Consider the following 57,324-nt stretch of genomic DNA (forward strand, 5'->3'; position numbering starts at 1 on the left):
ACGATCTCGCGAACGTCGGGCGGGGCGGGGCGGCGTGTGCCCCCCCGCGCCCCCCCCCCCACGTCACGCCGACCGGCTGGTTCAGTCGTTGCCAGCGCCGATCCCGCAGTCCGGCGCGGACCAGTTCGTCGTGTTCGAACTGCCGTCGCTGTTGTTCTCGCGCCGTGAGTCGACGTGCACGTGGTCGTCGTGGTCGGGGTAGCCGGGCCCGTAGATCCCGCTGAAGCCGTGGTTACGGGCGTCCCGCGCGACCGTGCACAGGGACGACGTCCGTGAGGTGACGTCGGCCGCGTGGCCGTACAGGTGCTGGCTGTCCGACGCGCCGCCGACCTGGTTGTTGCAGGCACGGCTGCGGAAACCGCTCGTCACGTTCAGCGGCTTGTCGCCGAGGCTCTTGCGCAATGCCTCCAACTTCCACATGGTGCGCAGCGCGTTCTGCTTGGTCTGGGCCGCCGACAGCGGACCGCCGCTCCACCCGCTGCCGCCGCACCCGTTGTCCAACTCGTTGTAGCTGAAGTGCGCGGGCGTGCAGTCGTTGTCCTGGAGCTGGTACAGCTTGGCGTACGTCTGCGGGCCGGCGATGCCGTCGGCGCGCAACCCGTACGCCTGCTGGAACCGCTTCACCGCGGCGGCGGTCTTCGGTCCGTAGCGGCCGTCGTTCTCGACGATGTCCCGGTTGCCGGCCCAGCCAGCGACCCGGATCTGCAGCTGACGGACGTCGTCGCCCGAGCGCCCCTGGTAGAGGTTGCGGTTCCAGGTGTAACAGCCGTCCGCGTACGCTGCCGGCGCGGCGACCACCGAGGCGATCGCTGCCCCGGGCAACGCCAGGGCGAAAGCGACAGCAACTCGCTTCAAGGTGTTTACGCGCACAGAAGTCCTCCCGTTAGGAGAGCGAATGGGGTGGCTCTGGGACATCGACCGGGACGTCCCGCGATTTCCACCTTCGCACTGATCAGTGCGGTTGGCGGCAATAACGAGAATTGTCCTCACGATTCGCCCGTTCCTGGGCAGCGCCTGTGAATTCGGCTGATTTGCGAAACAGCCATTTCCCCCGATCGGCCCGGGAACGCGGGAACGGCACCGAACGTCGCATTCAGTCGCACCCAGGGTGATGTTCCACTCCACTGGGCGGGCGGTAACGTCAGGCCCGGGTGGCGAACTGGCGGAGGTGCGCGTGGCACGCGGTGGCGTCTTCTGTGTCGAGGGTCAGTGGCACCGTGACCTCAACGAACGCGGTTCCGTGCTGCCCACCCTCGAACTGCTGGAGCGACTAGGCAAGATCCGCTTCATCCACAAGGACGCCGCCACCCGCGACGAGTTGTTCTACTTCCTGGACCGCTGGCTGCTCAAGCAGTACGCCGATCACCGGGTCGGCTTCTTCGCCATGCACGGTGAGCCGAGCCGGCTCTGCCTCACCGACTGGCAGTCGGTGGAGCTGAACGAGGTGGCCGAGTTGATGGCCGGCCGCTGTGAGGGGCGGCGGCTCTACTTCGGCAGTTGCTCGGTGCTGCGCGCGTCGGACGCGGTGCTGCGCGAGTTCCTGGAGGTCACCGGCGCCGCCCTGATCTGCGGTTTCACCCGGGACGTCGACTGGGTTGAATCGGCCGCCTTCGAAACCGTCCTGCTCGACGTGCTGGCCAACGGGCAGCGGCACAACGCCGCCGAACTGCGGATGGGCTCCGCGCACTGGGCGCCACTCGCCTCGTACCTCGGCTTTCGGGTGATCTATGCCAACGGCCGGGCGTGGCGCCCGGCCGGTCGGCCTCGCGTGCCCACCCAGGCGGTGCACCGGACCGCCGCCGACCCGCGCTGACCTCCACCGCCCGCTGACCCCCACCGCCCGCGGACCCGCCGCCGGCCTGGTAGGAACGAGTGATGGCACGCAGCATCGCGAAGAACACCCGGGTCGACCGGGACACCCTGCTCGACTTCCTCCGGCCGCGACACCGCGTCGTGCTGATGACCACCCGAGCCGACGGCCGGCCGCAGTCCTCCCCGGTCTCGGCCGGCATCGACGGCGAGGGTCGCCTGGTGGTGTCCACGTACCCCGAGCGGGCGAAGGTGACCAACATCCGCCGCGACCCCCGGGTTTCGGCGTGCGTCCTCTCCGACGACTGGAACGGCCCGTGGGTGCAGATCGACGGCACGGCCGAGGTGCTGGACCTGCCCGAGGCGCTGGAGCCGTTGGTCGAGTACTTCCGCAGCATCTCCGGCGAGCACCCGGACTGGGACGACTACCGGGCGGCAATGGTGCGCCAGGGCAAGTCGCTGATCCGAGTGACCATTGATACCTGGGGTCCGATCGCCACCGGCGGTTTCCCGGCCCGCCTCGCCGACTGAGCGCGCGCTTCGAACGCGTCCGTACCCGCCAGCTGTTCGTCCGCTGTCGAGCTGCCCCGGATGTGGGGCGGCGGTGGTGGTGGGGCGGTCGCGGTGGTGTGGGTTGGCCGTCCAGGGGTGGGGCGCTGTCGAGTTGCCCCGGATGTGGGGCGGGCGGTCGTCGTGGTGGGTTGGCCGTGCAGGGGTGGGGCGCTGTCGAGCTGCCCCGGATGTGGGGCGGCGGGCGACGACGGTGCCGTTCGATCCGCCGGGTGCGGGTGCGGGTGCGGGTGCGGGGGTGCGGGGGTGCGGGGGTGCGGGGGTGCGGCGCTGTCTACCGCAAGCTGTTCTTCCGCATCTCGCTGCGTCTGCCCCATATCTGGAGCAGCTCGACAGGGGCTGAGGGGGAGGTCGGCCCGACCGCCGACCGCCGAGCGCCGAGCGCCGAGCGCCGACCGCCGACCGCCGTGCCGGTCAGTACGCGGCGGTGAAGCGCGCGTTCATGTGTTGGGGCTGCTCGATCTCGTCGACGATCGCTACCGCGAGGTCCTCGTAGGTGAGCACCGACCGGCCCTGGTCATCGGTGACCGGCTCGTCGGTGCCCGTGCGGTAGTGCCCGGTGCGGTCGCCGGGGTGGAACTCCAGCGGCGGCGGCGAGACGTAGGTCCAGCGCACCCCGTCGGCGGAGCTGCGGTAGTAGTCCAGAGCGTCGGCCTGGCCCATCGCCGAGTCCCGGTACTGCTCGGGGAAGTCGGGCTCGTCGAGGAAGCGGGTGCCGCGCGGGGTGAGCAGGGTGGACCCGCCACCCAGATGGATGATCCGGGGCGCGGCCGGCATGGGCCGCAGGGCGGTCACCAGGGTCTCGGCGGCCGTGCGCCAGAGCCCGCGCTCGCCGCCGCCGATCGCCACCACCAGCGCGTCCGCGTCCGGCGCCAACTCCCGGACACTGCGCTCGCTGGTGGCGTCGCCGGTGACCGTCCGTACCCCGTCCGGCAGGTACGAGGTCGCCTCCGGGCGACGGACCGCGGCGATCACCCGGTGTCCCCGGTCGACGGCCTCGGCGGCGATCCGCGACCCGGCGGTGCCGCCCGCGCCAAACACGACGATGGTGCTCACCAGCCCAGGCTAGGGCCGGCTCGCCCCGGAGATGCCGTTATGACGAACCCGGCCGGGCGTTCAGGGGAGCGACCGACTGGCATGGGCCCACTACGGTGAGCCAAACAAGATCCATTGACTGAACGGGGAATCCATGAAGCACCTCTCCGCCCGTCGCCGGCTGCTCGCCTGGACGGTGCCTGCCACCCTGGCGCTCGCCGTCGTCCCGGCCCTGCCGGCCCAGGCCGCACCGGTCCACACGCCGACCACCGCCGTCACCGGCCCGGTCGACAAGGACCTCAACGGTGACGGCGTACCGGACCTGGTGACCGCCGGCGGCACCACGACGCGCCTCGACTCCGGTGTCTGGACGGCGCGGGGCCGGATCAACGCGACCACCGGCGTCGGCACCGGCCGGGTGAAGGTCCCAGCGGTGAACATCGGTATCTACGGCAACGGCGTCACCGGCAATGAATCGCCGGCCGACTTCGACGGCGCCCAGATGATCACCGGCACCTTCTGGGGCACCGCGAACCAGGACTTCCTGGCCTACTACCCGGGCGGCGACAACGCCGGTGGCGGCGTCATCATCAAGGGTGTCGGCGACGGAACGATGGCAAAGCCCTACAGCGCCTCGGTCAGCCTCGCGCGCGAATTCCTGGCCGACGACTACGGCAACTCCCCGATCCAGCTCGTCAGCGGGTACGTGGCGGACGGCGTCGGCGACTACATCCCTGACCTGGTCGGGATCGTCGGCGACACGACGAACGGTTACCGACTGGCCTACTACCCGAACGCCTGGGCGGTGGGCCTCTACCTCCGGGTGGCGTTGAACACCGCCACCCCGACCGGCGGCAGCGACTGGCAGAACTGGACCCTGGCCAGCACCGAGTTGGCTTCGGGCGTGGCCCTGGTCCTGCGCAACGCCACTACCGGCGACCTGTACCTGTGGCAGGGCGTGACGATGACCGACAACGGCGACGGGACCGGCGCGCTCGCCTACACCCAGTACCGGCTCGCCTCGGGCTGGAACACCGGCGTGGCAGTCAGCAGCCTCCTCGCCGCCGACCTGAACGCCGACGGCGTGGCCGACCTGTGGGCGGTGTTCCCCGACGGCAGCGTGCGGGCGTACCTGATCTCGAACCTCTCCGTCAGCAAGCCGGCGAAGATCCGCGCGATCCAGGCCCAGCAGCTCGGCTGAGCTGCGGTGTGGGGTCCGTCAGCCGTGGGCGACGGACCCCACCCCTCAGTCGATGAGCGCGGAGTAGACGAGTTGGCGCAGCTGGGAGCGGAGGGGATAGGTGCTCGACGGCAGGAGCTGGGTGAAGAGCAGCGCGGTGATCTCCTCGGTCGGGTCCACCCAGAACGCGGTGCTGGCGACCCCGCCCCAGTAGTACTCGCCGACGCTGCTCGGCACCCGGCTCGGGACCGGGTCCTCGACGACCGCGAAGCCGAGGCCGAAGCCGACCCCGTCCAGGGTGCTCTCGGCGAAGCCGCCGGTGGACAGGGTGCCCAGGTCCTGCCCGCCGGGCAGGTGGTTGCGGGCCATGAAACGCACCGTGCGTGGCCCGAGCAGACGTACGCCGTCCAACTCGCCGCCGCGCAGCAGCATCTGGGTGAAGCGGTGGTAGTCGGCGGCGCTGGAGATCAGGCCGCCGCCACCGGAGAGCAGGCCGGGCTTGTGGTGCGCCAGGGCGCCGAGCCGGTCGTAGCGGAACGCCTGCCCGCTGCGCGGATCCGGCGCGTAGAGCGCGGCCAGTCGTTCGGCCTCGTCGCCCTCGACCCACCAGCGGCTGTCCGTCATGCCCAGCGGGGCGAAGATCCGGTCGGCGAAGAAGGCGTCGAGGCTCTGCCCGGAGACCACCTCGACCAGTCGACCGAGCACGTCGGTGGCGACCGAGTAACCCCAGGCCGTGCCGGGCTCGAAGAGCAGGGGGAACTCGGCGAAGGCCGCGCAGGCCGTGGCCAGGTCGACGCCGGGCGGCGGGTACATGTCGTAGCCGGCGGCCCGGTAGAGCCCGTCGACCACCGACGTCTGCATGAAGCCGTACGTCAGGCCGGCCGTGTGGGTGAGCAGGTGCCAGACCCGGATCGGCTCGGTCGCCGGCACCGTGTACGGCTTGAGCGTCGAGCCCTTCGAGTAGACCCGCAGGTCGGCGAACTCGGGCAACCAGCGGCTGATCTCGTCGGTCAGCTCGAAGCGACCCTCCTCCCACAGCATCATCGCCGCGACCGAGGTGATCGGCTTGGTCATCGAGTAGATGCGCCAGAGCGTGTCCGCCCCGACCGGCGCACCCGACTCGCGGTCCCGCAGGCCGTACGTCGAGGAGTGCGCCACCTCGCCGCGGCGGGTGACCACCACCTGCCAGCCGGCGAGCCGGCCGTCGTCGACGTACCTGCCGAAGTGTTCGTCGATCCGGGCCAGCCGTTCCGGGTCGAAGCCGATCTCATCCGGGTCCTTGCTCCGCGCCACACTCACGCCGCCGAAACTACTCGCCGGTACGCCGCTACCGGAAGGGGCGGCTCCCCGGTGGTGTCGGTCGGCGGCACTAGCCTGGCCGGATGCCGGAGTTGACCGAGGACGTGACCTTCCGCCACGAGGACTGGTACGGCGAGGAGTTGACCGACCGGCAGTTCGTCGCCTGCGAGTTCTTCGACGTGGATTTGACCGAGGCGGTCACCCGGGGCGCGGTCTTCACCGGATGCACGTTCGGCAACGTACGGTTCAACGCGTCCCGGCACCTCGACTCGGCGTTCACCCGCTGTGTCTTCAAGCGCTGCAACTTCTTCGAGGCCGAGTTCACCGGCTGCAAGCTGGTGGGCAGCACCTTCGTCCAGTGCGAGCTGCGCCCGTTACGCGTCGACGGCGGTGACTGGTCGTTCGTCGCGCTGCCCGGCGCGGACCTGCGCGCTGTCCGACTGAGCGACGTGCGGATGCGCGAGGCCGACCTGACCGGCGCGAACCTCACCGGGGCCACCGTGACCGGCGTCGACCTCTCCGGAGCGCAACTTCAGCGCTGCCGCCTCGGCGGCGCCGACCTGCGGCGCAGTGATCTCACCGCGCTCGACCCGACGTCGGTCGAGCGGGCCGGCGCGCTCGTGGACGTCGAGCAGGCTCTCGTCATCGCGCAGGCGCTCGGCTTCCGCATCGGCTGAGCCGGGGTGACCACCGGAGGGTGAGCCGGCCGTCCCATACCGTCCCGATCCGGACTGGACACGTCATGCTGTCCCGATTTAGCGTGTCGACCACGCCGGTGCAATCGTGAACGACCCACAGTGGACGGTCGATCCGTCACGTGCGGTGGCGGTCGGGCGGCAACGTGGAGGAGTCGGTGGCGGACGAGGACCGTACGCGGGATGGTTCGCGGGTCGGGGACGAGTCGGCCGCTCGACCCGCGTCGCACCGGCCGCGATCTGCCGCGGCCGGACTGGGCCACCGAGCGCTGCGCCGGCTCGCCCGCGCCCGGCAGCGGCGGCGCTGGGCACTGGAAGGGGTCGGCGCGGTCGTCTGTCTCGTGGTGCTCGTGGCGTACCTCGGCACGCGGTCCGGTCCCGATTCGGGCGACGCGACGGTCGGCGGCCCGGGCGGCGTGCCCGCCGGCGCCGCCCGTCCGACGGGCCTGCCGGGCGCGGACGGACGTACCAGCGAGGCCGGCCCGGCGCTGCCGGGTCTGCGGCCCCGGCAGCGGCCACCCTCACCCGAACCGACCCCGTCGACCAGCCCACCGGCCCCCGAGTCGGCGAAGCCGGCCGCGCCGCTGCTGTCGCTGACCCGCGCCGAGGTGCCCGCCGAGGTCGACCTGACGGCCGTGGGCACCCGGGACTGGATGCACTGGGGGCAGCGCGGCGGCAACTCGACGGTCCGCAAGCAGTCCGGCTCCGGGGAGATCGTCGACGGGGGCGGGAAGGGTCGCCGGATCGGCTGGGACGGCAACCAGGAGGTGGTCCGCTGGTCCGACGGCGCGCCCGACCGGTGGGACCGGGGCACCTCCGACGGTGTCTACACCTGCGGTGTGGGCAACGGGTTCAGCCTGACCGTCGTCGGCAGCGATGCGCCGCGCACGGTCCAGGTGTACGCCGGAATCTGGATGGCGCGCGGTCGGCTCGACGTGCGGTTGTCGACGGGCGGGCCGGTCAGCACCCTGCGCCTGGAGGACCCGTACACCAGTCAGAGCGCCCAGTTCGTCATCCGGTTCGCGGCGCCGAAGGACGCCCGGCTGGTGGTGAGCTGGACGGTCGAGAAGGTCTACACCGAGCACTGCGGGAACGTCGGCCTGCAAGCCGTCGCGCTGCGCTGAGCGGGACAGTTTGTCCGTCGCCCTCCGTCGGTGAGGACGTAACTTTCTGCTGTCCCCGTCCACCTTCCATTGTGGAGGCAGCGCAGATGAGCAGCAGTACCGCCCACCGCGTCCGTCCTGCCGTTTCTCCCGGCCTCGACGAGCCGGAGGTGCTCCGCGACATCCCCCTGCCGCCGTACGTGACGGGCGAGGATGCCCAGTTCGCGGTACGCGCGGTGGTGGTACACGCGCCCCGGCGCTGGTCCGGTGGGGTGGTCTGTCGCAACGACGCCAGCCCTCACCCGTGCCGGCTGCACCGGTGGGGCACCCAGGTGTTGACGCTCCGCGGGCTGCATGCCGCCGAGATCGCCGCGCTCATCGAGCGCGGTGATCCCGCGGCGGTACCCCCCACACCGAACCGCCCCGCCTGACCCGCGTCCTGCTCTCAGCAGGTGACGAGGCTTATTGCCCTTCGCGATGTCCCGGTCGGCCGAGCCCTCGTTCGTGGCCGCCCCAGTAGTGCCGTTGCCCGCCCATCACCAGCGGGGCCACCAACGCGGCGAGCGCTCCGCCGAGCAGCGGAAAGACGATGAACACCCAGAGTTGGCGGAGCGCCACCCCGCCCTCGAAGACGGCCGGACCGAAGGCGCGGGCCGGGTTGACCGCCGCGCCGGTCAGCGTCACGCCGACGAGTTGGGTCGTGGCCAGGGCCAGACCGATGGCAACCCCCGCGATGCCGGGGTTCTCGCTGCGACTGGTCACGACGAGCACGACCAGGACGAAGAGGAAGGTCAGCACGATCTCCAGTACGGCCGCGCCACCTCGGTTGATGTGGGCGCCGTACCCGTTCGAGCCCAGCGCCCCGGTCTGGTCCGCGACGTCACCCCACCGGGTCAGTGCCCAGAGCAGGAAGCCGGCCACGGTCGCCCCGGCGAACTGCGCGATCCAGTAGGCGACTGCGCCGATCACCGAAATCTTGCCGGAGAGCAGGACGCCGAGCGTCACCGCCGGATTGACGTGACTGCCGGAGAGCGGGCCGATCGTGTAGACGAGGGCCAGCATGACGAACCCGAAGGCCAGCGCGACGACCACGACGCCCCCCTGGACCCGCGCGGCGACGGCGGCGCCTACGCCGAAGAAGACCAGCAGCAGCGTGCCGAGGAATTCGGCAGCCGCACGGCGGGCGTCATCCATCATTTACTCAGCGTAAGGATAGTTCCGCTCGCTGGTGGGCAAATCAGGGCCGTGACCAGCGCGGAAGCGAGAGCGGGACTGATCCGGCTCTATTTGACGTATCGCTCGGTAACGGGCACCGTGGGCTGGGAAGGGGCCCGTCAGCCGCCCCGATTCGACGCGACGGCGATGACCGTCCGTACCTCCCGTCGCCTCCCACGCGTGCTCGTACGCGGGTCGTTTGTCCGCCTCTGCGTGACATCAGGCCGCGAGCCGAGAAACCACGAGGAGTTCCACCAATGCTCACCATGACCGACAACGCCGTGCTCGTCATCCGTGACCTCGCCAACCAGCAGGACGTGGCCCAGGACGGTGGCGTGCGGATCGCCGCCGACGCCGACGCCGGATCGCTCACCGTTGAGCTGGTGCCCGAGCCGGAGCAGGGTGACCAGGTCGTCGACAACCAGGGCGCACGGATCTTCCTCGACCCGGACGCCGCCGACCTGCTCGGCGACGCCTCGGTGGACGCCACGGTCGACGACGAGGGCATCATCCAGTTCGGCTTCACCGAGCAGCAGTAGGGGCTCTCACCGGGGCGATCGCCCCCGCTGCGGTGGCCCCGGCCGGGAGTCCCAACCCGACCGGCCGGGGTCGTCGGGTCGCAGCAGTGCGGCGAGCACGTGCGCCACATGGTGCGACGTGCTCCACGCCGTCCAGTTGGCGGCGGACCCGGCCCCGGCACCTCGCCGTGCCCGGCGTAGCAGCTCGTGGTCGCCCCAGGAGAACGCCGCGCCGACGCTCGACCAGTGTGGTGCCGTCACCAGCGTCCGGCAGAGGTCGGCGAAGCGGTCGTCGCCCCGGCCGCCCCGGCGCGACCAGCGGTAGACCCACCAGCCGTCGTCGGCGGTGTACCGCACGGTGGGTAGCCGGTCGCCGGGGTCGCCCGCGTCGGGTAGCGCCGGACCGACGCCGTAGTCGCCGTAGTCGACTCCGAGGTCGACCAGCCGCTGCCAGAGCTGCCAGTCCCAGCGTTCCAGCCGTACCGGCTCGTCGGCGGGCAGCCGGGACAGCGTCGGCGGCATGCCGCCCGCCGCCACCGTCGCCGAGCGCCAGGCGTGGCGACGGGCCCAGTCCAGCAGCCGCCGTACCCGGGGCTCCGCCACCCGTACGTCCGCCGGGCAGCAGACGTCACCCGCGTCCACCAGCAGGTCGCACTCCTCCGGCGCGAGGCCGGTGTACCGCCAGATCCGCTCGACGGCGGTCGTGTCCGCGTCCGGGCCCGCCCGGTCGTGCGCGGCCCGCACCCGCACCAGCGCCCGCCGGGTGTACGCCCGAGCCGCCGCGCCGTGCGCGACGAGCCGCCGCTCACTCTCCGCGAGGCCGATGACAGGCATCAGCGGTACGCCCCACCGGGCCAGCTCCGTATCGACCGAGTCGGGTTGGGCGGTCACGTCGACGGCCGGCAGCAGGCCGGCCGGCAGTCGGCGCAGACCGTCCCTCGTGGAACGGTCGACGGCGTTGACCACCAGGATCGGCGCGACGAGCGGGGCGGCCGCGAGATCGAGGTGGGTCAGGGCTTCCAGCTCACCGCGTCGGCGGCTGGTGAGGATGGGGCGGTAGACCGGCGCCACTGCCCGGCCCCCGTGGGCGGGCACCATACTTCAATCTAGTCAGGCATTCGCATGCCTCCACACTTTCTGGTACCGAAAATCCGCTGTCCGGCTGTCGGTTCGGCGACTACGCTCGCCCGATGTCCGCGTCGCCGTACCGTTACCGCTCCACCGACGAGGACAGCGCCCGCTGGCTCGGCTTCCCGTTCCGCGATGGCGACATCGTGATCAGCACCCGCTCCAAGAGCGGCACCACCTGGATGCAGATGATCTGCGCGCTGCTGGTGCTGGGCACTCCGGAGCTGCCGGCGCCGCTGTCCGAGTTGTCGCCCTGGCTGGACTGGTTGGGCGAGCCGCGGGACGTGGTGTACGAGCGGTTGGCCGCGCAGTCGCACCGCCGGTTCATCAAGACGCACTCCCCGCTGGACGGGGTACCGCTCGACCCCCGGGCGCACTATGTGGTGGTGGCGCGGCATCCACTGGACATGGCCGTCTCCCTCTACCACCAAGCGGGAAACCTGGACCGGACCCGAGTCGCGGAGCTGACCGGCCAACCCGCGCCGGCGGGACCGCCGCGTGTCCGTCCACCGCTCGGGCAGTGGCTGGCGAGCTGGGTCGACCACGAGGTCGACCCGCGCGTCGAGCTGGACTCGCTGCCCGGGGTGTTCGGGCACCTGCGGGACGCCTGGGCCCGTCGGCACGAGCCGAACATCGCGCTGGTGCACTACGACGACCTCCGCGCCGACCTGGGCGCACAGATGCGACTGCTGGCCGACCGCTGGGGTGTCGAGGTGCCCGCCGGACGGTGGCCCGCGTTGGTCGAGGCGGCCACGTTCGACCGGATGCGCGAGCGCGCCGACCAACTCGCCCCGGACACGCTCGGCGTGTTGCGGGACCGCCAGGCGTTCTTCCGTCGCGGCGGCTCGGGGCAGGGGCGTGATCTGCTCGACGCGGCCGCGCTGGCCCGCTACGAGCGGCGGGCGCGGGGGTTGGCCCCGCCCGACCTGCTCGCCTGGCTGCACCGCGACACCTGAGTCGTACGCGCAAACGAGCGCGCGGCGCCGCTGCGATCGTGGTCGCAACGTCGCCGCGCTCTGGCCGTCTCCCACCACCGCAGCCGTTCGGCGGTACGCCAGCGGGGACCTGGCTCGACCGGCCGTTCGCGCCGGTCAGCGTTGTCGATCCCCGCTCGGCGCGGATCCAAACCTGCCGACCGTGGGGAATTCCACCATCCGCCAGTCCCGGCGTGACGCGGGACCGAACGGGGTATGAGCGGGCCATGGAGCATTTCACGATCGCGACCGTCGCCGAGAAGAGCCCGGACTTCCGGCGGGTGCTGTGGACCGGCGAGCACACCCAGTTGGTGATCATGACGATTCCGCCGGGCGGGGAGATCGGCGAGGAGGTGCACGAGGGCATCGACCAGATCCTGACGTTCGTCAGCGGGACGGGCGAGGCCCGGGTCGCCGGCGAGAAGCGGGAGGTCGTCGCGGGTGACCTGGTCGTCGTGCCGTCCGGCACGAAGCACAACTTCGTCAACACCGGTCCGAATCCGCTGGTGCTCTACACCGTCTACGGCCCTCCGGAGCACGCCGACCAGGCGGTGCACCACACCAAGGAGGAGGCCGACCGGGCCGAGGAGGCCGGCGAGGACGAACCGCCGACCGCGTGACGGCGTCGGCCTGAATCGGGCCGATCCGGGTACGCGCGGCTGGTGACACAGCCGCCGATCTCCGACTACGGGTTCCTCTCGGACTCCCGTTCCGGCGCGCTGGTCGGCGTCGACGGCTCGATCGACTGGTGGTGTCCGCACCGGTTCGACGGCGCCTCCGTCTTCGGCAGGTTGCTCGACCCGGACGGTGGGCACTTCCGGTTGGCGCCGGTCGGTGCCGGTGGCCCCGGTTACCGGGTCGAGCGCGCCTACCGGCCGGACACGCTCATCCTGCGGACGGTGCACCACACGCCGCACGGCAGCGTCTCGGTGACGGACGCGCTGGCCGCCGAGCCCGGTGCCCGCGCGCACGAGTTGGGCGTGAACTCGCCCGCCGTACTCGTGCGCGTGGTCGAGGGCCTCACCGGGCGGGTCAGGATGGCGCTGGACTTCGCCCCCCGCCCGGAGTACGGCCTGCTCACGCCGTACCTGCACGAGCGGCCCGGCGGCGCGGTGGTGGCCGGCGCCGGCCCGGTGGTGCTGGTGTTGCGGGCCGGGGGCATGCCGCTGCGGGCTGGCCGGGACCGGGTGACCCACGAGTTCGAGGTCTCCTCCGGCCAGGTGGTGGGGATCGACGTGGCGTTCGGGCAGACGTACGGCAAACCACCGGTCCAGATGGACCCGCTGGCCGCCCTCGCCGACACGACCCGGGCCTGGGAGGCGTTCCGGGAGACGCACACGTACTCGGGCCGGCACCCGGAGCTGGTGCGGCACAGCGCGACCGTGTTGGCCGGTCTCACGTACGCCCGCAGTGGCGCGGTGGCGGCGGCGCTGACCAGTTCGTTGCCGGAGCGGATCGGCGGCGACCGTAACTACGACTACCGGTACTCCTGGTTGCGGGACTTCTCGTTGACGATGCGGGCACTCTGGGTGGCCGCCTGTCCGGACGAGGCGTCGCGACTGTTCGCCTGGGTGTCCCGGTCGATCGGCCAGTTCGGCGACGAGCCGGTGCCGGTGCTCTTCGGGTTGGAGGGCGAGCGTGACCTCTCCGAGCACCACTGCAATCACCTGCGCGGATACCGCGACAGTCGCCCGGTGCGCATCGGCAACGACGCCTGGAAGCAGCGGCAGCTCGACGTGCCGGGTGAGGTGCTGTCGGCGGTGTGGCGACTGCGCGATTACCTCGGCACGACGTTCGAGTCGGAGCTGCGGGAGATGGTGCTCGGGCTGACCGAGCAGGTGGCGGCGACCTGGCACCTGCCGGACCGGGGCATCTGGGAGACCCGGGACGAGGAACGGCACTACCTCTCCTCGAAGGTCTCCTGCTGGTTGGCCATGGATCGGGCGGTGGGGCTCGCCGACCGGTTGGGTGAGCGGGCCGACCCGCGTCGCTGGGCCGGCGTCCGTGACGAGATCCGCGAGACGGTGCTGCGCGAAGGCTGGAACGACCGGATCGGCGCGTTCACCGGCTCGTTCGGCTCGGCGGAGCTGGACGCCTCGGTGCTCGCCCTGCCGGTGGCGCACTTCCTGCCGGCCACCGACCCCCGGATGCGCTCGACCATCGCGATGGTGGAGCGTGAGCTGGGCACGGAGGACGGGCTGGTCCGGCGCTGGACGAGCGACCCGGCCGGCTTCCTGCTGTGCTCGTTCTGGCTGGTGGAGTGCCTGGTGATGGCGGGTGAGCCGCAGCGGGCCGAGGAGCTGTTCGAGCGCGTGGTGGGTCGCGCCAACGACGTGGGCCTGTTCAGCGAGCAGATCGACCTGACCACCGGGGCGCAGCTCGGCAACATGCCGCAGGCGCTCTCCCACATCGGGCTGATCAACGCGGCCTGGCGGCTGACCGAGCCGAACAGCTTCTGAATCCCGCGCCGAAATCCTGCAACAGACCTGCAAGCGTCAGGCATTGACGCTGATATGTGCGTAGTCCTAGCCTCGGAGAGACGGGAAAGCCCTTTCCCACGGCTTTCGTCCCGCTTCACCCCGCTGTCGGATCCGGGCGTCCGACGGGGCACACCGATCCCGCTCTCGCGTCAGCGCGCCGTGCCGGCACGTCCCCGCGCGTCCGTGTCCCGGGATCACCACCACCCGCGTCAAGGAGGACAACCGTGCACAGGAGACGACGACCACTGGTGCTGGCGGTGTGCGCCGGCGTGACCGTGGCGGCCCTCGCCGCCAGCATGACCTCGGCCTTCGCGGCCACCATCTTCACCGACACCTTCAGCGACGGCGACGCCTCCGGCTGGTCCAAGTCCGGTGGCACCTGGACGGTCGACGGCGCGGGCGTGTTCCAGCAGTCCAACACGGGCAGTGAACTGGCCCGGCAGTTCGCCGGCGACACCGGGTGGACCGACTACGCCGTGCAGGCCCGCGTCCGGCCGGTGAGCTTCGGCTCGTCCAGCGCTCTGGTCGGGCTCGCCGCCCGCTCCACCAGCAGCACCAGGATGTATCGCCTCGCCCTGCTCGGCTCCGGCCGGGCCGAACTCCAGGCCGTCAACGGCAGCAGCGTCACGGCGATCGGCTCCGCCCCGCTCGGCGTCACCACCGGCACCTGGTACACCCTGCGTGTCGAGGTCATCGGCAGCACCATCCGCGGCTTCGTCAACGGCGCGCAGATCGCCTCCGGCAGCAACAGCCTGGCCGGCGCCGGGCGGATCGGGCTGGTCACCGCGTACGCCAGCGGCGGCTTCGACGACGTGGTCGTCGACTCCTCCGGCGGCGGCGCCCCGACCACACCGCCGGCCACCAGCACGCCGCCCACCACGTCGAGCCCGACCGCCCCACCACCCTCCGGGTGGCCGACGCCGACCGGCAGCCAGAAGGTGGACGCCACGATCCCGGTGTCCGGCACCTTCGACGGCGGGCTGAGGCGCTACTACGGCATCGGCGACGGTGGGCAGAGCGAGAGTCAGGACCCGATGTTCGAGCTGGCCGCCGGCGCCACCCTGCGCAACGTGATCATCGGCGCGCCGGCCGGTGACGGCGTGCACTGCGAGGGCGACTGCACCCTGGTCAACGTCTGGTGGGAGGACGTGGGCGAGGACGCCGCCACCTTCCGGGGCGGGACCACGTACACGGTCGACGGCGGCGGGGCGCGGTCGGCCAGCGACAAGGTCTTCCAGCACAACGGCGCGGGCACTGTCTACATCGGGAACTTCCGGGTGGAGAACTCCGGGAAGCTCTACCGGGCCTGCGGCAACTGCTCCACGTCGTACCAGCGGCACGTGGTGATCGACAACGTGGTCGTCCGCGACACCGACACGATCGCCGGCATCAACACCAACTGGGGCGACACCGCCCGCTTCAGCCGCGTCACCATCGTCGGCGACCCGGACCGGGAGACCTCGATCTGCGTCAAGTACAAGGGCGTACCCAAGGGCAGCGAACCGACCAAGATCGGTGAGGGCGCCGACGGCGTCAACTGCCTCTACTCGCCGTCCGACATCACCTACCGGTAGGCGCGGCACGCCGGCATCCCGCGCCGCGCGGGATGCCGGCTCAGGCCAGCACGGGTACGCCGGAGACGTCGACCGTCTCCGGATACTTCAACCCCGCGCCGGTGTTGAGCACCACCACCCGTTCCCCGGCCCGAATCCAGCCACCGGCGCGTAGCTGGCGCGCGGCGGTCAGGCAGGCCGCGCCCTCCGGGCAGAGCAGCAGCCCTTCCCGGGCCGCGAAGTCCCGCAGGTCGGTCAGGATCTCGGCGTCGTCGACGGCGACGGCGGTGCCGGCTGATGCCCGCAGCGCCGCCAGGATCAGCTCGTCACCCAGCGGCGACGGCACGGTGATGCCGAACGCCACCGTGTGCGCGTCCGCCCACGGGCGGGCCCGGGACTCACCGGCGGCGAAGGCCCGCACGATCGGCGCGCAGCCGGTCGACTGCACCGCCACCAGCCGGGGCAGCTTGTCGCCGACCCAGCCCAGCTCGCGCATCTCGTGCAGCGCCTTGTGGATGCCGATCAGGCCGACCCCGCCACCCGTCGGATAGATGATCACGTCGGGCGCCTGCCAGCCGAGCTGCTCGACGATCTCGTACCCCATCGTCTTCTTGCCCTCGAGCCGGTAGGGCTCGCGCAGCGTACCGGCGTCGAAGATCGCGCCGTCCGACTCGGCGACCAGCTCGGCCACCCGCCGGCCGGCGTCGCTGATCAGCCCGTCCACCAGGCGCAGGTCGGCACCGGCGGCCACGCACTCGCGCCGGCAGATGGTCGGCGCCGCCAGCGGCATGACGATCGTGGCGCCCATTCCGGCGCGCGCCGCGTAGGTTGCCCAGGCCGACCCGGCGTTGCCGTTGGTGGGCATCGCGATCCGCTTGATGCCCAGCTCGCGGGCCCGGCTCACGCCGACCGCCGCGCCCCGCGCCTTGAACGAGCCGGTCGGGATCAGCCCTTCGTCCTTGACCATCAAATCCGCGATGCCGATCTCGGCACCGTACGAGGGAGCGCGCAGCAGCGGCGTCCAACCCTCGCCGAGCGTGGTGACGTGCCGGGGGTCGGCGACCGGCAGCAGCTCCCGGTACCGCCACAGGTCGGCTGGGCGCAGGCCGAAGCGCTCCGGGGTGACCGCCTTCGCGACCGCCGGCAGGTCGTACCGGGCCAGCAGCGGCGAACCGCAGTCGCAGAGGTTCTGTACCTCGTCGGCGGCGTACTCCAAGCCGCAGCGCGGGCAGTCCAGGTGGGTCAGGTACACGTCGCTCCTCGCCGTCAGGCCGCGTCGACACTCAACCAGCGCCGACTGCGTACGCCCGGCTCGTAGACCGAGTCGAGCCGCTTGGCGACCACACCGGGCAGCCCCTGCTCCCGCCCGGTGCGCAGGGCCTCGTCGCCGGCACCGGAGAACCACGGCGGAGTCTGCCAGTGCGTACCGGCCAACGCCAGCCCATCGAGCAGTTCCCGGCGTTGCGCGTACGGGACGTCGACGCTGCTCACACCCTCCAACCACAGCAGGTCGACGAGCAGGAACTGCGCGCCGGTCGGCACCCGGCCCCCGCTGGTCGGGCGTGCCGGACGCACCCGGCCCGAGCCGTCGATGCGCACCAGCACGCCGTCGAGCACCGCCTCGGTCGGCGCCAGGGCCTCGGCCATCGCGCGCAGCCACGGGTACCCGCCGGTGATCTCCTCGTCGGTCTCGGAGAGCAGCCGTAGCCGCCCGCCGGAGACGTACGCCACCGCGCGGACCCCGTCCCAACGCAGCTCGTACCCCCATTTGCCGGCGTCGCGCGGCAGCCCGGCGGCGGGGGTGGCGCGCATCGGGCGGACCAGTTCGGGCATCGGTGTCCAGCCCGGCGGCGCGGGATCGGTGCGGCGGATCATCCAGTCCCGGCCACCGGTGGCGAACAGCGCGTAGCGGCCCACGGTGCGCGCGCCGGAGAGCGTCACGATGACCTCGTCGTCGCGCCACTTCTCGCAGCGGTACGTGCCCCGGTCGTGGATGATCATCCGGCCGCCCCCGTACTCGCCGGCCGGGATCTCGCCGGCGAAGTCGAGGTACTCCATCGGGTGGTCCTCGGTATGGACGGCGAGGTGGTTGCGGCCCGGGTCGCGGGGCAGGCCGCGCGGCACCGCCCAGGACGCGAGCACGCCCTCGTGCTCCAACCGCAGGTCCCAGTGCAGGCTGCGGGCGTGGTGCTGCTGGATGACGAAGCGGGCGCGGTCGCCGTCGTCACCGGCCGGCCGGGGCGTCGCCCGCGGCACGGGTTCCGGGGTGCGGGCCGCGTCGCGCCGGCGTCGGTACTCGTCCAGCCGGTCCGTCACACCCGCATTCTCCGGCAAAACGGGCCCTTGTGCGGGCCGCCGGAGTGTCCGATTCGCTCGGCGGCCGGGCATGAGGCGGGGTAAAACGGACTTCATGGACCTCCGTGACCAGCCCACCGCCCTCCTTCCGGGTGACGTGCGAATGCCCCTGCTCGGCTTCGGCACCTGGCAGGCCACCGGCCAGGCGGGCTACGACGCCGTGCTGGCCGCGCTCGACACCGGCTACCGGCACCTCGACACCGCCACCGTGTACGGCAACGAGCGGGAGGTGGGTCGGGCAGTCCGGGAGAGCGGGCTGCGTCGGGAGGACATCTTCCTCACCACGAAGCTGCCGCCGGACCGGATCGGCCGGGAGCGCGAGACCCTGGAGGCCAGCCTCGAGGCGCTCGGCGTCGACCAGGTGGACCTCTGGTTGATCCACTGGCCACCGTCGTCGGCGGCCGACAGCATCCCGCTGTGGCGGGAGTTGCTGGCCGCCCGGGACGAGAACCTGACCCGGGCCGTCGGGGTCAGCAACTACAGCACGAGCGAGATCGATGAGCTGATCCAGTCGACCGAGGAGAACCCGGCGGTCAACCAGATCCGGTGGAGTCCCGCGCTGTACGACCGGCAGCGGCACGCCGAGCACCGGGACCGGGGCGTCGTGCTGGAGGGGTACAGCCCGTTCAAGACCAGCGATCTCAGCGATCCGGTGCTGACCAGGATCGCCGCGGCGCACGGCGTCTCACCGGCGCAGGTGGTGCTGCGGTGGCACATCGACCACGAGATCGTGGTGATCCCCAAGTCGGTGACGCCGGAGCGGATCACCGCCAACTTCGACGTCTTCCACTTCTCGCTGACGGCGGAGGAGATGCGCGACATCGACGCGCTCGGCGACGCCTGAAACGGCGGAATCCTTCAGGCTTCGGGTGGCAGGTGAAGGGTATCGACATTGACGCGTGTGACGGTATAGCGTGCCGTCATCACGTCCGTCGATCCGTTCCCCACCCGCCTCAGCTGGAGGATCGCCATGGCCCGACCACCGTCCATTCGTCTGCGCCGTCGTGGGGTGCTCGGCATCCCCGCCCTGGTGGCCGCCGCGCTGACCACCCTCGCCGTCCGACCCGCACCGGCGAGCGCCGCGCCGAAGGCCGAGTGCCTGGCCGACCTGCTGCAGGACTCCTGATGGCGACCATCCCGTGGCTCGTGGACGTGCTGCGCGCCGCCGGGGTCCAGGTCGTCGTCGAAGGCGACTGGCTCAACCGGATGCGGCCCGGCTCCTTCGACCCGATCGGGGTGCTCTGGCACCACACCGCCTCGACCTCCAGCGCCAGCAACCCGCACCCGGCGCTGGGCATCTGCATCAACGGTCGCTCCGACCTGGCCGGCCCGCTCTGTCAGGCCCTCGTCGACTACAACGGCGTCTTCCACGTGATCTCCGCCGGCCGCTGTAACCACGCCGGCGTCAGCGGCGGCAGCGGACCCATCCCCGCGGGTGACGGCAACACCCTGATGATCGGGTGGGAGATCGACTACAACGGCGTCGACCAGCAGATGATGACCGCGCAGCACAACGCCTCGATCGCCGCCACGGCCGCCGTGCTCACCCGGCTGGGTCGGGACAGCAGCTATGCCCGCGGTCACCGGGAGACCAGCACCACCGGCAAGATCGACCCGTCCTTCATCGACCTGAACGTGATGCGGGCCGACGTCGCCGCGAAGATGGCCGGCGGGAGCACGGCCTGGTCGTCGATCGTGGACAACACGACCTCGGGTCGCTTCACGGCCAGCGCCAGCTGGGGTGTGTCGACGTTCTCCACCCAGCGGTACGGCGCCGACTACCGCTACGCCGATCCCGTCGCGGCCAGCGACCCGGCCTGGTACCGGTTCAACGTTCCGGCGACCGGCAACTACCGGGTGGACGCGTGGTGGCCGACGAACAGCGGCTACAACAGCGCCACCCCGTACATCGTCGCCACCACCACCGGCAACCGCACGGTCTACGTCGACCAGCGGGCGACCGGCGGGCAGTGGCGCGTTCTCGGTACGTTCACCCTGCCCGCCGGAGACGCCAACCGGGTGGCGGTGAGTCGCTGGAGCAACGCGACGGGCCTGGTCATCGCCGACGCCGTACGCCTCACCCGGGTCTGACCCGCGTGACGCGCCCCGCCCCGGCTTGATCGACTCGACTTCCCGGATGTCGGGGTGTCCCTCGTCCGAGGATGCCCCGACGTCAAGGATCCCGAGTGGACCATCACCCCGACGGGTGCGGGGTCGGCCCCTGCGCCTCCGCAGACCGACGACCCCGAGTCACGCAGAGAGCGGTGCGTTTGCCGGTGCCGAGCCCGTCGGTGCCCGCCCGATGGAGCCACGAGCCGTGCACCTCGCTGACCTGCGCGCTGCCACCGGACCGTGTGTAGGACACCTGCCAGTCGCGGATGGTCTGGTAGGCGCCGTGGTCGAGATAGTCGAGGTGCAGCTCGACGTCGACGTGCTGCCCCGGGGGCAGGGCGGTGAGTCGGCGGGTGAGCCGTCCGCAGGCGACGAAGGCGAGCGTTCCGGTGATCGACACGTGCCAGGCGCCGGGGTTCGGCTCGGTGACGTGGATGTCGCAGCGGGCCAACCGCCACAACATGAACAGCGCCGCCGTCGCCATGCCCAGCCCGACCCCGATCAGCAGGTCCGTCGCGGCCACGCCGACCGCGGTGACCACGTAGATGGGCAGCTCCCGGTGCCGGGCGTACGTACGGATCTGGGCGAGGCTCACCAACCGCAGGCCGACCACCACGAGAACGGCGGCGAGGGCGGCCATCGGGATCATCTCCAGCAGCGCGGAGCCGGCCAGCACGAACCCGGCGATCCAGACGCCGTGCAGGATGGCCGACGCCCGGGTGCGTGCCCCGGCGGCGACGTTGGCCGAGCTGCGCACGATGACGCCGGTCACCGGGAGGCCGCCGAGCGTTCCGGACACGGCGTTCGCGGCGCCCTGGGCGATGAGCTCCCGATCGAGGTTCGCGCGTGGGCCGTGGTGCATGCGGTCGACGGCCACCGCCGAGAGAAGAGACTCCACGCTCGCCACCAGGGCGATGGTGACGACTGCCGGGAGGACCTCCCACGGCGGCGAGTCGGGCCAGCGGGGGAGGGCGAGCGCGTTCAAGGGGTTGGCGGGCAGATTCACCCGCTCCACGTCGGCGCCGAGGACCGTCGCCACCACGGTGGTGACCACCACCGCCACCAGGGTCGCCGGCAGCATGGTGGTCTTGACCAGCCGGGACCAGACCAGCAACAGCCCGATGGTCAGCGCGCCGAGCAGCACGGACACGCCGTGGTGGTCGGCGACCTGGCCGGGCAGGTCACGTAGGTTCGCCCACGCGGAGCTCTGGGGCGCGCCGCCGAGCGCGACGTGCACCTGGCTCAACGCGATGACCAGGCCGATGCCGGCCAACATTCCGTGTACGACGGTTGGCGACAGCGCGAGCGCGGCCCGCCCGAGGCGGGTGATGCCCAGCAGGATCTGCAGCAGTCCGGCGACGGTCACGATCGCGGCGGTGCCAGCGAAACCGAACTCGGCGATGGTGCCCGCGACGATCACGGTGAGCCCGGCCGCTGGTCCGCTGACTTGAAGCGGCGCTCCGCTGAGCGCGCCGGCGACCACCCCGCCCACGACGGCGGCGATCAGTCCGGCCAGCAGCGGTGCTCCGGAGGCGGCGGCGATGCCCAGGGACAACGGGATGGCGATCAGGAAGACCACGATCGACGAGGGGATATCGTGCCGAAATGACGCTAAAGTCGACATCTTGCGAAAGCTACCGAGATAATATTAATGCATAGTTAAGCGTGATTCTTTCACCCGGGACACGAACGGGGCGCGACCGCTCGGTCGCGCCCCGCCGTTGTGCCGTCGACTCAGTTACGCGTACAGCTCCTGCCGTTCAGCGAGAAGCTGCTCGGGGACGAGTACGACCCGTTCAGCGTCCCCTGGTAGCCGAAGCTGGCCGTGCCGCCGGGGGCGAGCGACCCGTTGTGGCTCACGTTTCGGGCGGTCACCGCGGATCCGCTCTGGCTGACCGTCGCGTTCCAGGCGTTGGTGACCGTCTGCCCGCCGGGCAGGTTGTAGTTCAGCGTCCAGCCGTTGATCGCGCTGGACCCGGTGTTGGTGATCTGCACGTCGGCGGTGAAGCCGTTGTTCCACGAGTTGGCCGTGTACTTGACCGCGCAGCCCGAGGTGCCGCCCGGCGGCGGGGTGGTCGGCGGCGGGTTGGTGGGGTTGCCGCCGCCGTTGACGTTGGCCGAGAACGAGGTCACCGCGAGCCCGACGCCGCCCTGCCACGGCTCGAAGCCGGCCTGGATGCTCGTCAGGTACCAGGAGTTCGTGATCGCGCCCCGGTTGCGGGTGTCGTTGACGAAGTCCATGACGCTGAAGTTCAGGCTGGAGGTCGTGGACTGCGCGACGTACGAGATGACGTTGTTGGAGCCGTTGCTGCCGCGCCAGACCTCCCAGGTCCGGCCGGCCAGGTTCGTCGTGCCGACCACCGAGCCGATGGGCTGGATCGGGCCCTGGCGGTTGAGCCAGATCATGATCTCCATCTGGTTCACGCCGTCCCGCTTGGGTGACGGGTCCAGCCAGATGTCGTACGAGGCGTTGTAGGTCGCGCCGCTCACGTACCGGTAGCTGATGCTGCTGGTGGCGCTGCTGATCTGCGACACCTGGATCGGCAGGTTCGTGCCGGGGGAGCAGTTGGTGTAGTGACAGCCGAAGAAGATCGAGGGGTACGCCGTGGGCGCGCCATTGGTGGGGCTGCTGCCGTTCAGCGTGGTGATCTCGAAGCCGTTGCTGGTGGCGTTGATGCACTGCTGGGCGGTCGTGCCCCACCGGTTGTTCTGCACCACGTAGCGGCCCTGGATCACGGTGGAGCCGTACTGCTCGCAGATCAGGGTGTCGGCGGAGGCGCTGCCGCCGAAGGCCACGGCCACGAGGGAACTGGTGAGCAGCAGCCCGGCGGCGGCCAGGGCTCGAAGGTGACGCTTCATGACGCTCCTTGACTCGGCGCAAGCTGGGCGCCGGCTGTGGTGGGGTGGTGCGGGAGCGCTCCCACGCTCAACGACACATTTACATGTCTGAAACTGTGGCGCAACCGCATGCGTCAAACTGGCGAATTGTGAGGATTGCCATGCCCCTCCGGTCGGCTGTCAGCCCACCTCCCGGTCAGCGGCAGCGGCCGACGGCGAGCGGTTCGCGCCGGGCCGATCGGCTCTGGTGTGCGTCGATCGCTCCGAGTAGCGTGTTGCCTCCAACGCGTGCCGTTCCCCTCCGGAGGCGTACACCACCATGCGTAGCTCCCCCCTGCGCATCCTCATCGTCGGCGCGGGCATCGCCGGCCTGGCCGTGGCCCGGGCCCTGCGCCTGGCGGGCTTCCGGCCGGATGTGACCGACAAGCTGCCGGCGGGAGAGTCGACCGATGTCGGCCTCTACCTGCCCGGCAACGCCGCCCGCGCGCTGCACCGGCTGGACCTGCACGATCCCGTCCGCCCGCTCGGGCAGGTGATCCACCGGCAGCGCTTCTTCGACGCCTCCGGGGCCCCGCTCTGCCAGGTCGACCTGGACGCGCTCTGGGCCGGCGTCGGGGAGTGCCGGGCGCTGCCCCGGAGCGACCTGCACCGGGTCCTGCTCAGCGGCGCCGGCGGCGCCGTCCGCCACGGCGCCGAGGTCCGCACCCTGGAGCTGCTGCCGGGCGCCGTCGGCGTCACCTTCACGGACGGCACCCGCACCGAGTACGACCTGGTCATCGGCGCCGACGGACCGCGATCGTCGGTCCGGACCCTGGCCGCGCTCGGCGGGCCACCCCGCCCGGCCGGGCACGTCGTCTACCGGGCCGTCCTGCGCGACGGTCCGGCCGTCACCGACTGGACCGCGCTGCTGGGGCAGCGCTGCGGCCTGCTGCTCGTGCCGATCGGGGAGGGCCGGCTGCACTGCTACGCCGACGAGGTGGGCACCGAGCCGCCCGCGGACCCGCTGGCCCGGCTGCGGGAACTCTTCGCCGACTACCGGGGCCCGGTGCCCGAGGTGCTCGACACACTCGACCGGGTGGACGTCGGGATCACCGACGAGGTCGAGCTGGGTCGCTGGCACCGGGGGAGGGTGCTGCTGGTCGGCGACGCCGCCCACGCCACCGCGCCCACCCTGTCGCAGGGAGCGGCGATGGCCCTCGAGGACGCCGTGGTGCTGGCCGAATCACTGCGCGCGGCCGGCAGCGTCGAGGCGGCGCTGATGGCGTACGAGAGTCGTCGTCGCCCGCGTACCCGATGGGTGGCCGACCGGACCCGGGACCGCAACCGGACCCGGGACGTCCCGCCGGCGCTGCGCGACCCGCTGCTGCGCGGACGCGGCGGCCGGATCTTCGGGGAGCACTACCGGCTACTGGTCGGCCCGCTGTAGGCCCGTTGTAGATCGTGTCACGCCACCCCACGCGGCGCTGCGACCTGCCGGGGACTATCCTCCTTGCGGATGACGGCCCGCCGATAAACAGCGTGAGCCGAGCGGGACAACCGAGAACCGGAGGCCACTCGTGACCACCGTCGCACCCAAGCCGGTCGTGACCCGGCCCTGGCCGGTCCGGGAGCCGGTCAAGGGGTCGGCCATCGCGCGGCTGCTGCGAACCACGGACGCGAAGCAGATCGGGATCATGTACATGATCACCGCATTCGTGTTCTTCCTGATCGGTGGCGTGATGGCCCTGATCATGCGGGCTGAGCTGGCCCGACCCGGGCTGCAGTTCCTGTCGCCCGAGCAGTACAACCAGCTCTTCACGATGCACGGCACGATCATGCTGCTGTTCTTCGCGACGCCGATCGTGTTCGCCTTCGCGAACTACATCGTGCCGATCCAGATCGGCGCGCCCGACGTCTCTTTCCCCCGCCTGAACAGCTTCGCCTACTGGCTGTACCTGTTCGGCGGCACGATCGCGACCGCCGGCTTCATCACCCCGGGCGGCGCCGCCGACTTCGGCTGGTTCGCGTACTCGCCGCTGAGCAGCGTCGAGAACTCGCCCGGCGTCGGCGCCAACATGTGGATCATGGGTCTGGCTATCTCCGGCCTGGGCACGATCCTCGGCGCGGTGAACATGATCACCACGGTGCTCACCCTGCGCGCGCCCGGCATGACCATGTTCCGGATGCCGATCTTCACCTGGAACATCCTGGTCACCAGCCTCCTGGTGATCCTGGTCTTCCCGCTGCTGGCCGCCGCGCTGTTCGCGCTCGCCGCAGACCGCATGATCGGCGCCCACGTGTACGACCCCGCCACCGGCGGGCCGATGCTCTGGCAGCACCTGTTCTGGTTCTTCGGGCACCCCGAGGTGTACATCGTCGCGCTGCCGTTCTTCGGCATCATCAGCGAGATCATCCCGGTCTTCTCCCGCAAGCCGATCTTCGGCTACAAGGGCCTGGTCGCCGCGACCATCTCCATCGCCGCGCTGTCGATGAGCGTCTGGGCGCACCACATGTTCGCCACCGGCCAGGTGCTGCTGCCGTTCTTCAGCTTCCTGAGCTACCTGATCGCGGTGCCCACCGGTATGAAGTTCTTCAACTGGATCGGCACCATGTGGCGGGGCCAGATCAGCTTCGAGACGCCCATGCTCTGGGCGGTCGGCTTCCTGGTCACCTTCCTCTTCGGTGGTCTCACCGGCGTGCTGCTGGCCAGCCCGCCGCTCGACTTCCACGTGTCGGACTCGTACTTCGTGGTGGCGCACTTCCACTACGTGCTCTTCGGCACCATCGTGTTCGCGGTCTTCGCCGGCATCTACTTCTGGTTCCCGAAGATGTTCGGCCGGATGCTCGACGAGCGCCTGGGCAAGGTGCACTTCTGGCTCACCATGATCGGCTTCCACACCACCTTCCTGGTGCAGCACTGGCTCGGCGCCGAGGGCATGCCCCGTCGGTACGCCGACTACCTGCCCGGCGACGGGTTCACCACGCTGAACACGATCTCCACGATCGGCGCGTTCATCACCGGTATCTCCACGCTGCCGTTCATCTACAACTGCTGGAAGTCGTACAAGACCGGTCCCGTGGTCGAGGTGAACGACCCCTGGGGTCACGGCAACTCGCTGGAGTGGGCGACCAGCAGCCCGCCGCCGCTGCGCAACTTCGACCGGATGCCGCGCATCCGCTCCGAGCGGCCGGCGTTCGACGCGAAGTTCCCGGAGCTGGCCGCCGGCCAGAGTGTGGCCGGCCCGCCGGAGGGTGGCGCCAAGCCGCTCACCAGCGAGTCGGACGGCGGCGCCACCTACACCGAGGACACCGCCAGCAACCTCGACCGGCACTGACGCTCGACCGAACCAGCACGACGGGCGCCGCCCCCCGGGACCACCGGGAGCGGCGCCCGTCGCGTTACCCCCCAGCCCCGCGCACTCCGCGCGTCGCTCGGCCCAGCCCCGCGCACTCCGCGCGTCGCTCGGCCCAGCGCACCCGCGCCGCACCCCGCTCCGCGCCGATCTTGCACTTTCTGTCGCGGCCAAAGGGGCGAAGTGGGCAAAACGGCGACAGTTTGTGCAAGATCGGCGCGGGGAGGGGCAGGGCTTCCTGTTCGCGAGCGCACTCAAGGGCAAGATCCGCGCAACATCAGGGATGTTGCTGCTTCCCGCGCTCTCGAAGCAGCAACATCAGGTAAGTTGCGCGGATCTTGGTGCCGGGGTGCCGGGGTGCCGGGGTGCCGGGGTGCCGGGGTGCCGGGGTGCCGGGGTGCCGGGCGTGCGGGGTGCCGGGCGTGCGGGGTGCCGGGCGTGCGGGGTGCCGGGCGTGCGGGGTGCCGGGGTGCGGGGCGTGCGGGGGTGCCGGGGTGCGGGGGGTGCCGGGTGCTAGCGGGTTGTGGCGGCTAGTTCCTGCTCGGTTGGTGTCGTCGGGGGGTGGGTGGTGGCGTTGCGACGGCGGCGCAGCTCGATGGGGAGCACGATCAGGGTGACCAGCGCGCCGAGCGCCCCCGTCACCACGAAGCCCCACAGTGGCGCGCTGGCGTCGATGACCGCGCCGGCGAGTGGCGCGCCGACCGCGATGCCGACGGTGACGGCCGAGCCGTGCAGGCCCATCGCCTCACCGCGTACCTCGGCCGGGGCGAGCCGGCTGACGGCGTCGGCGGAGGCCGCGATGGTCGGCGCGCAGAGCGCGCCGGCCGGGATCAGCGCGAGAGAGAGCAGCCACCAGTGGGCGCCGCCCAGCCCGACCGGGATGGTGCAGAGCGCGAGCGCCGCGGTGAGCGCCAGCGGCGACAGCGAGCGGTGCACGGCCCCGTAGGCGAAGCCGCCGACCAGGGAGGCGATCGCCCAGCCGGCCAGGACGACGCCGGTCCAGCCGGCCTCGCCGCTGGCCCGCAGGACGGCGACCACCGCGACGTCGGTACCCCCGAGGACCAGGGTGGCGGCGGTGCTGAGCGCCAGTACGGCGAGCAGCCGGGGCGTCAGCCACTCCCGGCGGGACACCTGGCGTGGTGGGCCGACCGGCTCGGCCGCGCCCCGAATCGGCGGGTTCAGCAGCCACAGCGCGGCCCCGGCGGCGACGATGCCGCCACCGACGAGGTACATGGTGGTCTGCGCCGAGATCGCGGTGACCAGGGCCACCGCCAGCGCCGGACCGATCATGAAGGACAGCTCGACGGACATGGAGTCCAGCGCGTACGCCGGCCGCCGTTGATCTTCCGGGACCAGCGCGGCGATCGACTGGGGGACCACTGAGAAGATCGGCAGGGCCAGTGAGCCGGCCACGAAGGCGGCCGGCAGCAGCAGCGGGTACGCCAGCGAGGGCGCGGTGACCCAGAACACCGCCTCGGCGATCCCGGTGAGGACCAGCACCGGACGCAGGCCGCGCCGGTCGACCAGGCGGCCGAGCAGCGGGCCGCCGATCGCCGCGCCGATCGTGATGGCGGCGCCCACCAGGCCCGCCGCGCCGTAACCCCGGTCGAGGTCGAGCACCACGTGGAAGGTCAGGGTGACCCCGGTGGCCGTGAGCGGGATGCGGGCGAGACGGCGACCAGCAGCAGCGACCGCAGGCCGGGCAGGGCGAGCGCGGTCCGGTAAGGCTTGATGTTCACGTTGGTCCGTACCTCCGGCGACATCCTCGACGGGTCGCGGACCGTTGGCCAACCAATTAGCGCCTCATGCGGCCCTGATCACAGGCTCACCGTGCAGGACCACGCCGGCGCCGTCCATCGCGCGCAGCGCCACGTCGGTGGTCTCCGGGGCGACCGCGGCGGTCAGTTCCAGCAGGACCGTGGTGGCGAAGCCCTCCCGGGCGGCGTCGAGCGCGGTGGCGCGGACGCAGTGGTCGGTGGCGATGCCGACCACATCGACGGTGTCCACGTCGTGCCGGCGCAGCCAGTCGGCCAGGCACTCGCCGTCGTCGGCGTGGCCCTCGAAGCCGGAGTACGCGGCGGCGTGCTCGCCCTTGTGGAAGATCGCCTCGACCCGTCCGGTCTCCAGCTCCGGGTGGAACTCCGAGCCGCTGGTGCCGACCACGCAGTGCCGCGGCCAGGACTCCACGAAGTCCGGCGGATCGCCGAAGTGCGCCCCCGGATCGACGTGGTAATCCTTCGTGGCGACCACGTGCCGCCACCGGCCCGGCTCGCTGGCGAGCAGCCGGGAGATCCCGGCGGCCACCCCGGCCCCACCCGGGACGGCCAGCGAGCCGCCCTCACAGAAGTCGTTCTGCACATCCACGATGATCAGCGCGTTGGCCATCGGGGGTCCCTTCGAGGTCGGATCGGCGGGCTCAGCCGGCGGGTACGACGGTGACCGGCACGGCGGGGTCGCCGGCGGAGAGCTTCAACCCCTCCCACGGGATGGAGATGAGGCACTCGCGCAGGTGTTCCCGGGACTCGTCGAGGGTCGGCAGGGCCACGGGCTCGCCGTCGACCACGTACGAGCGCTGGAGCACCCGGTCGTTGGCCTGCCGGTCGGGCACGCCCTGCGGGACGATGATCTCTTCCGTGGCGGTGCCGGTGGGCTTGTGTCGGCGAACCGCCACCTTGCGCCCCCCGATGGTGGCCTTGTGCTCGGACCGCTTCACCACCGGCCGGCCGTCGACCTCGACGAGCTTGTAGACCAGCCCTGCCGTGGGCGCTCCGGAGCCGGTGACGACGGCCGTACCCGCGCCGTACATGTCGACGGGCTCGGCGGCCAGCGCCGCGATCGAGTACTCGTCCAGGTCGCCCGAAACGATAATCTTGGTCTCGGTCGCGCCCAGGGAGTCGAGCAGTTCCCGGGACTGCTGCGCGATCACCGCCAGGTCACCCGAGTCGATCCGGACCGCCCGCAGCTCCGGTCCGGCCACCGCGATGGCGTTGCGGATGCCCTGCGAGATGTCGTACGTGTCGACCAGCAGCGTGGTGTCCTTGCCCAGCGTGGCGACCTGCGAGGCGAAGGCCGCCCGCTCGTCGTCGTGCAGCAGCGTGAACGCGTGCGCCGCCGTACCCGCGGTGGGGATGCCGTAGCGCTCGCCCGCGGCGAGGTTGGAGGTGAACCGGAAACCGGCCAGGTACGCGGCGCGCGCCGCCGCCACGGCCGCCTCCTCGTGGGCCCGACGTGACCCCATCTCGATCAGGGCGCGGCCCCGGGCGGCGGTGACCATCCGCGCCGCGGCGGCCGCCACCGCGCAGTCGTGGTTGAGCACGGAGAGCGCCACCGTCTCCAGCACTACACACTCGGCGAAGCCGCCGGAGACGGTCAGGATCGGCGAACCGGGGAAGAACAGCTCACCCTCGGCGTACCCGTCGATGTCGCCCGTGAAGCGGTAGTCGGTGAGCCAGGCCGCCGCCGCGTCGTCGACCACCCCGGTGCGACGCAGGAAGTCGACCTCGGCCGGGTCGAACCGGAAGTCGCGGATCAGCTCGATCAGTCGCGCGGTGCCGGCGACCACGCCGTAGCGTCGGCCGCTGGGCAGCCGGCGGCTGAACACCTCGAAGACGCAGCGGCGGTCGGCGGTGCCGTCCTTGAGTGCCGCGCTGACCATGGTCAGCTCGTAGTGGTCGGTCAGCAGCGCGGGGCGGAGGGTGCTCACCGTCCCAGCCTAAGGTTCAGGCCGAGTCGTCGCCCTCGTGGCCCGGGATCGACCGCAGCGCGGCCCACAACTCGGCCCGGCCGGTCACGCCGAGTTTGGTGTAGATCCGCTGGAGGTGGTTCTCCACCGTGCGGGCGGAGAGGTACAGCCGTTCGGCGATGGCCCTGCTGGTCGCGCCGTGCACGGCGAGGCGCGCCACCTGCCACTCGCGTTCGGTCAGCACCGGCGCTCCGGCCCGCAGCGCCGGCGTCCGGATCAGGTTGCACCGCCCGAGCAGCCCCGCGAGCCGTTCGCGTGCCTCGCCGGCCACCACCGAGTGCTGCTGACGCAGCCGGTGCAGGGCCTGGGCGGTGGCCTCGGCGGCGTACACGGTCAGCTCCAGCGCGGCGTAGTCGTCGGCGACCGACAGCAGGTCCGCCGCCGAGTCGGTCACCGCAGCACGGGCGTGCCGGGCCAGCAGCGGCGGCAACACCCCGTCCACCCGCTCGGACAGTTCGGCGAGGCGCTGCGCCACGGTCCGCCGCCCGCCGTCGGAGCAGGTGGGGCCGATCGGCGCACCGGCCTGGTCCAGCCGGACCAGATCGTGCAGGACGTGCACCTCGTGCCCGGCGAAGCCGTCGGCGCGAAGCCGGTCGGCCAGGTCGCCGAGGTGCTTCACCGCGCCCGGCAGGTCACCCGACACGGCCAGCACCGCGCCCCGGGCCTGTTCCAACCACGGGTAGAGCACCGCCATCCCCGGCGCGTGGGTGCGGTCGGCCTCGGCCATCGCCTCGGTGGCCTGCGCCGCGTCGCCGCGCAGCGCCGCCGCCTGGGCCCGTTCGGCCTGGGCCAGGCCCGCGTAGACCCGGCTGGTGGCCAGCACCGCGCAGGCACCCAACGAGGTACGCATGGCCGCGTCACTCTGACCCCGCAGCCGCGCGGCGTACGCCGCCAGGATCGCCAGGTAGCCGGTGCCGAGCCGGAAGTCACCGGCCCCCGCGAGGTCGGCGAACTCGTCGGCCACGATCGCGTCGATCCCGACGAGATCGCCGGTGAGCATGAGCCGGGTGCCGCGCGCCAACTCCAGGGCCAGTTGCAGGTACGGCATGTCGGTGCGCCAACTCGCCGCGGCCGAGTGCACCTGCGCGATGGCCGCGCCGCTGCGCGTCAGCTGACCCTCGGCGGCCTGGACGTACGCGATGGTGCTGCGGGCCAGCTCGCGGGCGGCGATGCTGGCCGCGGGCCGGTCGAGCACGGTCTGGCTGAGCCGTACGGCGGTTGCCGTGTCCAGTCGGTGCAGCCGCATGATCGCCTCGAAGGCGTGCACCCGGGCCCGGTCGGCGGAGTCGCCGAGTTGCTCGACGCGGCTCGCGATCTCCTCCACCGTGGACTCCCGACTGAGCCCCCAGTAGCTGACCATGCCGCGGACGGTCAGCCATCGGCAGAGGCGGCGCTCGTCGCCGGGCTCCAGGGTCACCGCGTCGAGAACGCTGAGCGCCTCGTCCGGTCGGTCGGCGAACATCAGGATGGTGGCCAGCAGCTCCGCCGCGTCCGAGCCGCCGTCAGCGTGCAGCGCGGCCCGGGCCAGGCGGGTCGCCAACGGTACGTCGTACCGGGTGAACGCCTGCATCGCGGCGTCCACGAGCAGGGCGGCGTCCTGCGCGGTGCCGGAGTCGAGCCGCCAGACCGCCACCCGCAGCAGGTCGTCGCGGCGGCGCTTGCCGACCTGCTCCAGCAGTTCGGCGAGGTGCGCCTGGAGGCGTCGGGTGCGGCTGACCGGGCATCGGCGGCGCATCACCTCGCCGTAGAGCGGGTGCGCCAGGCGTACGTTCGTCCGCCGGTCGTGCTGGACGACGGTGATCAGCCCACGCTCCTCGGCGCACTCCACATCGGACTGCTCGGCGGCCTGGTTGAGCAGGTGCAGCCCGAGTGGCTCGCCGAAGGCGACCAGCTCGACGACCGTACGGACGCCGTCGGTGAGCTGCCCGACGCGGGTGTCGATCAGATCGGTGAGGCTGGGCGCCAGCTCCAGTCGCCCGGTCCACTTCCAGAGGCCGTAGGTGCGCTTCAACTCCTCGCTGCCGTTGGCGGCATGCACCAGCTCGCGCAGCAGCAGCGGGTTGCCGGCCGACAGCCGCCCGAGCCGGTCGGCGGAGTTGGCGTCGACGGGCCCGCCCAGGATCGCGGCCAGCAGGCCGGCGGTCTCCGACGGTGGCATCGGGGTCAGCTCGACGTGCTCGACCAGGTCGTCGGTCCACAGCGCGCGGATCGGCAGGGGGATCTGCTCGCCGTCGCGCAGGGTGCCGACCACGGTGGCGTTGTCCGCGCGGGCGACCAGGTGCACGAGCGCGGCGGACGGCGGGTCGAGCAGGTGCGCGTCGTCGATGGCGAGCACGATCCGCCGGCCGGCGGCCTGCTGTTGCAGCACGCCCAGCGCCCAGCGCAGGATGCCGGCGGGGGAGAGCCCCTGTGGCTGCTCCGCCGGGAGGACCTGCACCAGCCCGCCGAACGGCAGCGCCGCGGTGGTGGCGCTCGCGGCGATGGACCAGATGGCGTACCGGTCGGTGGGCAGGGTGTTGACGCCCTCCCGCAACAGCCGGCTCTTGCCGATGCCGGCGCTGCCGCTGAAGAAGAGCCCTCGGCCGGCCTCGCCGGTAACCGCCGCCAGCAGGCGGTTGAGTTCATCGGTCCGGCCGACGAACTTCCATCGACTCATCCGCGCAGCATATCCATCGAGTTCGGTCCGCGCCCGCACCGTCACGCACCGAAGTTGAGTAGTCGCACAATTACCGGTGAGTACCTGCGGTATTCCGCCTGGTCGGCGGGCCACACGTACTCTTCGGGCATCCGGGTAGTGTCACCGGAATTTCCATCCGACCGGCGTGCCGGTCGCCAGCTCCGGGAGGCCACCCGATGCAGCAGGGCCCTCTCCCCTCGCTCGACTCGCCCGGCGACATGGCCAGCTCAGCCGACCCGCCGAGTTGCGCCCCGTTGCCCACCGAGCTTGAGGTTTCCAATCCCCGGTCGGACGAGCCGCTCGGCGTCGTCGCCGTCGGTCCCGCCGGCGCTGACCGGCGTGCCGTGCTCGCCACCCTCGTCGGACTCGACCCGGTGATGCTCACCGTGCCGGCCGGCAGTTGGCTGGTGGTCCGGCACGCCAAGGTGCCGACGCGGGCGGCGTTCGTCCCGGGCTACCGCCAGCCGCACTCGTACGGCGCGGACCGGGACGCGGCCGGCCCGGCACTGGCCCGCCCGCCCCGGCGGGTCGAGCTGAGCGTGCCCGAGCCGCTGCTGCGCCACTTCACCCTGATCGACACGCCGGACACCGGCGCGCTCGGTGTGGCCGGCGTCCGGGTGCTGCGTGACGCCGTCGGCCGGGCCGGCGCGCTGCTCTTCGTGATCGCGGCCGACCAGGCGTTCACCGCCCAGGAGTTGAACCTGCTCGCCGAGGTGGCCGCGGCCCCGGTGGAGGTCGTCTTCGCGGTGACGCCCGGCACGGCCGGTTGGGCGCCGCTGGCCGACGGCACGGCGACGACGGAGGACACGGGGGCGTCCGTCCCGCCGGCGGCCGGCCGTTCGGGGGAGGTGGACCCGGTCGCGGTGACCGTCGCGGCGCACCGCGCGGCGCTGCTGGCCGCCGTCCCCGACCTGGCCGCCGCCCGCTGGTTCCCGGTCGACGGCGTCGACAGCGCGGCCGACCTGCGCCGGGCGTTGGTGGGGTGGTCGGCGACCGAGGGGTTGCAGCGGGCCAGCGCCGAACCGCCCGTGCTGCCGGGGCAGCACGACCGCGTGGCGGTGGCCGCCGACCCGGGCGACTGGTCCGAACGGCTCGACCGGCAGGCCCGCTCCTGCGCCCAGCGGATCCGCCAGCACCTGGCCCTGGAACTGGCGAACATCCATCTGCGGGCCGTTCAGGAGATCGTCTTCGGGGTCGGCTGCGCCGGCCTTCCCGATCTGCTCGACCGGGAGATGGCGGCACTGTCGCTGCTGGCCACCGCGCAGTGCGACCGCGCGGTGCGGGGCATCGTGTCGGACACCACCGCCCAGGCGCTCGGCACGCCGCCCACGGAGGGCGTACGTCGGCGGATCGCCACGGCCGTCCAGTACGGCCTGGCCGACCACCGCACGGGACGCGACCTGGACCGGGTTCTGCTGGTCACCAGTACGGCGGGAGTGGCCGGACTGACCGGCGTCGAGGCGATCGACGCACTCGCCGGTTATCCGACGGCAACCCGTGACGAGGTGCTTCCGCCGATCGCGGTGGGGCTCTCCGGCGGATGCTGGCAGCAGTGGCGTACCCCGGGAAACGACGACCACAGCGCGGCGCGGGCCTGGTCGCAGCGGGCGCTTCGGGAGGTCGAGTTGGAGCTCGCCCGCGAGATCTCCCGGCGGTTCGAGGTGATCCGTCTCTCGCTGGGCGTGGTGCTGTCCGATGCGATCGACCACGGCATCCTGCTTGCCTGAGAGCGTGCCCGCCGTGCGGCTCGACCTCGCTCCGCGTCTCGCCTCCGCCGAGGTGCGAGGCGGCTTCGTGGCGGGCACGACGGGCGATCCGGATTCGTCCGGCGTTCCGGTTCCTCGGTTCCGGGAAACCGGTGGCACGATGGGGGGCATGGCGGCTCCACAGGTTGCACCGGTCGAGACGCCGGCCACTGACGACGTGCCGGCGCCCGACCGGCAATGGGTGACGATCGTGTGGGACGACCCGGTCAACCTGATGACGTACGTGACCTGGGTCTTCCAGAAGCTGTTCGGCTACAGCCGGGAGAGGGCGGAGCAGCTCATGCTGGACGTGCACCACAAGGGCCGCGCCGTGGTCTCGACGGGCGCCCGCGAGCGCATGGAGCACGACGCGTCGCAGCTGCACGCGTACGGGCTCTGGGCAACGGTGGATCGCTCGTGAGCGCGAGGAGTGAGCCGGGGTTGCGAGCCCCGCAGTCGCGAACCGGGCTGGCATCGTGAGCATGTTCCGGCGGCAGGCGGGCCGCTACGTCGCCACCTTCGCCGTCGACGAGGTGCGGGTGCTGCGCAAGGTCGCCTCCGAGGTGGTCGGTCTGCTCACCGACGGCTTCGACCACACCGACCCGGTCGTCGGCCGGCTGTTCCCGGCGGTGTACCCGGAGGACGCGGCCAGCACGTCGGAGTTCCGCCGCTACACCGAGGGTGACCTGAAGACCGCGAAGATCGACCAGGCCGGGGCGATCCTGGCCGCGCTGCCCGACGATGCCGGCGGCGAGGTGCGGTTGGACGCCGAGGCGGCCGAGGCGTGGCTAAGGGCGCTCAACGACGCACGGCTGGCGATGGGTGTGCGGCTGGAGATCAAGGACGGCACCGACCTGGGCGAGGAGTTGGACGACGCGGTGACCGAGGATCCGGGGTCGAGCCGGGTGTTCCAACTGTCGGTCTACGCGTATCTCGGATATCTCCAGGAGTCGCTGCTCAACGCCTTGATCGACTAGGCGTGACCCGCGCCACTTCAGGCCCTGCCTGGGAGGCGTTAGGCTGGTACACGTGCTGAGCATCGACCGGTCGATCATCGACGCGATCGTCGCCCACGCGCGCCGGGACCACCCCGACGAGGCGTGCGGCGTCGTCGCCGGTGCCGTCGGCAGCGACACCCCGACCCGGCACATCCCGATGGACAATGTCGCGCGGTCGATGACCTTCTACGAGTTCGACTCGATGGAGCACCTGCGCGTCTGGCGGGAGATGGACGACCGCGACGAGGAGCCGGTGGTCATCTACCACTCGCACACCGCGACCGAGGCGTACCCGTCGCGTACCGACGTGTCCTTCGCCGGCGAGCCGAACGCGCACTACCTGCTCGTCTCGACCCGCGAGCCCGACTCGGAGGAGATCCGCTCGTTCCGGATCGTCGACGGCGTGGTGGCCGAGGAGCCGGTCCAGATCGTGGAGGCCGGGGTCGACCCGCACGCCGTGCAGTCCTACATGTTCGGGCAGAGCCCGGCGACGGTCGACTACGAGTGTTCCGGCCGCTGACCCGTCAGCGTCCGCACCCGTTTCCTCCCGTCACCGTTGGCACACCCGATCAAGGAGCACGACATCATGGCCATCGAAGTTCGCATCCCCACCATCCTGCGTAGCTACACCGGCGGCGCCAAGGTCGTCGAGGGCGCCGGCGACACGCTGGCGGACCTGCTCACCGACCTGGACTCCCGGCACGCCGGCCTGCGCGGCCGGCTGGTCACCGACGCCGGCGCGCTGCACCGCTTCGTCAACGTCTACGTCAACGACGAGGACGTGCGCTTCCTCGGCGCGCTCGACGCCAAGCTCTCCGACGGCGACAGCGTGACCATCCTGCCGGCCGTGGCCGGCGGCGCGTTCGGCTTCGCGGCGGCAGCGGCGATCAGCTCGCACAGCGCCGCGGCAGCGGCGATCAGTTCGCACAGCATCAGCCAGGACAGCGCGGCAGCGGCTCGCGACGCCGTCGCCGCTCACTGAGGGCGGCCGTCGTGGCGCGGTACGACAGCCTGCTCGACGCGTGCGGAGGTACGCCGCTCGTCGGGCTGCCCCGGCTCTCCCCGACGGTGCCCGACGGGGCGCCGCCGGTGCGGCTCTGGGCCAAGCTGGAGGACCGGAACCCGACGGGCAGCATCAAGGACCGCGCGGCGATGTTCATGGTCCGCGCGGCGGAGGAGGCGGGCCGGCTCCGGGCTGGTGACACAATCCTGGAGCCGACCAGCGGCAACACCGGTATCTCGTTGGCCATGGTGGCTAAGCTGCGCGGGTACCGGCTGGTCTGCGTGATGCCCGAGAACGTCTCGACCGAGCGGGTTCAACTACTCCGCATGTACGGGGCGGAAATCATCTTCTCGGAGGCGGCGGGCGGCTCGAACCAGGCCGTCGCGACGGCCAAGCAGATCGCTGCCGACCACCCGGACTGGGTGATGCTCTACCAGTACGGCAACGAGGCCAACGCGCGGGCGCACTACGAGACGACCGGCCCGGAGCTGCTGCACGACCTGCCCACCATCACGCACTTCGTGGCCGGACTGGGCACCACCGGCACCCTGATGGGTACCGGGCGCTACCTGCGCGAAAAGGTCGAGGGCATCCAGGTCGTGGCGGCCGAGCCGCGCTACGGCGAGCTGGTCTACGGGCTGCGCAACATTGACGAGGGGTACGTGCCGGAGCTGTACGACGCCTCGGTGCTGTCCCGGCGTTTCTCGGTCGGCACGCGGGACGCGGTGCTGCGCACCCGTCAGCTCGTGGAGGTGGAGGGCATCTTCGCCGGGTTCTCCACGGGCGCGATCCTGCACGCCGCGCTGGCGGTGGCCCACGAGGCGGTCCGCGCCGGCCGCCGTGCCGACGTCGCGTTCGTGGTGTGCGACGGCGGCTGGAAGTACCTGTCCACCGGCGCGTACGGCGGCACCCTCGGCGACGCCGAGGACGCGCTGGAAGGTCAGCTCTGGGCCTGAGGGCCGGGTCCCTGCGCGAACGGGCCGTCGGCGTACGCGTCGATGGCCCGTCGCGCGTCGCGGCTCGCCGTGAGCGTGTGTCACGTTCGTGACAACTTCCAACGGATGATTCTTGTCCTCGGGTACCCCGGCGTAGGCTGCGCAGCGTGGCGTACGCGTCGGTAGAGATCATGGCCGGTACGACCGCCGGCAGAGATACTACCGACAGTGACAGTGAGAAAACCCGATGCGACTGACTGTCCTTGGGTGTGCCGGCAGCTTCCCGGGCCCCGAGTCACCGTGCTCCGCCTACCTCGTCGAGGCGGATGGTTTCCGGCTCCTGGTCGACTTCGGCTCGGGGTCGTTGTCCAGCCTCCAGCGGTACGTGGGGCTGCACGCTCCGGACGCGATCCTGCTGACCCACCTGCACTGTGACCACATCCTCGACGCGGTGACGTACGTGGTGGTCCGCAGGTACGCCCCCGAGGGCCCCTACCCGGCGCTGCCGGTGTACGCCCCGGCCGGCGCCCCGGACCGGCTCAGCGCCGCCTACGGCGACGACGGCACGGTGGACGACGTCTACCAGTTCTACGCCCTCCAGCCGGGCACGTTCCCGATCGGGCCGTTCACGGTCACCGTCGACCGGGTCAACCACCCCGTCGAGACGTACGGCGTGCGGCTCGAGCACGGTGGGCGGTCGCTGTGCTACTCGTCGGACACCGCCGAGTGCGACGCGTTGCTACGGCTGGCGCAGAACGCCGACGTGTTCCTGTGCGAGGCCAGCTACCTGGACGGCGTGGACAATCCGCCGGATCTGCACCTGACCGGCCGGGAGGCGGGTGAGATCGCGACGAAGGCGGCGGTGGGTCGTCTGCTGCTGACCCACCTGGTCGCGGCCTGGGGCAGCGAGGCGCACACGCTGGAGTCGGCGGCCGGCGCGTACAGCGGGCCGCTCGAAGTGGTCCGGGCGGGCGCCAGCTACGACATCTGACCGCCTCGCGGCCACCCGGCGCTTTCGTGGGCGTCGTCGATGGTCCGGTGTGTCGATGGCCCGGTGTTGTGCCGTACTGTTCGCCGGCCGGTCAGCGGCTGGTCGTCTGGCGCACCCGTGGCACCCGCACGGTGTGGACATGCGGATCGCCATCGTGACCGAGTCGTTCCCGCCGGACGTCAACGGCGTCGCGCACTCCGTGGTGCGTACGGCCGAGCACCTGCTGGCCCGTGGCCATGAGCCGGTCGTCATCGCACCCGCGCCCGCCGGGGCGGACCGGCGGGGCGTCGACCGTCTGGCGTACCCGGTGGTGCGTATCCCCAGCGTGCCGTTGCCCCGCTACCAGGGTTTCCGGCTGGGCGTGCCGACGGGTACCCGGCTGGCGGGGGCGCTGCTGTCGGCGGCGCCGGACGTGGTGCACCTGGCGAGCCCGTTCGTTCTCGGCGCGCGGGCGGCCACCCTCGCCGACCGGTATGGGCTGCCGATGGTGGCGGTCTACCAGACCGACGTGGCGGCCTACGCCAGGGCGTACCGGGTGAGCTGGGGTGAGGCGGCCGCGTGGCGGCGACTCCGGGAGATCCACAATCTGGCCCAGCGGACGCTCGCGCCGTCGACCCGGGCTGCGGCCGATCTGATCGCCAACGGGGTGCAGCGGATCTGGTTGTGGGGCCGGGGCGTCGACGCCGTCCGGTTCGACCCGGCCAAGCGCTGCGCCGACCTGCGCCGTCGGCTGGCCCCGGGCGGGGAGCTGCTGGTCGGCTACGTCGGCCGGTTGGCCCCGGAGAAGCGGGTGGAGCTGTTGGCGGCGACGTCCCGGCTGCCGGGCGTACGGGTGGTGGTGGCCGGTGACGGCCCGGCCCGTCGTCAGCTCGAGCGGGCGTTGCCGGGGGTCACGTTCCTGGGGGTGCGGCACGGCGAGGACCTGGCACGGCTCTACGCCAGCCTGGACGTGTTCGCGCACACCGGTCCGCACGAGACGTTCGGCCAGACCGTGCAGGAGGCGTTGGCGTCCGGGGTGCCGGTGGTCGCCCCGGCCAGCGGTGGGCCGGTCGACCTGGTCGACTCGGGCCGGACCGGGCTGCTGGTGCCGCCCGGCGACGGGGACGCGCTGGCCGCCGCCGTGGCCGAGCTGACCGGGGACGCCGACCGGCGGCGGGCGTACGGGGTGGCGGCCCGCGCCGCGGTGCGCCGGCGTAGCTGGGCGGCCGTCGGCGACGAGCTGGTCGGGCACTATCACGCGGTACGCGCCAACGCCGCCACCGTCGGCCTGCCGGCCGCGTCGTGACGGCGACAGCCGGTGGGCTGCGGATCGTCCGGCTCGCGAACTTCGTGACCGAGCGCTCCGGTGGCCTGCGTACGGCGCTGCGGCACCTCGGCGAGGGCTACCGCGCGGCGGGACACGATCCGGTGCTGGTGGTGCCCGGCCAACGGAACACCCACGAGTGGCACCCGTGGGGTCGGGTGGTCACCCTGCCGGGTCTGGAGCTGCCGGGCACGGGTGGTTACCGGCTGCTGGCCGGCCGGCAGCGGCTGGCCCGGGTGCTCACCGAGCTGACGCCGGACCGGCTGGAGGTGTCCGACCGGTCCTCGCTGCGCTGGACGGGGGCCTGGGCGAAGGCGCACGGGGTGCCGTCGGTGATGGTCTCGCACGAGTCGCTGACCGGCCTGCTCGGCCAGTGGGGAGTGCCGGACGTGCTGCGCCGGCCGACCGCCGATCGCCTCAACCGGGCCACCAGCCGGGCGTACGACCGGATCGTGTGCACGACCCGGTGGGCGGCCGAGGAGTTCGCGCGCATCGGGGCCGACAACGTCCACCTGGTGCCGCTCGGCGTGGACCTGGACACCTTCGGACCGGAGCGGGCCGACCCGCGGCTGCGGGAACGCTACGCCGACCCGACCGAGCTGCTGCTCGTACACTGCGCGCGGTTGTCTCCGGAGAAGCGGCCGGAACTGGCGGTCGAAGCCCTCGCCGAGCTGCGCCGGGCCGGTGTGCCGGCGGTGCTCGTGCTGGCCGGGGACGGCCCGCTGCGCGCGTCGCTGGCCCGCCGGGCGGCCGGCCTGCCGGTCACGTTCACCGGCTTCCTGCCCGACCGTGCCGTGGTGGCCGCGCTGCTCGCGAGCGCGGACGTGGTGCTGGCGCCCGGCCCGGTGGAGACCTTCGGCCTGGCCGGGCTGGAGGCGCTGGCCTGCGGCACTCCCGTGGTGGTGAACGCCGCGAGCGCGTTGCCCGAGGTGGTCGGCTCGGCGGGGCTGGCCGCGTACGGCTCCGGGGCGTCGCTGGCCGAGGCCGTGCTGCGCCTCGTGGCCCGTCCGGAGGCGCAGCGGCGGCGGGCCGCTCGGGCGCGGGCCGAGGAGTTCGGGTGGCCGGCGGCGGTCGCCGGATTCCTGGCGGCACACGGCGCGGACGTGCCGCAGGGCACCCGGGGCGAGGTGGATCCCCGCACCGCATAGGGTGCAGGGATGGCGCGACCTGACGGGCGAGGGCCCTCTCAACTCCGACCGGTGACCCTGACCCGAGGCTGGAGCACCCACCCGGAGGGGTCGGTGCTCGTCGAGTTCGGCGGCACCCGGGTGCTCTGCACGGCGAGCGTCACCGAGGGCGTGCCCCGCTGGCGCAAGGGCTCCGGGCTCGGCTGGGTGACCGCCGAGTACGCGATGCTGCCCCGGGCCACCAACACCCGCTCCGACCGGGAGAGCGTCAAGGGCCGGGTCGGTGGGCGTACCCACGAGATCTCCCGCCTGATCGGTCGCAGCCTGCGCGCCTGCATCGACCTGAAGGCGCTCGGCGAGAACTCGATCGTGCTCGACTGCGACGTGTTGCAGGCCGACGGAGGTACCCGGACCGCCGCGATCACCGGCGCGTACGTGGCGCTGCACGACGCGGTGGGCTGGTTGGCCGCCCGCAAGGCCCTCGCCGGCAAGCCGGAAAAGGTCATGCACCGCTCGGTGGCCGCCGTCAGCGTCGGGATCATCGCCGGCGAGGCGCGCCTGGACCTCTGCTACGAAGAGGACGTGGCCGCCGAGGTGGACATGAACGTGGTGTGCACCGGCACGGGCGACTTCGTCGAGGTGCAGGGCACCGGTGAGGCGGGCGTGTTCGCCCGGGACCAGCTCGACAGCCTGCTCGACCTGGCCGTGGCCGGGTGCGCCGAGTTGGCCGAAGCCCAGCGGAAGGCGCTTTCCTCATGAACAAGGTTTTGCTGGCTACCCGGAACCGGAAGAAGCTGGTGGAGCTTCAGCGGATCCTGGACGGCGCGCTCGGCGCGCACCGGATCGCCCTGCTCGGCCTCGACGACGTCGAGGAGTACCCGGAGCTGCCCGAGACCGGCCTCACCTTCGGCGAGAACGCGCTGATCAAGGCGCGGGAGGGCTGCCGCCGGACGGGGTTGCCGACGATCGCCGACGACTCGGGCATCGCCGTGGACGCGCTGAACGGGATGCCCGGGGTGTTCAGTGCCCGGTGGGCCGGTAAGCACGGCGACGACCAGGCCAATCTCCAGCTCGTGCTGGACCAGATCGCCGACGTGCCCGACGAGCACCGGGCGGCGTCCTTCGTCTGCACGGTCGCGCTGGTGCTGCCCGGCGGCAAGGAGCACCTGGTCGACGGCCGGCAGCCCGGTCGGGTGCTGCGCGCGCCGCGTGGCGACGGCGGATTCGGGTACGACCCCATCTTCCTGGGCGACGGCCAGGACCGGACCAACGCCGAGCTGACCCCGGCCGAGAAGGACGCGGTCAGCCACCGGGGCAAGGCGCTGCGCGAGCTGGCCAAGCTGGTCGCCAAGGTCCTGCCGCCCGCCGCCTGACCGGCGCGAGGTCCTGCCGCCCGCCGCCTGACCCGCGGCGGACGACAGCGACCCGTGGAGGTCAGCCCAGCGGGCCGACCTCCCGCTCGATGGCGGCGCGCAGCTCGGGGCCGGCGACGACCGCACGGGCCGCCTCCATCACCGGGGCGAGGAACACGTCCGGGCCGGGGTCGCCGGCCGCCGCACCGAGCGCGGCGACGGCGGCCCGACCGGCCGGCGACGGCACCAGCGGTTCGCGCAGTTGCAGGCCACGTACTCCGGCCAGCAGCTCCACCGCGAGCAGGCTGGTGAGGTTGTCCAGCACGGTGCGCAGCTTCTTGGCCCCCGCCCAGCCCATCGAGACGTGGTCCTCCTGCATGCCGCTGGTGGGCAGCGAGTCCACCGACGCGGGCGCGGCCAGCCGCCGGTTCTCCGCGACGATCCCGGCCGCCGTGTACTGGGCGATCATCAGCCCGGAGTTGACCCCGGCGTCGGGCGAGAGGAACGCCGGCAGCTCCCGGGAGCGGGTCACGTCGAGCAGCCGGTCCACCCGCCGCTCGGCGATCGCACCCACCTCGGCGGCGGCGATGGCGAGGAAGTCGGCGGCGAAGCCGAGCGGTGCGCCGTGGAAGTTCCCGGTCGACTCGACCCGACCGTCCGGCAGCACCACCGGGTTGTCCACCACGGACACCAGCTCCCGGCCCGCGACCGTGCGGACGAAGTCCAGGGTGTCGCGGGCCGCGCCGGCCACCTGCGGCGCGCACCGCATCGAGTACGCGTCCTGCACGGCGTGCGCCAGGTCGTCGCGGTGCGAGTCCATGACCCGCGAATCCTGCAACAGCCGGTGGATGTTCGCCGCCGACGCCGCCTGACCGGGGTGCGGCCGGATGGCGTGCAGCTCGGGCAGGAACGGCCGCTCCGAGCCGAGCATCGCCTCGATGGCCAGCGCCGCGGTCACGTCCGCCATCGCGAAGAGGTGCGCCGCGTCGTGGATGGCCAGCAGCAGCATGCCGAGCATGCCGTCGGTGCCGTTGATCAGCGCCAGCCCCTCCTTGGCGGCCAGCTCGATCGGCTTGAGCCCGTTGGCGGCCAGCACGTCGGCCGCGTCCTGCCGCTCGCCGGCCGGGCCCAGCACCCAGCCCTCACCGAGCAGCACCAGCGCGCAGTGCGCCAGCGGCGCCAGGTCGCCGGACGCGCCCAGCGAGCCGTGCTCCGGCACCCACGGGGTGATGTCGTGGTTGAGCAGGTCGACGAGGGCCTCGGCGACCAGCGGCCGGACCCCGGAGCGGCCCAGGGCGAGCGAGCGTACGCGCAGCAGCATCATGGCGCGGACCACCTCGCGGGGCATCGGTGCGCCCACCCCGGCGGCGTGCGAACGGATCAGCGCGTGTTGCAGCTCGGCCCGCCGCTCCGGCGCGACGAAGGTGTTCGCCAGGGCCCCGAACCCGGTCGAAACGCCGTACACCGGTCGTCCGGCGGCCTCGATCCCGTCCACGATCGCGCGGCTGGTCGCCATCGCGTCCCGGGCGGCCGGAGCGAGGACCACCGTGGCGGTGCCGCGGGCCACCGCGAGCACGTCGTCGGCGGTGATCCCGGTGGGTTGGATGGTCACGTGCGTCATTGCGGAACTCCGTTGCGAATTACCTGGCGGATCAGGGGGACACCGGGCCGGTAGGCCAGATGCAGGTAGGACGGCGCGTCCAGGACGACGAGGTCGGCCCGCGCGCCGGGGGTGAGCACGCCGAGGTCGTCGCGGCGCAGCGCCCGCGCGCCACCGGCGGTGGCGGCCCAGACCGCCTCCGCCGGGGTCATCCGCATCTCGCGGACCGCGAGGGCGATACAGAAGGGCATCGACGAGGTGTACGACGAACCGGGGTTGCAGTCCGTCGCCAGGGCCACGGTCACACCGGCGTCGAGCAGCCGGCGGGCGTCCGGGTACGGCGAGCGGGTGGAGAACTCGGCGCCCGGCAGCAGGGTGGCGACGGTGGTGGTCCCGAACCCGTCGGTGTGGGCCGTGCCGGCCAGCGCGTCGACGTCGGCGTCGCTCAGGTGGGTGCAGTGGTCGACGCTGGCCGCTCCCAACTCCACCCCGAGCTGCACGCCCGGCCCGGGGCCGAGCTGGTTGGCGTGCAGTCGTACGCCCAGCCCGGCGGCCTGGCCGCAGGCGAGGATGGCGCGGGCGTGGTCCACGTCGAAGGCGCCCCGCTCGCAGAACACGTCGATCCACTTCGCGTGCGGCGCGGCGGCGGCCAGCATCGGCCCGCAGACCAGCCCGACGTAGTCGTCCGGCCGGTCGGCGTACTCGGCGGGCACCACGTGCGCGCCCAGGAAGGTGGTCTCGGAGCTGGTCTCGGCGGCGATCCGCAGCGAGCGGGCCTCGTCGGCGACGTTCAGCCCGTACCCACTCTTGATCTCCATGGTCGTGGTGCCCTGGCGCAGCGCCTCCCCGCGCAGCCGGCGCACGGTGGCCCGCAGCTCCCCGTCGGTGGCGGCCCGGGTCGCGCCCACGGTGGTCCGGATGCCGCCGCCGGTGTACGGCTCGCCGGCCATCCGCGCGGCGAACTCGGCGGCCCGGTCCCCGGCGAAGACCAGGTGGGCGTGGCTGTCCACGAAGCCGGGCAGTACGGCGGCACCGCCGACGTCGATCCGGTGGTCGGCGGCCGGCGCGTACGCGGACGGCCCGACCCAGACCACCCGATCCTCCTCGACGAGCACGGCCGCCCTGCGGCGGATGCCGAGCGGGTCCGCGCCGACGCCGTTGGTGACCAGCTCCCCGATGTTGTCGACAAGCAGACTGCTCATGAGGGAGTCACCGCCTCGATCGACGCCGACAGCTCGGCCGGCACGTCCACGCTCAGGTGCCGGCCGTCGGCCACCACCACCCGGCCGTCCACCACCACCTGGTCGACGTCCGCCGCGCCGGCCGCGAAGAACACCCCCACCGGCGGTACGCCGGCGGTACGGGCGGTGTCGAGTCGTACCGTCACCAGGTCGGCGCGGGCGCCGACGGCGATCCGCCCGGCGTCGGCCCAGCCCAGCGCGGCGTGCCCGGCGGCGGTGGCGGTGGCGAACAGGTCGACCGGGGTGAAGTGGCCGCGGCGGCGGGTGCGCAGCCGTTCGTCCAGCTCCACGGCGCGGGCCTCCTCGAACATGTCGACCACGGCGTGACTGTCGCTGCCCAGGCTCAGCCGGATACCGGCGTCGGCCATCCGGCGGGCCGGTCCGATGCCGTCGGCGAGATCCCGCTCGGTGGTGGGGCAGAGGCACACGCCGGTCCGGCTGTCGGCGAGCAGGGTCAGGTCGGCGCTGGTCGGATGGGTGGCGTGGACGGCGGTGGTGTCCGGCCCGAGCACGCCGTGGTCCGCGAGCAGGGCGGTGGGCGTACGCCCGTGCACGGCCCGGCACTCGTCGTTCTCGGCGGGCTGCTCGGAGAGGTGCACGTGCAGCGGAGCCTGCCGGTCGCGGGCCCAGTCGGCGACCGTGCGGAGCTGGTCGGCGGGGACCGCCCGCACCGAGTGCACGGCCGCGCCGACCCGCGCGTGCGAGTCCGTCGGCTGAAACGCGCCCGCCCGCCGCGCCCAGCCGGCCGCGTCTCCGTCGCCGAAGCGCCGCTGCGGTCCGGCGAGCGGCCGACCATCCACAGTGGAGGCGAGGTAGCAGGTGTCCAGCAGGGTGAGTCGGACCCCGGCGTGCGCGGCCGCCTCGACCAGTGCCGCGCCCATCGCGTTCGGGTCGTCGTACGCGCCGCCGTCGGGCCGGTGGTGCAGGTAGTGGAACTCGCCCACGCAGGTGATCCCGGCAAGCGCCATCTCGGCGTACACCGCCCGGGCCAGCGCCAGGTAGGTGTCCGGGTCGAGCCGGTCCGCGACCGCGTACATGCGCTCCCGCCAGGAGAAGAAGTCACCCCGCCCGCCGTGGGTGCGCCCCCGCAGGGCCCGGTGGAAGGCGTGCGAGTGCGCGTTCGCGAGGCCCGGCAGCGTCAGGCCGGGCAGCGGCACGGCGTCGGCGTACACGTCGACCCCGGACGGCGGCCGGCTCCCGGGGGTCAGCGGCGTCACCGCGCTGATCCGACCGTCCTCGACCTCGATCAGCACGTCGGGCGTGGGCTCGGCGTGCGCGGGCAGCCAGGCGTACTCGGCGAGCCAGCGGGTGGCGGTCAGCGGCATGTCAGCTCCTCAAGCACGCGGGCCAGCGCGCGCACCCCGGCCGCGCAGTCGTCGTCGCTCGCGGACTCGGCGGGGGAGTGCGACACCCCGGTCGGATTGCGCACGAACAGCATCGCCGTGGGCAGGTACGCAGCGAGCACCCCGGCGTCGTGTCCCGCGCCCGTGGGCAGCACCGGCGCGTCGAGCAGCGTCGCCAGCCGGGCGGCCAGGTCGCCGTCGAAGGCGACCAGCGGGGTCACCGACTCCTCGGTGACCAGCACCTCCGTGCCGTCGCGGCGGGACCGCTCGGCGAGCTTGGCCCGAACCGCGTCGACCAGCCCGGTCAGGGTCTCCGGGTCGGCGGCGCGCGCGTCCAGCCAGCCGGTCACCCTCGACGGGATCGCGTTGGTGGCGTTGGGTTCCACGGCGACCCGACCCACGGTGGCGTGCGCCCCACGCAGCCGGGCCTCCTTGTTCGCGGCCAACACCCCGAACGCGTAGGTGAGCATCGGGTCGCGGCGGTCGGCCATCCGCGTCGTACCCGCGTGGTTGCCCTCGCCGACCACGTCGAAACGCCAGCGGCCGTGCGGCCAGATCGCGCTCGCCACCCCCACCGGCGCGTCCGCGTCCGCGAGCGCGCGGCCCTGCTCGACGTGCAGCTCCACGAACGCGCCGAACCGGCCGAGCAGCTCCGGTCGGGCGCCCGCCGGCCGCCCGCCGAGCGCGTCGGCGAAGCTCACCCCGGCCGCGTCGCGCAGGCCGGCCGCGCGGTCGGCCGCCAGCACGCCGGTGAGCAGCCGCGACCCCAGGCAGGGTACGCCGAAGCGCGCGCCCTCCTCCTCCACGAACGCGGCCACCACCAGCGGCCGGACCGGGGTGACACCGGCGGCGCGCAGCTCGTCCACGGCGAGGAACGCGCTGACGATGCCGAGCGGGCCGTCGTACGCCCCGCCGTGCGGCACCGAGTCGAAGTGGCTACCGGTCAGCACGGCGTCCGCGCCCTCCGGGTCACCCCAGTGGGCGAACAGGTTGCCGTTGCCGTCCTCGGTGACCGGCAGGCCGCGACGGTCGGCCTGTGCCCGGAACCAGGCCCGCAGTTGGTGTTCCGGCTCGGTCAGCGCGTACCGCAGGTAGCCGCCGCTGCCGGCGTCCCGCCCAACCGGCGCGATCTCGTCCCACAGCGCCCGGAACCTGAAAGGAAGGGCCCCTTCTTCAACAAAATCCGATAACAAGGTGCCCTTCCTTACTGCTCGGTCATCGGGACGCGGACGCCGGTGCGGTCGGCGACCTCGCGGGCGCTGTCGTAGCCGGCGTCGACGTGCCGGATGACGCCCATCGCCGGGTCGTTGGTGAGCACCCGCTCGATCTTCTGGCCGGCCAGGGCGGTGCCGTCGGCCACGCAGACCTGCCCGGCGTGGATCGACCGGCCGATGCCCACCCCGCCGCCGTGGTGGATGGACACCCAGGACGCCCCGCTGGCGGTGTTGACCAGCGCGTTCAGCAGCGGCCAGTCCGCGATCGCGTCGGAGCCGTCGGCCATCCCCTCGGTCTCCCGGTACGGGCTCGCGACGCTGCCGGTGTCCAGATGGTCCCGGCCGATCACCACCGGCGCGGAGAGCTCACCGGAGGCGACCATGTCGTTGAACCGCACGCCCGCCCGGTCGCGCTCGCCCTGGCCGAGCCAGCAGATCCGGGCCGGCAGGCCCTGGAACGCGACCCGCTCACCGGCCAGCTTGATCCAGCGGGCCAGGGACTCGTTCTCCGGGAACAGGTCCAGGATGGCCCGGTCGGTGGCGGCGATGTCGGCCGGGTCGCCGGAGAGCGCCGCCCACCGGAACGGTCCCCGGCCCTCGCAGAACAGCGGGCGGATGTACGCGGGCACGAAGCCCGGGAAGTCGAACGCCCGCTGGTAGCCGCCGAGCTGCGCCTCGCCCCGGATCGAGTTGCCGTAGTCGAAGACCTCGGCCCCGGCGTCGAGGAACCCGACCATCGCCTCGACGTGCCGTGCCATCGACGCGCGGGCCCGATCGGTGAACTCGGCGGGCTTCGCCGCGGCGTAGTCCCGGGCTTCGGCCAGCTCGACGCCCACCGGCAGGTACGCCAGCGGGTCGTGGGCGCTGGTCTGGTCGGTCACGATGTCGATCTCGACGCCTCGGCCCAGCAGCTCCGGGAAGACCTCGGCGGCGTTGCCGACGACTCCGACGCTCAACGCGCGCCGGTCCCGCTTCGCCGCGCGGACCCGCGCGACCGCGTCGTCCAGGGAGTCGGCCACCTCGTCCAGGTAGCGGTCGTGCACCCGGCGGTCCAGACGGGTGCGGTCGACGTCGACGATCAGGCAGACGCCGTCGTTCATGGTGACCGCGAGGGGCTGCGCGCCACCCATCCCGCCGCACCCGGCGGTGAGCGTCAGCGTCCCGGCCAGGGTGCCGCCGAACCTCTTGGCGGCGACGGCGGCGAACGTCTCGTAGGTGCCCTGGAGGATGCCCTGCGTGCCGATGTAGATCCACGAGCCGGCGGTCATCTGCCCGTACATGGTCAGGCCGAGCTGTTCCAGGCGACGGAACTCGGGCCAGGTCGCCCAGTCGCCGACCAGGTTGGAGTTCGCCAGCAGCACCCGGGGCGCCCACTCGTGCGTACGCATCACACCGACCGGTCGCCCGGACTGCACCAGCATCGTCTCGTCCGCGCGTAGGTCGGTCAGCGTACGCACCAACGCGTGGTACGACGGCCAGTCCCGCGCCGCCTTCCCGGTCCCGCCGTAGACCACCAGGTCGTCGGGGCGTTCGGCCACCTCCGGGTCGAGGTTGTTCATCAGCATCCGCAGGGCGGCCTCCTGCTGCCAGCCACGGGCGGTGAGCTGGCTGCCCCGTGCGGCACGGATGGGCTGGGTCATCTCCGGTCTCCTCCTCATCCGAGGAACAACTGTCGGCGGGCCGCGGAGGCTTCGAACGCCTCCAGGCGGCGCTGGGTGTCGGCCGGCGCGGCGTCGCAGATCGCCTGCAACAGGACCATCGCCAGGGTCATCGGGGCGGTGTGCAGGTCGAAGACGAGTTGGGCGCCGACGGCGGCCGGCAGCACCACGTCGGCGTGTTCGGTGGCCGGGCTGACCGGCGAGTCGGTGATCGCCACTACGGTCAGCCCGGCGGCACGCGCGTCGCGCAGGGCGTCCAGGGTCTCCCGGGGGTAGCGGGGCAGCACGAAGGCGAGCACGGCGGACGCCCCGGACTCGGCGGCCTGCTCCAGACGGTCGGTGAGCAGGCTGCCGCCGTCGTTGAGCACCCGCACGTCCGGGTGGACCTTCGCGGCGAAGTAGGCGAAGTACGCGGCCAGCGGCGCGGCGGCCCGCAGGCCCAGCACCGGCAGCGGCCGGCTGGACGCGAGCAGCCGCCCGGTCTCGGCGATCCGGCCGGTGTCGGCGAGCTGTCCGGCCAGCCGGTCCAGGTTGCCCATCTCGGCGCGTACCGCCTGCTGGAGCTCGTTGGCGGTGTCCGCCGGGCCGCCGGTTGTGCGGGCGGTGAGGTCGCGCAGGCGGCGGCGCAGCGCCGGATAGCCGTCGTGGCCGAGCGCGACGGCGAATCGGGTGACCGAGGGCTGGCTGACCCCGGCCAGCTCGGCGACCTCCGCGGCGGAGAGGTACGCGACGGTCGGCGCGTGCTGCACGAGACAGTGCGCGATCCGGCGCTGGGTGGGGGTGAGCCGTACCCCGTCGAACAGGTCGAGGACCTGCTCGGCCGTCGCTCCTTCATTCACACCGTGACTCTATGCATGAAAACTTTCAGTAGGCAAGGGCGCCGCACCCTGCCGCTCCGCCGGCGGGCGGCACGCTGAGATGGCGACACCTCTGTAGGATCCACGGCGGTTGAGCTAAGGAGTGGCATGCAGCCGGAGAGCCCCTACAGGTACACGCACATGCTGGGCGCGTGCCAGGTTGGTAAGGCCTGGGCCGCAGTGGACGGGCAGGGTCAGTTCGCCACCGTGGCGGTGCTGGACGGCGTGGCCGCGTCCGACGAGCGCTGGCGGGTGGCCTTCGGCAACGCGGCCAACGCGCTGGCGCAGGCCGTCGGCGGTCACCGCTACGCGGACGCCGACCTGTCCGCCGCCCACCCGTGGGTGGCCTACCGGGCCGAGGAGGGGCACGCGCCGCAGCGGCTCTTCCAGAGCCTCGGCATGGACTACCAGCCCGTGCCCGACCTGCCGGTCTCCGCCCCGCCCACGTCGGCCCCGCCTGCCTCCTCCCCGCCCGTCTCCGCGCCGCCGGTGTCCGGTGTGCCGCAGCAGGCCAGCGGACCGCCGAGCCCGGTCTCCGGCGCTCCGGAACTCCTGGCGTACCCGCCGCAGCTGCCGTGGGCGGTGCACGCCAACCCGGTCTCCGGGCAGCCGGTGTCCGCGTCCCCGCAACCGGTGTCGGCAGCGCCGGCCTCCCCCGCGCCGACGCCGGCAAAGGCCGCGCCGCAGTCCCCGGCGTACGCCTCCAACGCCGCACCGATCCCGTCGTTCGATCCGCTCTCGTCCTCGGGCGGCCGGCGGATCGCGCCGGTGGCGCGCCCGCCGCGGAGTCGGACCGGCCTGTGGGTCGGTGCCCTCGTCCTGACCGCGGTGGTGGCCGCCGGCGCCGGGCTCCTCGGTGGCGGTGCCCTCGGTGGTGACACGAAGCCCGAGACGCAGCCTGCGGCCAGCCCTCCGGTCCCGCTGTTCGAGAAGACCCAGTACGCCCTCAACAAGGCGAAGTTCGACCCCGATCTGGTGCCGCTCGCCGAGCCCTGGCTCGCCCGGATGGGCGACTGCGCCTCAGACCGGGAGGCCGGCGGTCCGAAGCTGCCGAAGGACGAGAAGCGGCATGTCTTCTGTCGGTACGGCAACGTGTTCGTCCACTTCGCACTTTTCGAGTCCACGACGACGAAGGACGCCGCACGCGCCTACCGTGAGCAGCTTGCCTTCCTCGCCGGCACCCTCTCACCGGGGATCAGGCAGGGCGCGCGGACCACGGGTGGCTCCAGCGGAGCAACCGGCAGCTACGTCGAGTACGCCGGCGACCCCGGGAACGGGCCGGTCATGTGCGGCATCTGGTGGGACCGGGACGACCGGCTGGGCGCGGTGTACTTCGAGACCCCGTGTGAGGCCGGGATCGCCGGCAACTGGGACGCGTTGCGCGATCTGTGGCATCGGAACAGCTGACCGCCGTTCACCAGAACTCGTAGATGAGGAACGTGGCCTCCGGATAGCGGACCGTGGCCCGCAGCTTCAGGCACGACTCGTTGATCTCGGTGCCCGTCACGAGGTACTTGACGCGATGCTGGCGGAGGAAGGGGCCGCACGGCTCGGTGTTGACCCGGAAGTGGTCCGGCGCCGTGAGGGTGAAGGTGGTCGTCGACATGACGGCGGGGTTCCGGTCGAAGGTGAACCAGACGTGCGCGTAGCGGTTGACGATGTACTCCTGCTGGCCCTGCTGGTCGGCGGTCCGCCACAACGTCAGCTGCGGGTACGCGTAGACACCGGACAGTGACCGGGCGCCGTTCATGGTGGGGAAGTTTTGGACGATGCCCACCTCCGCCGCCCACACGGCATCCGGATCCTCGGCGGCGATGGCCCGAATGGATCGGGACAGCGGCGTCTGGGTCAACGTGGCGGTGCCCCGGTAGAGCGGATGGATGAAGGCCGTCATGGCCACCGAGAACGCCAGGAGAACCGATGTCGCCCAGACGAAGCGGCGGCGCAGTGCCAGATGGACGACCAACGGCACGGGGACGAGGGACAGGACGAAGCCGCCGAGGCCCAGGAAGCCGGGGGATGTCTGCGCCACGTGCAGGCTGAGTAACGCCTGGACGAGCAGGAGCGCGAGTGTGTAACCGATGATGACGGTGCGCCCCGGCAGAGTCGACCGCTGGTCGCGGAGCCGCCGGACGAACAGCACCAGCCCGATGAAGTTGAGCAGGCCGATGCCGATGAGCAATCGCGTGTGCGGCACCCGGTCCAGATACAGCAGCCTGCCGAAGAAGTCGAGATGGGGTACGAACAGCCGGACGAGTGCTCCGAGGAATGCGAGGTTGACGAGCAGCAGCGGCCAGTCGACGACGCGTCTGGCGCGGTACGACTGGTACAGCAGATAGAGGCACGGCACGCACAGGTACGGGAGCATGAGCAGGAAGTTGGAGTTCTCGCTCTGGTTGGTCAGCCCCTTGTCCGGAATGCTGTATTGCGCCGCTGATCTGCCCGACTCCAGGCCGAAGCTGGTGTGTCCGGAGAGCAGGTGGGCCAGGTCGAAGCCGCCGCTTCGGGTGAGCCGTTGACCCGGGTAGGCGGTGTGCAGCACCGCGTTGATGGCGTCCAGCCGGGTGCCGACGAAGAGCCCGACCAGGAGGCCGGCGACGAGGAGCGCTGCCGCCACGAAGGCCAGCGGCCGCAGCATGGGACTTCGTGGCACGGTGTACCGCTCGATGAGATGGCCCACGCAGAACGCGGCAAGCGCCAGGGCACAGGGAATCTGGAAGGGCGGATAGAGGACCAGCGCGAAACACGTGAGCAGGTACGCCAGTAACGCCGCCCAGGCGACGGTGGCGAGCAGGCGGGTCGACCGCAGCAGAAGGACGAAGACCGTCGCGATGAACAGTGCGTAGTACAGCGGCCCGAGGGTGATGTACTGGTACCACCAGTGCACGAACGGGCTGAAGAAGAGTGTCGACGAGAGACCGGCGGCTAGCCAGTGCTGGCCCGGCATCAGCACCAGGACGAAGAAGTAGGCGCTCAGGATGAGCAGCACCGCCATCAGCCACCACTTGAACGCGAAGGCGTAGTCGAGCGGAAGAACCAGGAACGCGAGGTTGTGCGGCTTGAAAGCCGCCGACCAGTCCCGGTACGGCACGTCCACGACCAGGGAGACGTCCGCGCCCTGACCCATGTTCGGGTTTATCCGGGGGTAGCCGGCGGCGTCCTGGGCGATGGTCAGCTGGGTGTTGACGGCCCACTCGTCCGATCGGATCGGCTGCGGTGCGTTGAGCAGCAGGTTCGCGTCCGGTTGCGAGCCGTACAGCATCGACTGGTAGACGCCCATCGACGACCCGCTGATTTGCAGGACGGTCAGCAACGTCAACAGGACGGTGAGCAGGGCCGGAAAGAACCAGATGCCGCGGACGAAGCTCCGGCCGAGCCGCGCGACCCGGTCGCGGCTGCCGGACGGGACCGCCCAGGTGTCCCGAGCGTCGGCGGTGGTCACTGCCAACGCGCCCCCTTCAGGTCGTCGCCCGCTGGCCCGGCGCGTTCACCGGCTGGGCCGCGCTGTCGTTCACGACCGGCACCGGCGAACCGACCAGCCGCGCCGCCTGCCGATGCCGGCGTGGTGCCGGCGGCAGTCCCGTCAGGAACTCCGGGAACATGCCGAAGAACGTCCGGGCGCTGCGCAGTTCCAGGGTGTGCGCCCGGGACCAGCGGAACGAGTTCGTCGCCCGGCCCCAGTGGTGTGTCCACCGCACGTCGCCGAGCAGCGCCACAGGGAGCCCGTTGCGCCAGGCGCGCAGACCGAGCTCATGGTCCTCGTAGTAGAGGAAGAACCTCTCGTTCCAGCCGCCCAGGTCGATGAAGTCGGTGGTCCGTGCGGCGACCGCGGCACCCATGACCCAGGCCACCCAGACCGCCGTGCCCGGTTCGGCCGTCATCCGGTACGAGGCGTGCAGCCGGGACAACGGCCACAGTTTCCGGTTGCCCAGCTTGGCGGTGGCGTAGGGAAAGCCACGGCCGTTGGGCTGAACGACGCCGTCCGAGGAGAGCAGTTGCGGCGCGGCCAGGCCGCCGTGCGCGTCGAGGTGCCGCCGCAGCACCTCGAAGCCCTCGGTCGAAGTGATCTCGAGGTCAGGGTTGGCGAACAGGACGTACTCGCCCGCCGCTTGGCGCAGACCGATGTTGTTGGCGCGGGAGAAGCCGACGTTCTCCGGCAGGCGGATGACCTGGGCGCCCATCTCCTGGGCTACGCCGGCCGAATCGTCGGAGGAGCAGTTGTCGACGACGATCCACTCGTACGGCCGGGCATCGCCGCGCCAGCACGCGCGCAGCGTCTCCGCCGAGTTGTAGGTGACCGTCACGACACTCCAGCGACGTCCTGTCATCACGCTCTCCGAACTGTCAAGTAGCTGAACAGGGCGGCGAAACCGAACCGGTCGCCCTGCCACTGGCGTCGGGCGCGCAGCCCTCCACGCAGGCCCTCGCCCATTCCCCGCAGGAAGGGCCGCAGCAGGCCCTGTCGTGCCCGGCGTACGGCCAGCGCGAGGTGCGCCAGGGCCAGCACGGGTGTCGCGACGATCATCAACGGCCAGGTGAAGGTGCGCGCCGCGACGATGAGCCGGTTGCGGGCGAGCAGGAAGGCGCGGAACGCCTGGAGCTTGTGGTCGCCCTCGACGCTGTGGCCTCCGGCGTGCGGCAGCACCAGCTCCGACCGACGTGTGCGCACGCCGGACGCGTAGAGACGGAAGGCGAGGTCGGCGTCCTCACCCCAGGCGAACAGCTGCTCGTGGAAGCCGCCGAACCGACGGAACAGCTCGGTCGGGAAGACGGCCGCGCCACCCGACGGACCCAACGGCCCCCGTACCGCGGATGCCGGGCGATCGATGAACAGCGAGATCGGGTTCAGGTCGATGCCGACGTACTCGCCGCCGTGCATCGCCAGACCGACCGCGATCGGCAGCGCGGGCGTCTCGGCCATGGCGGCGCAGATCCGCTTCAGCGCGTCCTCGGGCAGCCAGACGTCCGGATTCAGCAGGAGGACGTGGCTCGTGGCCGTCTGCGCCACCGCCCGATTGCAACCGGTCGCGAAGCCTGGGTTCGAGGCGTCGGGCAGGTAGTCGTAGCGGTCGTCGTCCAGGCAGTCGGCGATGACCTTCCGGCAGCCGTCCTCCGGCGAGTTGTCCGCGAAGAGGAACCGCACCGGGAGACGGTCGGCACTGCGTACCCAGGTCGGCAGCGTGTCGGCGAGCATGCCGGCGGACCGGTAGAGCACCGTGACGACGGTCAGCGTTTCCATGTCGGCATCACCACCTTGGGCCAGGCCGGCATCGCCAGCCTGGACGGGTTGCTGACCAGGTAGAACGCCACGATGCCGGGCACGAGAGAGAGCCAGAACGGCTGGATGACCGGGTAGAACTCGTAGATGCCGAAGGTGGCGTAGTAGATGAGGAAGGCGCGTCCGATGTGGTGCGCCGGGCTGTTGGTGTCGCTGAGCCGACGCTCGGCGAAGCCGACGACGAGCCCGGTTAGGGCCAGCACGAGTCCTGCGCCGACCGGCCCGAAGTCCATCAACGGCACCGCCACGAAGGTCGCGGTGTTCATGTAGAACGGTTGACTGAGCCCACCGGTGATCTTGTAGAGGTCGACCGGTCCGAGGAGTCGCTCGCCCACCGAGCCGGTGAAGGTCAGCGAGTAACGACCCCATGCCGGGTCGTACTCCTCCCGGTGTTCCCAGAGCCGTCCGAACGTCTCCACCGAAGAACTCAGCGACAGGTCCAGAGATCCGACGCTCGTGTAGATCGGGTTGCCGCCGTACTGGGCCCGAAACTGGTCCTCGAAGGTGCCGGTGCCGGCCAGGGTGCGTTGCCCGCCGAGGTAGACCGCGCCGCCCACCACGCCGAGGCCGACCAGGACCACCACCAGAGCAGCGACCTGCCGCTGACGGGCACTCATCCCGCCCGACTCGCGCCGGGTGGAGAGCGCGGCGACAAGTGCCGGCACGATTCCGACCAGGACCGAGTTCTTGCTGGCGCCCAGAGCCGCCCCGAACGTGAAGACCACGACCAGGAGCAGGTAGCGCCAGCGGGCCTCGCTCCTGCCGTTGAGCGCCCGAAGCAGTGAGATCGCCATACCGAGCGTCCACGCCTCCGCGAGCAGACCCACCACGATGTTCGACCGGAGGCCCAGTTCGGCTCGGGCGACGTCCGGGTTCTCGGCGAAGAGTGGAGGCACCTCACCGCCGAACTTCAGCGCGCCTCCGATGATCGCGATGAGCAGCACGACCAGCAGGAAGCCGGTCAGGCGGCGGTCGGCAGGCCACTGCAGTGTCGGCCGGGTCGACCGGTTCGCGCGGCCGAACGAAGGGCTGGCGAGCCGGTCCTGCCCCGCTGGTTGGATCCACCACAGTGGCGGCCCCGCCGGCGGCTCCACGGCGGCGGCCGGCCGGCCCCGCTCGGCCAGCCGCCGACCGGCGTACCAGGCGGCGAGGAAACAGGCGACGAAGACCCCGAGCACCGGGATGACGGCGCGGCCCGCCGGGGAGTCGTACGGCCCCGGGACCGTGATCACCGCGAGGAAGACGAGCGCCCACGCGGCGGAACAGACCGCGAGCCACATGGCCGACCGCACCGCGATGACCGCGACGGCGGCGAACGCCGCCACCACCCCGGCTGCCGGGTTGACCAAAAAGAGCGGTACGACGACGGCGACCGCGGCCGCCCAGAGCCCGACGGTCAGGTACTTCTGAATGATCATTTTGCGTTCCTCGTGAGGAGTGACCGGTACAGGCTCTGCCACCGCTGGACGCACCTGTCGAAGGCGTACTCCTTCGCGTACCAGTCCGCGACGGCGCTCCGCTGCTCCGCAGTCGTCGCTCCGACGGCATGGCGGATCGCGGCGGCTATCGACGAGGGTGTGAGATCGCTCTGGAACGCCAGCGTTCCGGCCGCGTGTCGGGTGACCTCGGCCAAACCTCCCGCGCCCGAGTGGACCACCGGTACGCCCAGGGACATCGCCTCGAGAGCGCTCAGGCCGAAGGCTTCGACCCGGGACGGTACGACGAGGCAGTCGATCTGGCGAAGGAAGTCGGCGGCATCGACCCGGCCGACGAGTTCCAGGTTCGGTCGGGGAGCGAGCGCCAGCGCTCCGCTGCCGGCGACCTGGAAGGTGGCGTCCGCCATGAGCGACGCCACGTCGGGTATCAGGTCGACGCCCTTCTCGGGCTCCACCCGGCCCAGGTAGCCCACCACGAGCGGACGGGTTCCCTCCGGCATCCGTGGCGGTGCAGACGCCGGCCAGGTCGCCGGGAGGGGGTTGGGGATCAGGTGGACGTCCTGGACCTGGCCACGGTTGCGCAGCTCGTCAGCCTCGAACTCTGAGACGGCCACGCTCGCGTGCGGAC

51 protein-coding genes and 1 pseudogene (1 of these 52 only partly in view) are annotated in these 57,324 nt (G+C 72.0%); 28 read left to right on the plus strand and 24 right to left on the minus strand.

Going from position 1 to position 57,324, the window contains the following annotated elements:
• Positions 1–81: 81 nt before the first annotated feature.
• Positions 82–870: a D-Ala-D-Ala carboxypeptidase family metallohydrolase gene (locus AB0J36_RS19985; protein WP_357127769.1), complete on the minus strand. Its 789-nt coding sequence runs from the start codon at positions 868–870 to the stop codon at positions 82–84.
• A gap of 304 nt (positions 871–1,174) precedes the next feature.
• Here AB0J36_RS19985 and AB0J36_RS19990 point away from each other — a divergent pair, with 304 nt between their 5' ends.
• Complete coding sequence (locus AB0J36_RS19990; RefSeq protein WP_357127766.1) at positions 1,175–1,813, plus strand: hypothetical protein; 639 nt, start codon at positions 1,175–1,177, stop codon at positions 1,811–1,813.
• A gap of 62 nt (positions 1,814–1,875) precedes the next feature.
• Positions 1,876–2,340: a PPOX class F420-dependent oxidoreductase gene (locus AB0J36_RS19995; RefSeq protein ID WP_357393636.1), complete on the plus strand. Its 465-nt coding sequence runs from the start codon at positions 1,876–1,878 to the stop codon at positions 2,338–2,340.
• A gap of 453 nt (positions 2,341–2,793) precedes the next feature.
• Here the strand turns inward: AB0J36_RS19995 and AB0J36_RS20000 are convergent, their stop codons facing one another.
• A complete protein-coding gene (locus AB0J36_RS20000) occupies positions 2,794–3,435 on the minus strand; it encodes an NAD(P)H-binding protein (protein ID WP_357127760.1) in 642 nt (213 codons plus the stop codon).
• A gap of 133 nt (positions 3,436–3,568) precedes the next feature.
• Here AB0J36_RS20000 and AB0J36_RS20005 point away from each other — a divergent pair, with 133 nt between their 5' ends.
• Positions 3,569–4,615, plus strand: coding sequence for a hypothetical protein (locus tag AB0J36_RS20005; protein WP_357127757.1), 1,047 nt, complete (start codon positions 3,569–3,571; stop codon positions 4,613–4,615).
• Between the two features lie 45 nt (positions 4,616–4,660).
• Here AB0J36_RS20005 and AB0J36_RS20010 read toward each other — a convergent pair whose 3' ends face one another.
• Positions 4,661–5,893 (minus strand): serine hydrolase domain-containing protein, encoded by a 1,233-nt coding sequence (locus AB0J36_RS20010; RefSeq protein WP_357127754.1) that lies wholly within the window; start codon positions 5,891–5,893, stop codon positions 4,661–4,663.
• A gap of 83 nt (positions 5,894–5,976) precedes the next feature.
• On the opposite strand from AB0J36_RS20010, the gene AB0J36_RS20015 reads away from it, so the two are divergent.
• The 3 genes from AB0J36_RS20015 to AB0J36_RS20025 all read left to right on the plus strand — a co-directional run bounded on the left by AB0J36_RS20015 (position 5,977) and on the right by AB0J36_RS20025 (position 8,122).
• A complete protein-coding gene (locus AB0J36_RS20015; RefSeq protein WP_357127751.1) occupies positions 5,977–6,570 on the plus strand; it encodes a pentapeptide repeat-containing protein in 594 nt (197 codons plus the stop codon).
• Positions 6,571–6,746: 176 nt separating this feature from the next.
• Positions 6,747–7,712: a hypothetical protein gene (locus AB0J36_RS20020; RefSeq protein WP_357127748.1), complete on the plus strand. Its 966-nt coding sequence runs from the start codon at positions 6,747–6,749 to the stop codon at positions 7,710–7,712.
• 86 nt (positions 7,713–7,798) lie between these two features.
• The gene (locus AB0J36_RS20025; RefSeq protein WP_357393640.1) at positions 7,799–8,122 is read left to right on the plus strand and encodes a hypothetical protein; all 324 of its coding nucleotides are present in this window, start codon (positions 7,799–7,801) and stop codon (positions 8,120–8,122) included.
• A gap of 31 nt (positions 8,123–8,153) precedes the next feature.
• On the opposite strand, the gene AB0J36_RS20030 is transcribed toward AB0J36_RS20025, so the two are convergent.
• Positions 8,154–8,888: an aquaporin gene (locus AB0J36_RS20030; RefSeq protein WP_357127742.1), complete on the minus strand. Its 735-nt coding sequence runs from the start codon at positions 8,886–8,888 to the stop codon at positions 8,154–8,156.
• A gap of 275 nt (positions 8,889–9,163) precedes the next feature.
• Between AB0J36_RS20030 and AB0J36_RS20035 the strand changes: the two genes are divergently transcribed.
• Complete coding sequence (locus tag AB0J36_RS20035) at positions 9,164–9,445, plus strand: adhesin (protein WP_357127739.1); 282 nt, start codon at positions 9,164–9,166, stop codon at positions 9,443–9,445.
• A 6-nt stretch (positions 9,446–9,451) separates the two neighbouring features.
• Here AB0J36_RS20035 and AB0J36_RS20040 read toward each other — a convergent pair whose 3' ends face one another.
• Complete coding sequence (locus AB0J36_RS20040; protein ID WP_363660975.1) at positions 9,452–10,522, minus strand: hypothetical protein; 1,071 nt, start codon at positions 10,520–10,522, stop codon at positions 9,452–9,454.
• Positions 10,523–10,614: 92 nt separating this feature from the next.
• Here AB0J36_RS20040 and AB0J36_RS20045 point away from each other — a divergent pair, with 92 nt between their 5' ends.
• The 4 genes from AB0J36_RS20045 (at position 10,615) to AB0J36_RS20060 (ending at position 15,580) form a co-directional block, all read left to right on the plus strand.
• Entirely contained in the window at positions 10,615–11,508 is an 894-nt protein-coding gene (locus AB0J36_RS20045) for a sulfotransferase domain-containing protein (protein WP_363660976.1), read from the plus strand.
• 245 nt (positions 11,509–11,753) lie between these two features.
• The gene (locus AB0J36_RS20050) at positions 11,754–12,146 is read left to right on the plus strand and encodes a cupin domain-containing protein (protein WP_355051904.1); all 393 of its coding nucleotides are present in this window, start codon (positions 11,754–11,756) and stop codon (positions 12,144–12,146) included.
• Between the two features lie 42 nt (positions 12,147–12,188).
• Entirely contained in the window at positions 12,189–13,985 is a 1,797-nt protein-coding gene (locus AB0J36_RS20055) for a glycoside hydrolase family 15 protein (protein ID WP_363660977.1), read from the plus strand.
• A gap of 245 nt (positions 13,986–14,230) precedes the next feature.
• On the plus strand, positions 14,231–15,580 hold the full coding sequence (locus AB0J36_RS20060; protein ID WP_363660978.1) for a pectate lyase: 1,350 nt from the start codon (positions 14,231–14,233) through the stop codon (positions 15,578–15,580).
• 40 nt (positions 15,581–15,620) lie between these two features.
• On the opposite strand, the gene AB0J36_RS20065 is transcribed toward AB0J36_RS20060, so the two are convergent.
• Both AB0J36_RS20065 and AB0J36_RS20070 read right to left on the minus strand, forming a co-directional pair.
• Positions 15,621–16,811 carry a threonine synthase gene (locus AB0J36_RS20065; protein WP_357173007.1) on the minus strand — a complete coding sequence of 397 codons (1,191 nt, stop codon included), beginning with the start codon at positions 16,809–16,811 and terminating at the stop codon, positions 15,621–15,623.
• 14 nt (positions 16,812–16,825) lie between these two features.
• Positions 16,826–17,875, minus strand: a complete 1,050-nt coding sequence (locus AB0J36_RS20070; protein WP_357127721.1) for a DNA polymerase ligase N-terminal domain-containing protein — start codon at positions 17,873–17,875, stop codon at positions 16,826–16,828.
• A gap of 94 nt (positions 17,876–17,969) precedes the next feature.
• On the opposite strand from AB0J36_RS20070, the gene AB0J36_RS20075 reads away from it, so the two are divergent.
• The 3 genes from AB0J36_RS20075 to AB0J36_RS20085 all read left to right on the plus strand — a co-directional run bounded on the left by AB0J36_RS20075 (position 17,970) and on the right by AB0J36_RS20085 (position 20,005).
• Positions 17,970–18,758, plus strand: coding sequence for an aldo/keto reductase (locus AB0J36_RS20075; protein WP_355051899.1), 789 nt, complete (start codon positions 17,970–17,972; stop codon positions 18,756–18,758).
• Between the two features lie 126 nt (positions 18,759–18,884).
• Positions 18,885–19,040 (plus strand): hypothetical protein, encoded by a 156-nt coding sequence (locus tag AB0J36_RS20080; RefSeq protein ID WP_363660979.1) that lies wholly within the window; start codon positions 18,885–18,887, stop codon positions 19,038–19,040.
• Positions 19,040–20,005, plus strand: a complete 966-nt coding sequence (locus AB0J36_RS20085; protein ID WP_363660980.1) for an N-acetylmuramoyl-L-alanine amidase — start codon at positions 19,040–19,042, stop codon at positions 20,003–20,005. The genes AB0J36_RS20080 and AB0J36_RS20085 overlap by 1 nt, the downstream gene beginning before the upstream one ends.
• A gap of 103 nt (positions 20,006–20,108) precedes the next feature.
• On the opposite strand, the gene AB0J36_RS20090 is transcribed toward AB0J36_RS20085, so the two are convergent.
• A complete protein-coding gene (locus AB0J36_RS20090) occupies positions 20,109–21,650 on the minus strand; it encodes a SulP family inorganic anion transporter (protein ID WP_357393652.1) in 1,542 nt (513 codons plus the stop codon).
• 110 nt (positions 21,651–21,760) lie between these two features.
• Positions 21,761–22,885, minus strand: coding sequence for a cellulose binding domain-containing protein (locus tag AB0J36_RS20095; RefSeq protein WP_357127709.1), 1,125 nt, complete (start codon positions 22,883–22,885; stop codon positions 21,761–21,763).
• A gap of 298 nt (positions 22,886–23,183) precedes the next feature.
• On the opposite strand from AB0J36_RS20095, the gene AB0J36_RS20100 reads away from it, so the two are divergent.
• Both AB0J36_RS20100 and ctaD read left to right on the plus strand, forming a co-directional pair.
• The gene (locus AB0J36_RS20100; protein WP_357127706.1) at positions 23,184–24,290 is read left to right on the plus strand and encodes an FAD-dependent monooxygenase; all 1,107 of its coding nucleotides are present in this window, start codon (positions 23,184–23,186) and stop codon (positions 24,288–24,290) included.
• A 130-nt stretch (positions 24,291–24,420) separates the two neighbouring features.
• Positions 24,421–26,178, plus strand: a complete 1,758-nt coding sequence (gene ctaD / locus AB0J36_RS20105; RefSeq protein WP_357127703.1) for a cytochrome c oxidase subunit I — start codon at positions 24,421–24,423, stop codon at positions 26,176–26,178.
• Positions 26,179–26,709: 531 nt separating this feature from the next.
• On the opposite strand, the pseudogene AB0J36_RS20110 reads toward ctaD, so the two are convergent.
• From AB0J36_RS20110 to AB0J36_RS20125, 4 genes and pseudogenes are all read right to left on the minus strand, one after another.
• A pseudogene (locus tag AB0J36_RS20110) lies at positions 26,710–27,959 on the minus strand (MFS transporter).
• 40 nt (positions 27,960–27,999) lie between these two features.
• Positions 28,000–28,581, minus strand: coding sequence for a nicotinamidase (locus tag AB0J36_RS20115; protein WP_357173027.1), 582 nt, complete (start codon positions 28,579–28,581; stop codon positions 28,000–28,002).
• Between the two features lie 31 nt (positions 28,582–28,612).
• The gene (locus AB0J36_RS20120) at positions 28,613–29,899 is read right to left on the minus strand and encodes a nicotinate phosphoribosyltransferase (protein WP_357127698.1); all 1,287 of its coding nucleotides are present in this window, start codon (positions 29,897–29,899) and stop codon (positions 28,613–28,615) included.
• Between the two features lie 16 nt (positions 29,900–29,915).
• Complete coding sequence (locus tag AB0J36_RS20125) at positions 29,916–32,594, minus strand: LuxR C-terminal-related transcriptional regulator (RefSeq protein WP_357127695.1); 2,679 nt, start codon at positions 32,592–32,594, stop codon at positions 29,916–29,918.
• A 197-nt stretch (positions 32,595–32,791) separates the two neighbouring features.
• Between AB0J36_RS20125 and AB0J36_RS20130 the strand changes: the two genes are divergently transcribed.
• The 11 genes from AB0J36_RS20130 to rdgB all read left to right on the plus strand — a co-directional run bounded on the left by AB0J36_RS20130 (position 32,792) and on the right by rdgB (position 42,090).
• Positions 32,792–34,342 (plus strand): hypothetical protein, encoded by a 1,551-nt coding sequence (locus AB0J36_RS20130; protein WP_363660981.1) that lies wholly within the window; start codon positions 32,792–32,794, stop codon positions 34,340–34,342.
• A gap of 148 nt (positions 34,343–34,490) precedes the next feature.
• Positions 34,491–34,781: an ATP-dependent Clp protease adapter ClpS gene (gene clpS, locus AB0J36_RS20135; protein ID WP_039905549.1), complete on the plus strand. Its 291-nt coding sequence runs from the start codon at positions 34,491–34,493 to the stop codon at positions 34,779–34,781.
• A 61-nt stretch (positions 34,782–34,842) separates the two neighbouring features.
• Positions 34,843–35,337, plus strand: a complete 495-nt coding sequence (locus AB0J36_RS20140) for a DUF2017 domain-containing protein (RefSeq protein WP_357128035.1) — start codon at positions 34,843–34,845, stop codon at positions 35,335–35,337.
• Between the two features lie 52 nt (positions 35,338–35,389).
• Positions 35,390–35,878 (plus strand): M67 family metallopeptidase, encoded by a 489-nt coding sequence (locus AB0J36_RS20145; protein WP_363660982.1) that lies wholly within the window; start codon positions 35,390–35,392, stop codon positions 35,876–35,878.
• A 66-nt stretch (positions 35,879–35,944) separates the two neighbouring features.
• Positions 35,945–36,340, plus strand: a complete 396-nt coding sequence (locus AB0J36_RS20150) for a MoaD/ThiS family protein (RefSeq protein WP_357173030.1) — start codon at positions 35,945–35,947, stop codon at positions 36,338–36,340.
• Positions 36,341–36,351: 11 nt separating this feature from the next.
• Entirely contained in the window at positions 36,352–37,317 is a 966-nt protein-coding gene (locus tag AB0J36_RS20155; protein ID WP_357127683.1) for a pyridoxal-phosphate dependent enzyme, read from the plus strand.
• A gap of 226 nt (positions 37,318–37,543) precedes the next feature.
• Positions 37,544–38,287, plus strand: a complete 744-nt coding sequence (locus AB0J36_RS20160) for an MBL fold metallo-hydrolase (protein ID WP_357127680.1) — start codon at positions 37,544–37,546, stop codon at positions 38,285–38,287.
• 139 nt (positions 38,288–38,426) lie between these two features.
• Positions 38,427–39,572 carry a glycosyltransferase family 1 protein gene (locus AB0J36_RS20165; RefSeq protein WP_357393658.1) on the plus strand — a complete coding sequence of 382 codons (1,146 nt, stop codon included), beginning with the start codon at positions 38,427–38,429 and terminating at the stop codon, positions 39,570–39,572.
• The gene (locus tag AB0J36_RS20170) at positions 39,569–40,738 is read left to right on the plus strand and encodes a glycosyltransferase (protein ID WP_363660983.1); all 1,170 of its coding nucleotides are present in this window, start codon (positions 39,569–39,571) and stop codon (positions 40,736–40,738) included. Before AB0J36_RS20165 ends, AB0J36_RS20170 begins: the two co-directional genes overlap by 4 nt.
• A gap of 9 nt (positions 40,739–40,747) precedes the next feature.
• A complete protein-coding gene (gene rph / locus AB0J36_RS20175) occupies positions 40,748–41,476 on the plus strand; it encodes a ribonuclease PH (protein WP_357127672.1) in 729 nt (242 codons plus the stop codon).
• Positions 41,473–42,090, plus strand: coding sequence for an RdgB/HAM1 family non-canonical purine NTP pyrophosphatase (gene rdgB, locus AB0J36_RS20180; RefSeq protein ID WP_355052054.1), 618 nt, complete (start codon positions 41,473–41,475; stop codon positions 42,088–42,090). Before rph ends, rdgB begins: the two co-directional genes overlap by 4 nt.
• A gap of 61 nt (positions 42,091–42,151) precedes the next feature.
• Here the strand turns inward: rdgB and hutH are convergent, their stop codons facing one another.
• From hutH to AB0J36_RS20210, 6 genes are read right to left on the minus strand one after another with little or no spacing between them, the layout of a single operon-like run.
• On the minus strand, positions 42,152–43,690 hold the full coding sequence (gene hutH / locus AB0J36_RS20185) for a histidine ammonia-lyase (protein WP_357127669.1): 1,539 nt from the start codon (positions 43,688–43,690) through the stop codon (positions 42,152–42,154).
• Positions 43,687–44,871, minus strand: coding sequence for an imidazolonepropionase (hutI, locus tag AB0J36_RS20190; protein ID WP_363660984.1), 1,185 nt, complete (start codon positions 44,869–44,871; stop codon positions 43,687–43,689). Before hutI ends, hutH begins: the two co-directional genes overlap by 4 nt.
• Positions 44,868–46,235, minus strand: a complete 1,368-nt coding sequence (locus AB0J36_RS20195; protein ID WP_363660985.1) for a formimidoylglutamate deiminase — start codon at positions 46,233–46,235, stop codon at positions 44,868–44,870. The genes hutI and AB0J36_RS20195 overlap by 4 nt, the downstream gene beginning before the upstream one ends.
• Entirely contained in the window at positions 46,226–47,446 is a 1,221-nt protein-coding gene (locus AB0J36_RS20200) for an allantoate amidohydrolase (RefSeq protein ID WP_357173052.1), read from the minus strand. The genes AB0J36_RS20195 and AB0J36_RS20200 overlap by 10 nt, the downstream gene beginning before the upstream one ends.
• Before the next feature lie 11 nt (positions 47,447–47,457).
• Positions 47,458–49,107, minus strand: a complete 1,650-nt coding sequence (gene hutU / locus AB0J36_RS20205; RefSeq protein WP_357127658.1) for a urocanate hydratase — start codon at positions 49,105–49,107, stop codon at positions 47,458–47,460.
• Positions 49,108–49,121: 14 nt separating this feature from the next.
• A complete protein-coding gene (locus tag AB0J36_RS20210; RefSeq protein WP_357393662.1) occupies positions 49,122–49,964 on the minus strand; it encodes a MurR/RpiR family transcriptional regulator in 843 nt (280 codons plus the stop codon).
• A gap of 126 nt (positions 49,965–50,090) precedes the next feature.
• On the opposite strand from AB0J36_RS20210, the gene AB0J36_RS20215 reads away from it, so the two are divergent.
• Complete coding sequence (locus AB0J36_RS20215) at positions 50,091–51,389, plus strand: hypothetical protein (protein ID WP_357127652.1); 1,299 nt, start codon at positions 50,091–50,093, stop codon at positions 51,387–51,389.
• 7 nt (positions 51,390–51,396) lie between these two features.
• Here the strand turns inward: AB0J36_RS20215 and AB0J36_RS20220 are convergent, their stop codons facing one another.
• The 5 genes in view from AB0J36_RS20220 to AB0J36_RS20240 are tightly spaced (at most 10 nt apart) and all read right to left on the minus strand, a layout consistent with a single transcriptional unit that may run on beyond the window.
• Positions 51,397–53,430 carry a hypothetical protein gene (locus tag AB0J36_RS20220; protein WP_363660986.1) on the minus strand — a complete coding sequence of 678 codons (2,034 nt, stop codon included), beginning with the start codon at positions 53,428–53,430 and terminating at the stop codon, positions 51,397–51,399.
• Positions 53,431–53,440: 10 nt separating this feature from the next.
• The gene (locus tag AB0J36_RS20225; protein WP_357127646.1) at positions 53,441–54,310 is read right to left on the minus strand and encodes a glycosyltransferase family 2 protein; all 870 of its coding nucleotides are present in this window, start codon (positions 54,308–54,310) and stop codon (positions 53,441–53,443) included.
• Complete coding sequence (locus tag AB0J36_RS20230) at positions 54,310–55,221, minus strand: glycosyltransferase family 2 protein (protein WP_357127643.1); 912 nt, start codon at positions 55,219–55,221, stop codon at positions 54,310–54,312. Before AB0J36_RS20230 ends, AB0J36_RS20225 begins: the two co-directional genes overlap by 1 nt.
• Positions 55,209–56,678: a hypothetical protein gene (locus tag AB0J36_RS20235; protein ID WP_357127640.1), complete on the minus strand. Its 1,470-nt coding sequence runs from the start codon at positions 56,676–56,678 to the stop codon at positions 55,209–55,211. Before AB0J36_RS20235 ends, AB0J36_RS20230 begins: the two co-directional genes overlap by 13 nt.
• Positions 56,675–57,324: the 3' portion of a glycosyltransferase family 4 protein gene (locus AB0J36_RS20240; protein ID WP_357173058.1), read on the minus strand. 445 nt of this gene lie beyond the right edge of the window; only the last 650 of its 1,095 coding nucleotides appear in the window; its start codon lies off the right edge, out of view; its stop codon occupies positions 56,675–56,677. Before AB0J36_RS20240 ends, AB0J36_RS20235 begins: the two co-directional genes overlap by 4 nt.

It is taken from the genome of Micromonospora sp. NPDC049662 (assembly GCF_040675055.1).
Taxonomy (GTDB): domain Bacteria; phylum Actinomycetota; class Actinomycetes; order Mycobacteriales; family Micromonosporaceae; genus Micromonospora.

Coding starts and splice junctions, on each gene's coding strand:
- AB0J36_RS19995 (WP_357393636.1), top strand. CDS start 1,876: ATGGCACGCAGCATCGCGAAGAACACCCGGGTCGACCGGGACACCCTG.
- AB0J36_RS20005 (WP_357127757.1), top strand. CDS start 3,569: ATGAAGCACCTCTCCGCCCGTCGCCGGCTGCTCGCCTGGACGGTGCCT.
- AB0J36_RS20015 (WP_357127751.1), top strand. CDS start 5,977: ATGCCGGAGTTGACCGAGGACGTGACCTTCCGCCACGAGGACTGGTAC.
- AB0J36_RS20025 (WP_357393640.1), top strand. CDS start 7,799: ATGAGCAGCAGTACCGCCCACCGCGTCCGTCCTGCCGTTTCTCCCGGC.
- AB0J36_RS20030 (WP_357127742.1), bottom strand. CDS start 8,888: ATGATGGATGACGCCCGCCGTGCGGCTGCCGAATTCCTCGGCACGCTG.
- AB0J36_RS20035 (WP_357127739.1), top strand. CDS start 9,164: ATGCTCACCATGACCGACAACGCCGTGCTCGTCATCCGTGACCTCGCC.
- AB0J36_RS20040 (WP_363660975.1), bottom strand. CDS start 10,522: ATGGTGCCCGCCCACGGGGGCCGGGCAGTGGCGCCGGTCTACCGCCCC.
- AB0J36_RS20045 (WP_363660976.1), top strand. CDS start 10,615: ATGTCCGCGTCGCCGTACCGTTACCGCTCCACCGACGAGGACAGCGCC.
- AB0J36_RS20050 (WP_355051904.1), top strand. CDS start 11,754: ATGGAGCATTTCACGATCGCGACCGTCGCCGAGAAGAGCCCGGACTTC.
- AB0J36_RS20075 (WP_355051899.1), top strand. CDS start 17,970: ATGGACCTCCGTGACCAGCCCACCGCCCTCCTTCCGGGTGACGTGCGA.
- AB0J36_RS20080 (WP_363660979.1), top strand. CDS start 18,885: ATGGCCCGACCACCGTCCATTCGTCTGCGCCGTCGTGGGGTGCTCGGC.
- AB0J36_RS20085 (WP_363660980.1), top strand. CDS start 19,040: ATGGCGACCATCCCGTGGCTCGTGGACGTGCTGCGCGCCGCCGGGGTC.
- AB0J36_RS20090 (WP_357393652.1), bottom strand. CDS start 21,650: ATGTCGACTTTAGCGTCATTTCGGCACGATATCCCCTCGTCGATCGTG.
- AB0J36_RS20095 (WP_357127709.1), bottom strand. CDS start 22,885: ATGAAGCGTCACCTTCGAGCCCTGGCCGCCGCCGGGCTGCTGCTCACC.
- AB0J36_RS20100 (WP_357127706.1), top strand. CDS start 23,184: ATGCGTAGCTCCCCCCTGCGCATCCTCATCGTCGGCGCGGGCATCGCC.
- AB0J36_RS20115 (WP_357173027.1), bottom strand. CDS start 28,581: ATGGCCAACGCGCTGATCATCGTGGATGTGCAGAACGACTTCTGTGAG.
- AB0J36_RS20125 (WP_357127695.1), bottom strand. CDS start 32,594: ATGAGTCGATGGAAGTTCGTCGGCCGGACCGATGAACTCAACCGCCTG.
- AB0J36_RS20130 (WP_363660981.1), top strand. CDS start 32,792: ATGCAGCAGGGCCCTCTCCCCTCGCTCGACTCGCCCGGCGACATGGCC.
- clpS (WP_039905549.1), top strand. CDS start 34,491: ATGGCGGCTCCACAGGTTGCACCGGTCGAGACGCCGGCCACTGACGAC.
- AB0J36_RS20140 (WP_357128035.1), top strand. CDS start 34,843: ATGTTCCGGCGGCAGGCGGGCCGCTACGTCGCCACCTTCGCCGTCGAC.
- AB0J36_RS20150 (WP_357173030.1), top strand. CDS start 35,945: ATGGCCATCGAAGTTCGCATCCCCACCATCCTGCGTAGCTACACCGGC.
- AB0J36_RS20160 (WP_357127680.1), top strand. CDS start 37,544: ATGCGACTGACTGTCCTTGGGTGTGCCGGCAGCTTCCCGGGCCCCGAG.
- AB0J36_RS20165 (WP_357393658.1), top strand. CDS start 38,427: ATGCGGATCGCCATCGTGACCGAGTCGTTCCCGCCGGACGTCAACGGC.
- rph (WP_357127672.1), top strand. CDS start 40,748: ATGGCGCGACCTGACGGGCGAGGGCCCTCTCAACTCCGACCGGTGACC.
- rdgB (WP_355052054.1), top strand. CDS start 41,473: ATGAACAAGGTTTTGCTGGCTACCCGGAACCGGAAGAAGCTGGTGGAG.
- hutH (WP_357127669.1), bottom strand. CDS start 43,690: ATGACGCACGTGACCATCCAACCCACCGGGATCACCGCCGACGACGTG.
- hutI (WP_363660984.1), bottom strand. CDS start 44,871: ATGAGCAGTCTGCTTGTCGACAACATCGGGGAGCTGGTCACCAACGGC.
- AB0J36_RS20195 (WP_363660985.1), bottom strand. CDS start 46,235: ATGCCGCTGACCGCCACCCGCTGGCTCGCCGAGTACGCCTGGCTGCCC.
- hutU (WP_357127658.1), bottom strand. CDS start 49,107: ATGACCCAGCCCATCCGTGCCGCACGGGGCAGCCAGCTCACCGCCCGT.
- AB0J36_RS20215 (WP_357127652.1), top strand. CDS start 50,091: ATGCAGCCGGAGAGCCCCTACAGGTACACGCACATGCTGGGCGCGTGC.
- AB0J36_RS20225 (WP_357127646.1), bottom strand. CDS start 54,310: ATGACAGGACGTCGCTGGAGTGTCGTGACGGTCACCTACAACTCGGCG.
- AB0J36_RS20230 (WP_357127643.1), bottom strand. CDS start 55,221: ATGGAAACGCTGACCGTCGTCACGGTGCTCTACCGGTCCGCCGGCATG.
- AB0J36_RS20235 (WP_357127640.1), bottom strand. CDS start 56,678: ATGATCATTCAGAAGTACCTGACCGTCGGGCTCTGGGCGGCCGCGGTC.